The sequence below is a fragment of the Paenibacillus donghaensis genome (assembly GCF_002192415.1).
Classification (GTDB): Bacteria; Bacillota; Bacilli; order Paenibacillales; family Paenibacillaceae; genus Paenibacillus_AQ; species Paenibacillus_AQ donghaensis.
The window spans coordinates 6,398,393-6,456,063 of the sequence record NZ_CP021780.1 but is presented as its reverse complement, the minus strand read 5'-3'; the positions used below and the strand labels follow the sequence as shown (position 1 = coordinate 6,456,063).

Here is a 57,671-nt window from a genome sequence, read left to right as displayed (position 1 = left end):
ATCGAATCGTGATATGTTAATATAAAGGCAAGCCTTTAATATGATCCGATAGAAATGGGGCAAGCATCTGTGGAATACCAAGCCGATGCGATAGATCGCGTTATCAAAAATACCATCGAAGTGATGGAGAGCAGCAAATATCAGATTTTTGAAATATTGCAGGTGGCACGGGATGAGCTTGTTGCGCTCACCAAGGAACTGCAGCGGGTCATGGAGGAAACGGCTGAAACCTTGCTGAAGGTGGACAAGCTGGAGCTGAACTATCACCGCTCCCGGATCCGGCTGACAGAAGTCAGCCGGGATTTTGTCCGTTATTCCGAAAAAGATATTCGCATTGCCTATGAGAAGGCAACAGAGCTTCAGCTCGAACTTATGATGACAAGGGAAAGAGAAGTGTACCTGCGCAGCAGACGGGATGAGTTGCAAATGCGGGTCCGCAGCGTGGAGAATTCGGTCGAAAGAGCAGAATCGATTGGTTCGCAAATGAGTGTAGTTCTGGAATATTTGTCAGGAGAATTGGGTCAAGTGACGAGAATTGTCGAATCCGCCAAGAATCGACAAATGATTGGACTCAAAATAATCCTGGCTCAAGAGGAAGAACGGAAGAGAATTGCCCGGGAAATTCACGATGGTCCCGCGCAAATGCTGGCGAATCTAGTCCTTAGGACGGAAATTGTAGAAAGAATGCTAGTAAAGCAGGAATTTAGGTTAGTGCAGGACGAAATAGTAGATTTAAAAGGGCAGGTTCGTTACAGCCTGGAAGAAATGCGTAAGGTCATATTTAATTTGCGCCCGATGGCACTCGACGATTTGGGCCTGATTCCTACGCTGCGTAAATATGTGCATGACTTCGAAGAGAAAACGAAAATCCGCGCTGTTTTTGAAACCAGAGGCAAGGAGCACCGCTTATCTTCAGCAATGGAGGCGGCAGTATACCGTCTTGTTCAGGAAGCCTTGTCCAACGCGGCGAAACATGCCTATCCGAGTTACGTATTGGTGGAAATTACATACCAAGCGCAATTAATCAAGATTGTCGTTAAAGATAACGGGCTGGGTTTTAATGTGCAGAAGGTAAAAAGCGAGCAGGGCAGCCGGGAAAGCTTCGGGCTGGTAGGCATGCGGGAACGTGTGGAACTGCTTGAAGGAAGACTGGAAATTGAATCCGCCGAGAATCAGGGCACAACAATCGTAATCCATATTCCGACGAATGTGGAGAAGGGGAAGGAGTAAAATAATGGACAATCAAAGCTCTGGCAAGGCACCCATCAAAGTTCTTTTGGCTGATGATCATCAACTGTTCCGTGAAGGCTTGAAGCGTATTTTGAATATGGAGGAAGATATTGAGGTCATTGGGGAATGCGGTGACGGGATTCAGGTGTTGGAATTCTGCAATGGCAACAAACCCGATATCGTATTGATGGATATCAATATGCCGATTGAGAACGGAGTGGAGGCGACGCAGAAGCTGCGGGAGATGTTTCCGGCAGTAAAGGTCATCATTCTATCGATACATGACGATGAAAGTTATGTGTTCGAAACGTTGCGCAAGGGAGCCAACGGTTATTTACTGAAAGATATGGAGGCTGAGTCGCTGATCAATGCCATCCGTTCGGTCTGTGAAGGGCATGCTTTTATCCATCCCAAGGTTACGGGCAAGCTGATCAACCAGCTTAGACGGATGACTTATCTGAACGAAACGGGAGCCATGACCGAGACGCCGGTCAAGGAAGCGGGCGTGAAGTTTGTGGCCGGGGATAACAATCCGCTCACACGCCGCGAAGCGGAAGTGCTTCGACTGATGGCGGAGGGCAAGAGCAACAAGATGATTGGCGAATATCTGTTTATCAGCGAGAAGACGGTAAAAAACCACGTCAGCAGCATTCTGCAAAAAATGGAAGTGGATGACCGTACCCAGGCTGTAATCAATTCGATTAAATTTGGCTGGGTTACCTTATAAAGAGCTGAACATTTAACTGAGCGTTTTGGAGAATCCAAATATCCGGGAACACGTTACATAAATTGATCTTCTCCGTTATGAGGGAAGGTCAAGGAATTGTTACAATTTGCAGTTACATTCGAATTTTGCAAAATGCTGATTTAAATACGTACCCCTAAAGTTAGGGGTGCGAACCCGCAGCAGTTCTTTGAGGCAGAACTCGGCAGGTTGTTTTCCCTTAGGAACCCTGGGCAGTCACCGACCTTTTGCAACCGGCATATATTGCGGTATACAGAGGAGGTGCATCTCCATGGTAGCTCAGTTGCTGTTGATTGCCGCTGTGTATACGGTTGCGGCAGGGCTGGTTCACTGGCTGCATAGCCGTGGTCAGACAAGGCGGACCACGTCTGCCGGTAAATGGATTCATTATATTCTCATTGTACGGAACCATGAGTCTGTTGTGGAAGGTTATCTTCGTGCGATCGCGCTGCAGGCCGGGCTTGCAGGCAAATTGCCGCGTGTGACGTTATGGGATGACGGTTCGACGGACGGGACACTTCACATGGTCACAAGGTTGGTTCAGAGCAGCTGTCCGCTGGATCTGATTCCGGCGCTGTATCCCTCTCAGGTTAATAAGGAAGGCAGGCTTGGGGGCATTGTCATAGACTTGCGGTCCGCTGGGCAGCAGCCCCTCCTGTCTTTTATGAAGCCGGCAGGAAGTAGGGGATACGGATCAAAGTGCGAGTAAAATATGCAAGGAACGGGTGAAGCACACTCTCCAGAATTGGGGGAGTGTGCTTTTTTGCGTTGTGGATATTCTACCGCTATTTGTTCTCAGGGAGGCCATTCGAAGAGCTTATAGGGAATTTGTATCGTTAATTATGTCCAACTCGCTTAGAAATGCGATCGACGGACAAATTAGCGGTAACTTTTCCCTATATGCCTTGGGGACTGAACATTAGTCGGGATTTAACGGTAGTTTCTCCCCATAGCCACATACACGTTACACCTTGGAAACCTTGAACCTGCTTACGGAAGGGTAAGGGTCCTGAGTGGTAAAGATAAAGGCTTCTATTTTAAACAAAGGAGGAGAAGAAATGCGGGCAGCAGTTTATGCGGTGGAGAGCAGTGGGCAATGGGAATTGTGGGTGTCGTTGGAGCTGGAGGTGGACAGGTTGTGGTGGCTGGGTGGGGATGATTCTGGGAACGTAAGGATGAATGGGAGTGAAGGAGTAGGCTGGGACGGGAGCAGGAATGGGACACGAGGGGGAAGTAAGGCATTGAACAGAGGAGACAGCAGGGGGGGAAGAGCAGATAAGGTTCGTAAACGAAGTCCTGCCGAAACTATGGTTATTCTCTCCAGCGGATTGCCGCTGGGCTGGGCAGTGAAGCTGCGCTCAGGGTTTAGGCCAAGGGGCGGGATGAAGAGTTGGGCAAGCGCGGAATGGGCTGCTTATATTGATGGTAGTCTCGCTAATGAGCTTAAAGAAGAGCATGAGGCAAGGGGAGAGGCGGGCAAGCCGGGGAAATGGCCAGTGGATGAGATTGCCGTTTGGCGGCGGGAAGCGGGTTGGGATGAAGATAAGGCGGCCAGGGAGGGTGCTCGCAGTCAGATAGCTGGAGGAGGCGGAGAAGTTGGGCTTAAAGGTGTGGATGGAAGCGGGGAGTGGGGCGTAGGAATTGGCAATGGCATCCAGATGGTTGTGGGAGACAGAGGTGCTGGGCTTAGGGCCGAGGGCGGAAGCGGGGAGTGGGGCATGGGCATGGGGGCAGCTGCTCTGCAGGAGCTGCAGCGCTCAGCGGACGCGCTGCTGGGCCTCTTTGGCGGGCGCTCGCTGCTGCAGCCGGAGGCAGAAGCTCTCCTGGCCGAGCGGCTGCCCGGGCTTGCAGGGCGCTGGCGCGGCGCAGCCCAGCTGGCGCAGCTGCAGGGGCGGCTGACGCTGGACGCCGCCCTCAGTGCTCCCGCCCCGGCTGCGCCCGGGGCGCTAAGGCGTGCGGCTGCGCTGCTGCCGCACTTGCCCTGGCGCGGTGCTGCCGCCCACCGCGCCCTAAGGCCACGCTGCCTGCGCTGCGGCAGCGAAGCCACCGGCCGCACGGCCTGCGCCGCGTGCGGCCTCCAGGGCTGCGCCTACTGCGAGGCCTGCCTCGCACTTGGGCGCAGCCGGGCTTGCGCGCTGCTGCTGCGCAGCGCGGCCCTGCCGGCCGTGCGGGGCACGGCCGGGGGCGGTCCCACCGTGGCGGCACGCCGGTGGGGGCTTAGCGCGGCGCAGGCGGGAGCCGCCGGCGCTGCACTGGCGTTTCTGGCGGAGCCGGCACGGCGCTCCGCGGCAAGCTGCCCAGAGCGGTTCCTGCTCTGGGCGGTGACGGGAGCCGGGAAGACAGAAATGATCTTCCCGCTCCTGGAGTCCGTCCTCGCAGCCGGAGGACGGGCCTTGGTGGCCACGCCGCGGCGCGACGTCGTGCTGGAGCTGGTGCCGCGGCTGGCGAAGGCGTTCCCGGCGGTCAGCCGGGCGGTGCTGTACGGCGGCAGCGCCGAGCGCTGGGCAGACGGGCAGCTGACGCTGGCGACCACCCACCAGCTGCTGCGCTTCCACCAGGGGTTTGACCTGGTGATTATCGATGAGCTGGATGCCTACCCGTATCACAATGATCCGATGCTGGCCTATGCGGCAGAGCAAGCCTGCAAGCCGGATGGCTGCTTCATCTACCTCTCGGCTACGCCGCCTGCCCAACTGCAGCGCGAAGCGCGCCGGGGCAAGCTGGCTCATGCCAGAGTGCCGGTGCGCTTCCACGGCCACCCGCTGCCGGTTCCGCAGCATCTGGTTATGGAGTCTGTCCAGCAATGTCTTAAGCACGGCAGGCTGCCCCGCAAGCTGGTGCAGGTGCTGCAGCGCTCCCTGGACCGGGAGGCCCAGATCTTCTTGTTCGTGTCACGCATCGCTCATATTGAAGGGCTGCTGAAGCTGCTGCGCCATTGTTTTCCCGGCAGGTCGATTGAGGGAACCTCTTCTCAGGATGCTGAACGAGCTGAGAAGGTGTCAGCTTTTCGCAACCGCGACATCTCGCTGCTGGTGACCACCACTATTCTGGAGCGCGGCGTTACCGTGCCGCGCAGTGATGTAATTATTCTCGATGCGGACAGCAGTCTGTTCGACGAAGCTTCGCTTGTGCAGATGGCCGGCCGGGCAGGGAGAAGCAAAGAAGACCCGGCAGGACATGTGGTGTTTGCTTCCGCCCAGTGGAGCAGAGCGCAGCGGGGGGCCATCGCCCAGATCCGTACGATGAACGGCATTGCCCGCCGTCAGGGCTATATCCATAAGGAGGGATTGTAATGAATATCAATCTGCATGCATGGTTAAAAGGGGCCCAGTCGCTGCTGGCCCCCTCGGTTCCTATCTGTCTGTCTTGCGGCAAGCGTGCCCGGCTCTCCTCCCAACTGCCTGCGATTTGCACAGCCTGTGCCGCAGCCATTCCCTGGATTACCCGCCCGCGCTGCCGCAAATGTGGCCGGGCGACAGGCTGCCCGGACTGCAGCCGCAGTGGAGAGCCTTCGCCGATCGTCTGCAACCGCAGTGCGGTTGCTTACAGCACCGAAATGCGTGAATGGTTGGGAAGATACAAGTACCGCGGCAATGAGCGCTATGCCCCTGTGCTCGGTGCCATGCTGGACACTGCTTATGTGATGCTGATGGCCGAAATGGAGCAACTGTTACAGGAGCAGCTTCTGCAAGTTAACGCAGGCTCAGCCCCGGAAGGCTGCATAACCACGGCCCACAGGCTGGCCCCGCCGCCAAGGTCCACATCCGCCGATCGTACGCCGACCCCGCCCTCAGGCTCCACAGCTGCATCCCGCTGGCAGGCGGATCTGCTAGTCCCTGTACCGGTCAGTAATGCCCGCCTGGATGAGCGGGGTTTTAACCAGGCCGAGCGGCTGGCGGATGTGCTGTCCCGGCGCAGGGGTATCCCGCAGCTACCGCTGCTCGTCCGCACCCATCATACCGCCAAGCAGAGCTTCAAGAGCCGGGCCGAACGGCTGGCGGATATGAAGTTTGCTTTTGCCGCCAACCCCGACCCGGCGATGAGACCGATGCTAAGAGTGGCTGTGAACGCCATCGGGCCTCTAGAACGACCGCTGCGGATCATCATTGTAGATGATATTTATACAACGGGAAGCACGATCCGCGCCTGTGCGCAGGTGGTGAGCCGCCTGGCGGCTGAAATGGGCTACGACGCAGAGATCTATAGCCTGACCTGGGCACGGTCCTAACTGCGGATTTCCATCTTCATCGTATGGAGCAGAAGAACGCCCATAGTAACAGCAAACATTATCAGATCGACCAGCAGGACATGCCCGACAGGAAGAGCGGCTGAATTCGACATTATCGTTACATAAGACGAGGCATACATAACGAAAGGCGAGTAGGAAGTGGGATATAGCGCCATCACCATTGGATTGGTGATCATGAGTCCGATGGCGGCCATCGTAGGCAGCAGAATAGAACGTCCGAGCTGGCTGAGGCACACAAACAGCGGCACCAGGGCGAATTGACCCAGCAAGGAGACACCTGTTCGCTGAAGCTCCTGCACCAGCAAATCACCTGGCATCGCCTCTCCTTTATAAATCCAGCTGGTAAAGTACAATCCGGTGAATTCGAAGGCCTGGGTCAGCAGAAGAATAAATCCCACGATAACCGTTTTTGTGATGATAATTGCAACCCTGGAGGTTGGATAGGTGTAGAGGATGGAGACGGTGTGGTCTGTATATTCCCTGGATATCAACTGACTGGCGACAACTCCCAGCCATATGATCACTATAAAAAAACAAAAGAACGTTTTCTCGTTCCCTAAATATTCTATCCAGGGCATCGTTTGAGAGTCTGTGTACCGCAGCTTCTCCGAGAGCCGCAAGGCCATAAACAGCAGCGGACTGAACAGGCCAACCACAGGCAAGGTCCAGAACAGACCTGATCTGCGGAACTTAAGCCATTCATTGTAGAGCATCTTAGGCCAGCTCCTTTCGGGTGGTTGCCTGGATGAAGAAGTCTTCCAGAGAATCGCTCTGAATTGTCAGCTCTTTCACTTCAATGCCTTCTCCGACGAGCCGGCGGTTGATGGCCCCGCTGTCCTGAAACCCTTCGTAGAGGCGGATAATCCCCCGCTCCCATACCTGGAAGTTGGTGAGCAGAAGCTCTCGCTCAAGAATAACGGCTGTGCGCTGATCATCGTCAACCTTGAGTTCAAGATAATGGCGGTTCTTGCCCTGAATATCCTCATAATCGAGCTGCTCAATCAGCCTGCCCTGGTGCATGATGCCGATGCGGTTGGCCATCAGCTGGATTTCACCCAGGATATGGCTCGAGATCAGGACGGTAATCTCGCGTTTGCGCTGCAGGTCAACGATCAGCTCGCGCGTCTCCTTAATGCCCAGCGGATCGAGGCCGTTAATCGGCTCATCGAGAATCAGCATGTCCGGCCGGTGCATCATCGCACGGGCGATGCCGAGGCGTTGCTTCATACCCAGCGACAGCTGCTTGGCTTTTTTCTGGGCGGCCTTCTCCAGTCCCACCAGTTTGAGATATTCCATCACGGTTTCTTTTTCGGGAATGCCGCTCATCCGGCGGTGCAGCTCCAGATTCTCGGCAACGCTCAACTGCGGATAGAAGCCGGGGGTTTCGATGATTGAACCAATCCGTCCATAAAGCGAGCGGGTCAGCGCATGACCATACCATTCGATATAGCCTGAGGTGGGCTTAATCAGCCCGAGCAGCATGCGCAGCGTGGTGGTTTTACCGGCACCATTCTGGCCGAGCAGGCCATAGATATCACCTGGCTCAACCTTCAGATTCAGATTCTCGACGACATGGGACTTCCGGTACAGCTTGTTTAACTGGTGCGTTTGCAGAATTGGATTGGGCATGGGATCACTCCTGTATGTAAGGTATGGCTTAAGGATAATCCCCTATCCTTACGTGGATATGAAGCAAATCTTACGTTTTCTTTAAGTGCGGGTAGAGGCGCAACTCAACGCGCAGCTTCGGGAAGCAGCAGAATGAAAGAGGTCATCTCACCGGGGACGGAACAGGCTTCCAGACTTCCGCCAAGCTTCTCTGCCAAATGTCTGGCAATGGTCAGTCCAAGCCCGCTGCCGCTGCTGCCGGAAGAACGTGATGATTCATGCGTATACATTCTTTCAAAAATAAAAGGGAGGCTCTCCGCGCTAATTCCGGGTCCGTTATCCCAGACTTCAAACCTGATCTGTTGATCGAATCGCGTTACCCGCACCCCCAAGCGTCCGCCGGATGCCCCGTATTTCAAACTGTTGGACAGCAGGTTGGAGACGATACGCTCCACCGCCAGCCGGTCGCCCAGCGCATAGAGCTTGTCTTCGGCGATTTCGATTTCAGGCACCAGAGAGAGGTTCTGAAAAGAGGGATACAGCCCCGCCAGCTGCTCCTTGACCAGACTATTGATCTCCAAAGGGACGAACTGCAGGGGGACATCGCCGGCTTCCATTTTGGCCAATTGAAAAAAAGCCTCCAGCAGCTCATACATCGAGCCGGATTTACGGTAGGCGATATCTACAAACTCCCTGATCTCCTCTGGACTGAGACTCTGATCCTTCTGCAGTGCCTCGAGATAGCCGAGGACAGAGGTCATGGGGGTGCGCAAATCATGGGAGATATTGGAGACCAATCGTTTGTGGGCCGCTTCAGTTGCCTGTGTCCGTGATTCGGCCGTTTGCAGCCGGTCCAGCAGGCGGTTCAGGGAAACGGCCAGTTGCTGGAGCGCGGGGCTGGTGTTATGAATCCGCACTCTTGCGTTGGGAGTGGCTGCGGGGTGCTCTGCGGTATCTGCTTTTTGCTCCACAAAAACCTGCAGCTGTCCCAGTTCCCGCTGAAGACGGTTGAACTTGAAGTAGAAGAAGAGTGCGGCCAGTAGGGCCAGTATAAAAGAGACTGTCAGCAGAATATTCATACTCACGTTTCACCCCATTTGTAGCCCATTCCCCATACCGTAACAATCCACTCCGGCTGTGCAGGATCGCGTTCGATCTTGGCGCGCAGCCTGCGGATATGGACAGAGATGGTATTCTCGGCACCGATATACTCTTCGCCCCACACACGGGAATAGAGATTCTCGCGGGTAAACACTTTTTTGGGATGCGAGGCCAGCAGGAATACGATCTGAAATTCTTTGGCGGTCAGGCCCAGATCCTGGCCGTTTCGGGATACGGAACATTGCTCTGGGTCGATCACAAGGTCCCCGCAGGACAGGGATGTTGTGCTGCCCGCAGCCGCTTCGCCCGAGAAGTCGACATACCGGCGCACCAGCGCCTTCACGCGTGCAGTCAGCTCAAAAATACTGAAAGGCTTAATCATATAATCGTCGGCGCCGCAGCCTAGCCCGATGATTTTGTCGGTTTCCCCGTCTTTGGCGGTGAGAATGATAACAGGGACATGGCTGGTGGCCCGAACACGTCTCAGCACCTCCAGACCATCCATCCCCGGCAGCATCAGATCGAGCAGTACCAGCTGGAACGGCCCCTTTTCTGCAAAAGCGGTCAAGCTCAAAGGCCCGGTGTCCGCATGGACGCATTCCATGCCTTCTTTTGCCAAATAACGTTTGATCAGACTGGCAATCTCCGGATCGTCCTCAACGATAAGTACACGGATCATCGCGGTTTCCCTTCTCTCTCTTTCATTTTGAAACAGACTTTTTTGCTATTATAATATAATTAAATGTACGGGATAGCCGATACTAATCATAGACGAAGGTTGCGCTATCATGTAATCTAGGCATAAGAATACTATATGCTGCACAACATGTATGGAGAGGAGCGGCTGCTTGATATGAATCTAGACAATTGTCCAAGGTGCGGCCGGCTGTATGTTAAGAATATTATGGATTTATGCCAGCCCTGCATTAAAGACCTGGAACATGAATATGAGATTTGTGTGAATTATTTACGTGAGAACAGGGGAACCAACATACAGGAGCTGTCTGACGCCACAGATATTTCGATTAAGGAAATTACCCGTTTTATCCGCGAAGGCCGAATTTCCATTGCCAATGCACCGAATATGATGTATCCCTGTGAGGTATGCGGAACCCTGATTCGTGATGGCCATATGTGCGACAACTGCCGTAGTCGTCTGCGTAAGGATCTCAGCAGTCTGACCAAGGAAATGGCTGATGAGCCAGTCAAAAAAAGTACAGATGGTGCCTATCGGGCGGTTGACAAACGCCGGGATTTATAATTTTTATGTAAAAAAACGGTTACAGCTATAAAGAATGTTTCAAATGAAGCCGATAAACTTAGTAAAGATTATCGGCTTTTTGAAAATATAAGGATTCATATGTTTTTTGCTATAAATCATCCTTATATTTCTCGCTGAAACGAATGCCGCCTCTTGCAGAGGACGGCACAGCCGTTTCTACTTGTGCCATAGCCGTTTCAACCTGTAAGAGAAGGAAGGTGGAAGTTATGAAAATTAACGAGACCGGACGAATAAACGCCATTAACCCGTATCAACGAAGCGCGGAAGCGCAAAGGCAGGAACAAATGAAAAAAAGCACACGCAAAGATGAGGTTTCGATCTCCGATGAAGCGATCAAGCTGCTGCAAGCCCAGAACAATGACAAGGTTGACGCAGAACGTGCCATGAAGATTGACAATTTGAAGCAGCAAGTCTCCGCAGGTACCTATCAAATAGACGCAGCTAAACTCGCAGAGAAACTCGCCCCTTACTTTAAGCAATCCTCCGAGAATTAGGTGAAGCCATCCATGGAATTAACACCATTGTTAGAACTGCTTGAGCGGCTGGATGAAGTGCATCTGCAGATGCTGGAGCTGGCCGCTCTTAAGAAGCAGAGTATTATGGACAACCAAGTCGATTCGTTAATTGATCTCCTGAACCGTGAATCCAGACTGGTGAAGCTGATCGGGCAGCTGGAAGAACAGCGTGCAGAGGCAGCCTATGCCTTTCTGCAGGGTGTTGGCATCCGCTCCAACCTGAATCTGAACCTCACAGAGCTGTCACGGCTTGTATTTGACCCTGAAGACAAAGCGCGGCTGCTGCATATCCAGCAGAAGCTTTCGGGTACGCTGTACCGTTTGAAGGAAGCCAATGAGCTGAACCAGAAGCTGATTGAGCAGTCGCTTACCTTTATAGATTATTCACTTGATCTTCTGGTCGGAAGACCGAACCAAGAGATCACTTACCATCACCCGTCCGACAAGGGCAGCAGCGTGACCCGGCCGGGTATTTTTGATGCCCGGGGATAACCACATTCTAAGCAGCATACCGTTTAGCCTAAGCTGAACATTGGGGAGGAGCAGTAGCATGACATCTACATTTCATTCGATCGAGACGGCAAGACGGAGCCTGTTTACCCAGACGACTGCGCTCAACACAACCGGACATAATATAGCCAATGCCAACACCGAGGGGTACAGCCGTCAACGGGTTAATATGACGGCTTCCCGCCCAATGGAAGCTTATGGAATACAACGTTCTTCAGTTCCAGGACAACTGGGTACTGGTGTGGAATTCACCTCCATCGAACGAATCAGAGAGGGCTTTCTGGATGACCAGTTCCGCGGCGAGAATGCAGCCATGGGGAACTGGTCCATTCAATCAGATACGCTGGATAAGCTGGAAGCGATCATCAATGAACCCTCTGATACCGGAATCCGTACTGTGCTCGATAACTTCTGGAAATCGTGGTCGGATCTGAGTAAGAGCCCTGAGGACCCAACAGCCCGCAAGATTGTTGTTCAGACAGCGCAGGCGTTGACTGATGCCATTAACTACATGGACAAGCAGTTAAAAGGCCTCTCCAGCGATCTTTCCGCCAACCTGGACACCAAGGGTTCGGAAATTCAGGGTTATTTAGGTTCGATCAGAGATTTGAACGAATCCATAACTAAAATTGAAGGTATGGGCGATCATGCCAACGATTTACGTGACCAACGTGACCTGTTGACTGATAAATTGTCCAAAATTATCAATATTACAGTGGTTGATGGTGAGGCAGGATATACAATTTCAATGGGAACCCAGCAGTTGCTGCAAGGAATCAATCAACCTGTAGTGATTAGCAATCCCGCTGTCCCCAACTCTGGAAATGTATTCTTGAACAACGCTTTCGCAGCTGGGTCGCTTACGGGCGGCGAAACCTACGGAATGATCTTCTCCAATACCAAATATGTAGCAGACTATCAGAAACAGCTTGACGGGATAGCCAACACACTGGCAACTGGAGAGCTTGAGGTCACTATTCCGGCAGGCTCCAATCTTCCGGCAGGTACTGTTGTACTTAAGGAATCAGAGATCACGAATCCGGATGGGACGAAGGTTACGCTTGCCGCAGGTGCAGCTGTGCCTGTTCCCTTGACTGGAGACTTGAAGACAACCGTCAAAGGTATGAACGGCTTACATGAACTGGGGTATGCCATGAATGGCACCAGCGGCAGACCATTCTTCACGCCCACCACGCCTGGAGCAGCAATTACGGCCGCTAACCTGCAGCTCAATCCGCTGATTGCTGCAGATCCGACCCTGTTCGCCACTTCTTTGCGCACTACTGTAGATGCAGCAGGTAACACCAAGGTCATTACAGGCAATAACACGATGGCCTTGCTGATAAGCAATCTCAAGGACAACAGTTCATTCACATCTGCTGACGGACTTAAGAAGGGGAGTATCGGCTCCTACCTAAGTTCCATGGTAGGCCAACTCGGTATCCAATCCCAAGAAGCAACACGCCAGAATGAGAACTCCAATTATTTGCTGGATCAGGTAAGTTCCCGACGTCAATCCGTGAGCGGTGTCTCTCTGGATGAAGAAATGACGAACATGCTGGTCTACCAGCATGCTTATAGCGCTGCAGCACGTTTTATGACAACCTACGATGAACTGCTGGATAAATTAATTAACTCTACCGGAACCGTTGGCAGATAAAGGAGGAATAGCAGATGTTGAGAGTAACCTCGAACATGATGAGTAACCAGTTGCTGCGTAACTTGAACCGTAATGCCAATACAATGAACGATACCCAGTTGCAACTGGCCACTGGGCGCAAGATCAACAAACCTTCCGATGATCCCGTGGGTATTACGTATTCCTTGCGTTACCGTGCTGAACTATCATCCAACGAGCAGTATACGAGGAACGTAGACAGTGCCCTGTCGTGGCTGGACTATAACGATACCGTACTGGGCCAGGCTGGAGATGTTATGCAGCGTTTACGTGAGCTTGCGGTTAAAGGATCAACAGGCAGTAATCCACAGTCGGCATTGGACAGTATTAATGAAGAAGTCATGCAGCTTAAGGAACAGCTTGTTGATATCGGCAACAGCCAGTTGAACGGTAAATTTATTTTTAATGGTGAGAATTATAAAACGAAACCTTACGACTTCGCCAAAGGCCCGGACGGGACTTATGATGTCAGTAGAACGATCGTTACAGACCCTGGACAAATTCAGTATATCGTTGGCGAAGGTGTGCAGATGCCGATTAATACCAGCGGGAATGAAGTGTTTGGCCATGATAGTGATCCGGATAATTTGTTCGCCATCATTAACAAACTATCTGCAGGCTTGAAGTCAGGCGATCTTAAGGCTGTGTCTGAAGAACTTAATAATATTGATACACGTACGGAAACCATCCTATCAAGCCGCTCGGAAATTGGCGCTAAGACGAACCGTGTAGAGTTAATGCAAGGAAGGCTCAGTGACCTGAACATCAATTTGACTGATCTGCAGGCGAAAACTGAGGATTCCGATTATGCTGAATTAGTGATGAAGTCGAAAATCCAGGAAAATATCTATAATGCATCGCTGTCTGTGGGTGCTAAGGTAATTTCCACTACTCTCGTTGACTTTATAAGATAATGGAGGGGACTGCCATTGCTCCAGTCAGTAGTGCAGATTCGTCAGACGCCTGCGGTAATGGGGATTGATGCAGACCCCGGAACTTTCTCCATCTCGCAGCCTAAAGCTGAGGTCCAGGTTACGACTACTCCAGGAGAATTAACTGTCCAATCTACCCGTCCAGAACTTACTGTAGACCAGTCCCGGGCCTTTGCTGCTTATCATGGCGGCAACATGCTCGATATGAACAAACGGATCTATTCGGGTATTCAGCAGCTATATTTGCAGGGATTGGCCAGAAAGGTTGAGCAGGGCAACCGGATTGCTGAGTTTTTTAAGCCGGGTAATACGATTGCCGAAGTGTATGGTACAGATACTGAACCGAATTCGTTCCCGGAAATGCGTGGTCCAGCATCGATGGACAATGTGGACATTCACGTTGAGACGAAAGCGCCGCAGATTAATTTTCAGGCCGCTGAAGTAGACATCGAGATCATTCGACATGATCCTGAGATTGAATTTACCCGAGGCAAACTGGAAATCTATATGCAACAATATGGTTCCCTTCAGTTTACTCCGCCAGAAATAGATGTTCAAAGGTAGCTTCTGAGCTATAGATGTGCCGGAGAGCACCTCTATAGCTTTTATTATTTATTAAGGAAATAATGAAAGATGAAAAAACAGTTTTGCGAAGCAAAACGTTCGAGGAGTGAACAATTTGATTATAGAAACGCAGTCTTGGGGTAAACTTGAAGTGAACAAGGAACAGCTTTATCATTTTTCAAAAGGAATCCCCGGCTTCGATGATGAGACGGACTTTGCATTAATTGCGCTGGCAGACACTCCTTTTTGGTATCTGCAATCCGTTAAGAGTGATGGCTTGGCTTTTCTGCTCGGAGATCCGTTTACATTCTATCCCTCCTACGAATTTGAACTGCCGGATGATGAAGCTGAAGAACTGGCGATTGGTTCAGAGGTCATAGTGCGCTGTATTCTTACACTCAAGGAACAAACCGAACATTCTACAATTAACTTGCTGGCACCCATTGTACTAAACCCTGTAACACAGACAGGCAAACAAATCGTGCTGCATCGGGCGCCTTATCATACTAAGCATAGCTTGTTGCAAGAGCAGCCGCTTACTGACGGAAAGGATGGTGGCTGAAATGCTCGTATTGTCCCGTAAAAAAGGGGAGTCCATCGTCATTCAGGACCAAATAGAGTTGACGGTCTTGAGTGTGGAGGGGGATACGGTAAAAATCGGCATCTCTGCTCCAAAGCATGTCGATATTTTCCGTAAGGAAGTCTACCTGTCTATTCAGGAGGCTAATCGTGAGTCGGCAGCACCGTTGCAGTCTGATCTCAATGCGTTGATCCATCGGCTGCGGGGGCCAAACGCCTAATTAAAATACAGCAGTGTAGTATCAATACAGAAGGGCCGGCCTTAATTGGTCGGCTTTTTTATTCTTCTCACTATATTGACGCGAAGCCTACAATTGGTTATATAATTACATCTGTTCATGTCTAACTGATATTTATACGTAACGGGGGAAAGAGAGTAATGAGGAAGCTAAAACAAACATGGAAATTATCTGTAGCAGTGGCTTTGACAGCGGTGTGGCTGTTGTTGTGGGGAATTCCTATTCATGCTGAGGCAGCGACGGGTGGCAATCAGATAGCTGCAGATGAACTTAAAAATATCAGCCGTCTGTCCTTTCAACTACGTGATGCTTATCAGACGCCTTATACGGTTTATATTTTTGCCAAGGATGAGAAGATGTCTGTCTTGACGGAAGAGGACTACTGGACAAACAATAAAACAGGGGACAAAAGCTACACAGGGACATATCGCGCAGCAGTGGTAAAAAATGGAGAAAAGTTCGGAACAGTACAATCCCTCAAACTGCCTTTCGGCGGGGTCACGTTGCCGCAGACCTGGCATTATACAGTGAAGAGCAGCGGCAAGCCTATGCCCGACTTGTTGATCCTCTCGGAGTGGGGAACCTCCAACTTCAATCTGGTATATCCGTATGTTATTCGCTCCGGGACGCTGGAGCCGCTGCAATTCATAAATCCGCAAGGCAAGAAGCTGGATGCTTCCTATCCGGCAAGCAGAGGTGACGGTGTCCGCAGTTTGTCTGGGTCACGTCTTCAATTCAAATTCTACAATAACAGTGTGTTTAAATACGCAGTGAACACGTTTAAACTGAATCTTAGCAAGCTTGAACTGCAGGTGAGTGACTCCAGATACGTGAATCAAGGCTCGTGGCCTAACGCGGGAACGGGAGATCGTGCATACTTGGAGAATCTCAAGGCTGCAGCCATTGGAGGTTACTTGCCGGCTAATCCACAAATCAAACTGGGTATGAAATTTAATACACTGAAGAACAGGCTCAAGACGGCCAAGTTTACGGAGAATGGAGAGTGGGGCGCTTTTTACGGATACAAGACTTACGCTGTAGGCTTTAATGAATACATGCATGAACTTGGTCCCAGTTCGTATGTCATGGTGTTCAACATCTTCGCAGATCAACAGAATCTTGCTGTCGGTAACGTCAAGTATTGGCTGGGCAAGCCCAAGGAACAATATTGGAACGAAGCTGAGGGAAGTTATGGAATGATCTACACCATGGGAAAACATTCATTGGCCTTTCATTATGATGAAGAAGATGGTTTTATTCAGTTGATAACGATATATTAATTTCAAAGCATTCAATGTACTGATTTGCCGAACAGACTGCGTTCCTCAGTGAGGGAAACGGTCTGTTTTTCATATTTTTTGTGGATAAAGATAAAAAAACTTCAAAATGCTCTAAACAGTTGGGGACATGGTGTCGATATATGTATTAGACGCTGAACCGGCAGGGCGGCCGACCTTAATGGTACAGCGTTTACCACATGGATGTGGAACTAACATAATTTCAAGGAGGAAAAACTAATGATTATTAACCACAACGTACCGGCGCTGAATACTCATCGCCAATTGTCCATCAACACTGCTAACACTAACAAAAATATCGAGAAATTGTCTTCCGGTCTTCGTATCAACCGTGCAGGTGACGATGCAGCTGGTCTGGCAATCTCCGAAAAAATGCGCGGTCAAATCCGCGGCTTAGATCAAGCTTCCCGTAATGCTCAAGATGGTATCTCGTTGATTCAAACCGCTGAAGGTGCATTGAACGAAACTCACTCCATCCTTCAACGTCAACGCGAAATCGCTAACCAATCCGCTAACGGAACAAACACGGATTCCGATCGTCAAGCTCTGCAAGACGAAATGAACCAACTGACTTCCGAAATCAACCGTATCGGTAACACTACTGAGTTCAATACTCAGAAATTGTTGCAGGGCGATGGAAAAGCAAATCTTGTTAAAACCGCTGCAGTAGCCGATGCCAAATTAGCAACTGGAGCAGCAGCATATACAGTTGAAGCTAAGAGAACTGATGCTATTACTACTGCTTTCGCAACTACAGAAAAACTATCTTATGATCTTAATGGTCAAAATATTGAAGTTACTTTTACTACAGATGCGGCTGTAACAACTGGTACTTCAAAATTGAATGACACTTCTGTTACCGATGCAGCAGCAACAGTTGGAATTAATGGTGCTCAAACAGTTGGAGATCAAGCGATATCAGCAGCAGCAGCACTTCAAGCTATCATTGATAAAAATGATACCCTTAAAGGCAATTATACTGCTAAAGTATCCGGATCTAACGTTGTTATTGAAGCTGTAAAAGGCGGGAAATTTGAAGGAGCAGCTGGCGTTGTTGCAGCTGGAGCTAGTACTACAGCCGGTAAATTAACTCCAGGTTCGACTGTTGCAGGGTCAACTCATGCCGCTGCAAAAGCAACAGCTGACATCGACCTTTCTGCACTTGACACGGATGCTGAAATCCAAGCCCTTGTTGGTAAAGGATTCAGTATTGGAGATCAACAAATCGAATTCTACAATGCTAGTGAAGGTTCTTATAAAGGTAAAGGAATCGGTGTAGCTATTGATACAGCTCTAGCAGCTACGGCCACTAATAAAGATGAAGCATTGGCAAAAGCGATTGCTGATACTGTGGGAAATAAAGCAAAAGGTGTATCTGTAGCGTTATCTACAACTACAAATATCCTTACTGTTACAGCTACTGAGGGTGGACTTGACGGCAATAAAATAGAGATTAAAGATGGAGGAATTCAAAAAGAATTCGAAACATCTTTCCAAATTGGTGCTAACACTGGCCAATCCATGAGCCTTTCCATCAAAGACGTTCGCTCGAACGCTCTGGGTATCACAGGTAAAGCTGGCGATGCTGGTTTCACCACTGCTAATACAGTAACTAACGGAACTAATGATGTTAAAGGCGAAGCTGCTCTGAACATCGCCACTAAAGAAGGCGCATCTGCAGCTATCGATGTTCTGGACAAAGCTACTGCATTCGTATCCAGCGAACGTTCTAAACTGGGTGCTGTTCAGAATCGTCTGGAACACACGATCAACAACTTGGGTACAGCTTCCGAGAACCTGACTGCTGCTGAATCCCGTGTACGTGACGTTGACATGGCTAAAGAAATGATGCAACAAACTAAGAACAACATCCTTGCACAGGCTGCACAAGCTATGTTGGCGCAAGCTAACCAACAGCCACAAGGCGTTCTGCAATTGCTTCGTTAATATTCTCTTGATTCACCTTAAGCTCCGGGGAAACCTGGAGCTTTTTTTATTTTTTTCTTGACAGGCCTTAAATCCTAAATTATCCCTGAAAATAACCGATATATATAGTATAAATTGAGTGTTAGTGGAGGTCGGGGTTTATGAATGTACAGTTTTCACTTACTGCCAGTACAACAACCGGACAAGGCAAATCAGAAATCAAGCCAAGTGCTGAACCGGCGTCACTTGTAAGTCAAGCAGATTCTATCCGTGATCTCAAGGATATGAGTTTGAGGGAGAAACAGGGGGTAAATGTCTCGGTTGCTGAGGAACAACTTATCCGTACTATTGAGCGGGCCGTGAAATCTCTACAGGGTCCTCAGACCACGCTGGAGGTCAGCATTCATGAGAAGACAAATTCTATTATGGTCAAGGTCCTGAATAAGGATACCGGCGAATTGATCCGCGAAGTCCCCCCAGAGAAGACTTTGGATCTTGTAGCTAGTATGATGGAGATTGCCGGTATTCTTGTAGACGAAAAAATATAACCTTTGGAGGTGTCGACTTGGTTACACGTGTAAATGGTTTCTCAGGCATGGACATTGATAGTATGGTCAAGAGTATGATGGCCGCCAAACGGGTGCCCCTAGATAAGCTTACTCAAGATAAGCAACTCCTGCAGTGGACACGGGAAAGCTACCGGGAGCTGAACAGTAAACTCTACGATTTTCGGCAAAATAAATTGATTGTTAAATATGGTGGGAATGCGGCTCTAAATGCGAATAAGGCAATTACTACTGGAAACACAGATGCCGTAAAAGCAGAGGCTCTGGCTTCCGCCAATGGAATTAACATGGAGGTAAGTGTTAGTCAATTGGCTGCCCGGACAACGCTGCAGATGAATACAGGATTAGGCCAAGGCGTACCGGGCTCCACTTCCTTGGCAAAACTCGACGGTGTAGATTTATTTAGTCTTTCAGAGGATGCCCGAACCGAGTATCTGAAGAAGGGTTTTGATGTTGCCATTAATGGGGTGGAATTTAAGGACAAGGATGGCAAATCCCTGTTCAATGGTCTTACTCTTATCTCAACGATGGTGGCAACCATTAATTCACACCCGACTGCCAATGCTATTGCAAGCTATGATGAGATTACAGGGAAATTGAGTATTGCCTCTAAGACCAGTGGAGATCCTAATCCAGCTTCTGGATACGAATCAACAAGGGATGTAAAGGTAGGGAATGGAAGTACCTTATTGGCTTTATTCACCAAGAGAACTGTTACGGAAGTAGAGACCAATGGGGCTGGAACTAGCGATGGTACCAAGTCATTGGCTCATCTGCAAAATCTGCTGGATACGACAATCGAGGACGATGCCGAGAAGTTGAAATACAAATTCAGCGTCAATGGTGAATCCTTTTCTTTTGACGGAACCAAATCTATTAATGATGTTGTAGCTGAGATTAACGCGAAGTCGGGTACAACTAAAGTACAGGCAGAATTTACCGGCGGCAAATTGAAGCTGACTGCGGACGCTGGCAGCGAAGTGAAGCTGGGGGGGGATTCCTTCGAGCTTCTGCAGTTGTTCAAAGGCGTGAAGCCTGCTGTAGGGAGTCCCAGTGATTACAATGTTAAGAGTGGACAGGACGCCATCGTTTCAATTAACGGTGAACCCATCCAAAATGCGAACGACAACATCTTCACAATTAATGGCGTCCAACTGACGCTGCTGAAGGAAACGGTTATAAGAGGCCCTGTTGATCCTGCAAATCCAACCACTCCACCTCCAATAACAGGTGACAATACGATCAAAATTACGACCCAATCTGACCCGGATAAAGCCATAGAGTCCATTAAGGGCTTTATAGAAGACTACAACAGCTTGGTAAAAACGCTGAATTCCAAAATTGATGAAGTCAAGTATCGTGATTTCAGGCCACTGACGGATGAGCAGAAGAAGGAATTAAAAGAAGCAGATATTAAGACCTGGACGGAGAAGGCACAAAGTGGTCTTCTAAAGAATAATGACATTATAAAAAATGTCCTGTCCCAAATGCGCGGAATTATAACGGAGAAGCTGGGTCCGCTTAGTAATCTGGGAATTACCACAGGGAATTATAGCGAAAATGGCAAATTGGTGATTGAGAATGAATCGAAGCTGAAGACTGCCATCAGCGCAAATCCTCAGCTTGCTCTTGACCTGTTCCAGGGTTCGGGAAATGCTGTAAATGACGGTATTTTTGATAAGATGGCAGATAAGATAAATGCTGCACTTGGTAGTATTGCTGAACGCGCAGGAACAAGCAAAAACTCAATGGATCTATCCAGCAGATTTAAAGAAGAAAGTGTAATGGGTAGGACGATGAAGGGGTATAATAGTCGTATTCTTCTCATGCAGAGAAACCTGGCAAATACGGAAAATCGCTACTACAAGCAATTCACCGCGATGGAAACAGCCATGGCCAAGATGCAATCCCAGTCTTCAAGTCTGCTATCCAGCATGGGTTTATCATCATAATAGCTAATAAAGGGTGAGATCATTGATTAATTCTCCTTACGATAAATACCGTCAGTCTTCTGTCCAGACGTCTACACCTGCCCAATTAGTGATTATGCTCTATGATGGGGCGATTCGCTTTATCCGGGCAGGGTTGGATGGACTGAAGAAAAACGATCTCGAGAAAACAAATACCAATCTCGGTAAAGCGCAAACGATTGTCAGTGAGTTGATGAGCACGCTTGACCGCAGCTATGAGGTGTCTGAAGGACTATATTCACTCTACGAATATACGAGCTTCCTGCTCGTAGAAGCGAATATCCGCAAGGATGCAGCAAAGGCTGAGGAAGCAGTTGGATATTTGACCGAACTGCGGGAAACTTGGTTGCAAGCTTCTAAGATTGCAGCAGGGCAAGGGCAGACGCCGTTGTCACCAGAAGGCGCTCATGGATGAATGGATCAAGCGATTAGAGCAGTTGACAGATAATATGATGGGGCTGCTCTATGAAACTACTTATGAGGAGCTAGAAGCCTTCGTGGAAGAGCGCCAGGAGCTAGTGAATAAAATCGGAGATTTGGTCGTTTCCTGTCAGCCGTCGGATGCGCAGAAGCGGGAAATTGGTCGAATGTTGGAGCGGGATTCGGAGATTTTGGCTCGTATGAACGCCCTCCGGCTGGAGGCGCAGGACTGGCTGCAGAAGCGCAATCAAGCCAAGGCGCAACGCAGCGCATACGAAGCAGGATATACACCGGACAGCTTTTTGATGGACCGAAAAAAATAATTTTTTCTATAGTTTCACTAAAGGAGCAGACGGGTATTAATTAGCGTCTGCTCCTTTTTTTGACCCAATATCACTATTTGTCGAACCATAATCTAGGCCAATATTGGATGGTAATATATTGAAAGTAAACATTTACTATTCCAATTGACAATGGAGAAGCAGCGGTGGTATAGTCGACTTGTGAGCAAGACTCACGTTCATCTGATGACGAAGGGAATGTTTAATCAATGGAAGGTAAAGTAAAATGGTTTAACGCAGAAAAAGGTTATGGATTTATCGAAACTGCCGATGGTGGCGATGTATTCGTACATTTCTCCGCAATTCAAACAGACGGTTTCAAGACGTTGGATGAAGGACAATCCGTTGAGTTTGATATCGTTGAAGGTGCACGCGGACCACAAGCAGCTAACGTAATCAAATTATAATCATCCGGCGAAGCCGACCTACATATATGGTAGATGGTTAGCAATTGAGCAACGCTAGCGCAGACCCTGGGATATTCTCCCGGGGTCTTTTTTTGCTTTTTAACTGAGGAAATAAATAAGAACTAATGTTCGATTTATTATAGACAAAATCAAATCAGGAGTAATATAATTCCAGTAGATTGATAGATGACATTTCGGATACGGGAGGTATGGATGCGATGGATCGTGTAAGCCCTGTTCCCCATGATGAGGCGTTTAAGAAGCTACTGGAGACATTCTTCAAGGAATTTATTGAACTGTTTTTCCCGGAGTTGGATTGTATGTTGGATTATAGTGAAACCCGCTTTCTGATGCAGGAGCTCCTGGTAGATATTGTAGGGGAAGAAGCGAGAGAACTGGATCTGCTGTTGGAGACATGTTACAAAGGGATGGACGGGTTCATTCTGATTCATCTGGAGCCGCAGTCTTATCGGGATACCCATTTCCACGAACGGATGTTTATTTACTTCAGTCGTCTATTCGAGCGGTACCGGAAAGAACACAAGCTGATTATTCCGATCGCGATCTTTACCGCCGATGAGGTGAGGGACGAACCGGACATGTTGACCATGAAGATACCGGAGCACGATATTCTGCGTTTTCAGTTCCTGAAGGTAGAGCTTAGAAAGAGGAATTGGCGTGATTTCATCTATTCTGATAACCCGGTGGCTGCTGCATTGCTGGCCAAAATGGGGTATACTGAACGGGAAGCGAGAGAAGTTCGGCTGCAGTATCTGCGGATGTTTATGCGGCTGCGAACACGTTTCGATGAAGCGCGGATGGCACTGATTATGTCGGTAGCTGACTTGTATTTCAAACCTGATCCTGTACAGGATGAAGAGATTCTGCAAGAACTGCTGGAACACTACCCGGAGGAAGGTGAAGCAATGATGGAATTAATGCCTGCTTGGAAACGTTGGGGTTATGATGAGGGGAAGCAGGAAGGGAAGACAGAAGGTAAAGCTGAAGGTAAAGCTGAAGGTAAGGCAGAAGGTAAGGCGGAAGGCAAAGCAGAAGGTAAAGCAGAGGGTAAAGCAGAGGGTAAGGAAGAAGCACAAGCAGAAATTATCCGTAAGCTGCTGAGCCATGGATTTTCGCCGGAGAAGGTCGCAGAAGCTGTAGGAATACCTCTGGAAGAGATTCAGAAACTGAAATAAAAATATACGGATCTCGGGAGCGTTCCTGGGGTCTTTTTATTGTGATTTCACAACAGATAATATCCATATATTGCAATAATTGCAGTTTTGTTTAAAAGAAATGGTTTACATTCTCCAATATATGGGTAATGAGATACGTTGAGCTTATTGTCTTACCTCGACGCACATAGCTAAGGCCTATGCTTCGGAAGCGGTTTCTTCGGAGTAAATAGGATGCTTAAGCTACCATAACGATTGGGAGGATGATCAACAGGATGAAAAAGAAATGGCGTGGTCTTATGACCGGACTACTGGGAATCAGCATGTTGCTGGGTTCTCTTGGCAGCGTGTCGGCAGCTCCAGTGCCGAAGGATATTCAAGGGCACTGGGCGCAGGCGCAGCTGCAGGACTGGCTGAATAAAGGTTATCTGGGTGGGTACCCTGACGGCACAGTCAAACCCAACAACTCGATCACCCGGGGTGAATATGTTGCACTGGTGAACCGGTTGTTCGGCTACACCGAGAAGGCAACTGTCGGCTTCAAGGATGTGAAGAGTACAAAATGGGTGCATAGCGAAGTAGCAAAAGCTGTAGCTGCGGGATACATCGGAGGTTACCAGGATAACACCTTCCGTCCGGACAAACCGCTCTCCAGACAAGAGGCAGCGGTCATTACAGCGAAGATCCTCAAGCTGAACACTCAAACGACTACAACCAAATTCAAAGATAATGCCCAGATCGCAGCATGGAGCCGCGGGTCGGTGGCAGCAGCGTCCACTCTGAAGATTCTGAATGGCTACCCAGATGGAACGTTTAAACCGAAACGGGAGTTGACCCGTGCGGAAGCGGTCGGCATTATCGGCAGCTCGGTTGTTCATAAACCGACAGCACCGGGTGGGGTTACTCCGACCCCTACGACAGCCCCAACGGCTACTCCAGCTCCAACAGCTAGCCCTGCTCCAACTTCTACGCCTGTAGTTAATCCGGGTGGAGGATCTGGTGGCGGCGGTGGAGGTGGAGGTACCACACCTACCGTACCAACGGTAAGCGGGGCGACCTACGGTTACGTGGGTTCGGTTACGGCCGATGTATACCTCACTCCATCCGTTACCGGTACAGTCTATTATGTAGTCGCCCCTTACAGCAGCAATGCAACGGCTCCTACGGCTATGCAGGTTAAGGATGGGCTAATCGGTACCAACATGAATGGCTTGAATCATGGCAGCAAGACGGCGGTTGCTAACACTTCGGTAGCCTTCTCTGTCTACGGTTTGCAGCCTGGCACGGAATATTTAACTTACGTAACGGTTACGGACAGTTCCGGTAATTGGTCTGCAGTGAGTACTGTGCAGCTGAAGACAGCCGCAACGACTGGAACACCAATCACTGGAGTCGGACGTTTGGAGATGGGGACAGCTACAGCGGCCGTTCACTTCTCCTACGGACAGACTGGAGGCGCGGTCGTTCCGGTGAAATACCTGGTGTTGCCAGGAACCGCTGCTGACCCTAGTGCACAGCAAATAGCCAATGGGCAAAATAGCTCGGGAAGTGCAGTAGCTGTACCGTTCAGCGGCACGGTAACATCGGCTGCTCCAGGCACGCCATATACGCTGAACCTGACCGGGCTTAGCGCCAATACGGAATATAAGGTCTATCTGATCACAGGATCGGACAATACCTGGTCTCCGGTAGAATTAATCCGTATTCATACGAAATAGCAGAAATTCGTCATATTACATTTTCTATTTGATCCGGCAAAAGCGAATATTGCGCGCTTGCCGGATTTTTTTATCTGTATAGGGAATTACAATTTTCTTCCAAAGCCCCTAATCACAGTACCGCCAGAATCTTTCGCCAAGCTTGCAGGAGTCCAGAGGGTGCAACCCTTTGGGGCCCTCCCTTGGAAGGGAGGGTTTGGGAGGGATCGAAATTACACGGTTTGTCAGCTGAATGTGAAGGAATGGCGATCAACTTTTTACTTAGCTCTTACAATTTGCTATAATGGAGAAGTAAACAAAGGAGGAGTGCCCATGCAATTCAGCATTCGAGGTCAACAAATTGAAGTGACCGACGCTTTGAGAGATTATGTTGATAAGAAGCTCAGCAGACTTGAGAAGTATTTCGATGCACCCCCTACCTCAGAAGGATATGTGACGCTTGGCGTCGTTCGCGGCCTTCATACGGTGGAAGTTACTATCCCGCTGGCAGGTGTTACGCTTCGTGCAGAAGACCGCAGTGATGATATGTATGCGTCTATCGATGCCGTGGTGGACAAGCTGGAACGCCAGATTCGTAAGCACAAGACCAAACTGAATCGCAAATTCCGCCAGGAAGGCAGCCTGAAGACCCTGTTTGTTGAGGGAGCGGCGGGCGCAGTTGCTGTAGAGGATCAGGAGTACGATGATGATTTGGAAGTGGTTCGGAACAAGCGCTTCACCTTGAAGCCGATGGATGTGGAAGAAGCTATTCTGCAGATGAACATGGTGGGACATACCTTTTTTGTATTCTCCAACATCGACACATCGGAAGTAAGTGTAGTTTACAAACGCAATGATGGTAAATATGGCTTGATCGAGCAGCAGGATTAGGCTGAGCTTAAGATAGTTGCCTGATCAGACAAAGCGCTTTGGGTTCTAATATGATCTGATGAATGAAACGAGCCCCTATCCGCGAACTGCGGATAGGGCTCTTGTGCGTATATAACAATATGAAAAATAAGGGTGATAGAGCTTGTATTGCGGCTTCCCTTACAAACTGTTACAATTTATGAAGCAGCGGAATCGATTTTATACATGCGGCCCTTTCAATTTATTCAGGATGGGCTCGGTTCCACCATCTGTGTTGCATGAAAGGGGTTAACCATGCTAGGACTTGTAAAGAAAATATTCGGCGACGTCAACGAACGTGATGTCAAACGTCTCATGAAGACAGTCGATGTAATTAATGGATTGGAGCCGGAGTTCACGGCGCTTTCGGATGAGGCGCTGCAGGCGAAGACAGCAGAATTCAAATCACGTATTGAAAAAGGCGAGACGCTGGAAGAAATTCTTCCCGAAGCCTTTGCTACCGTACGCGAAGCTTCCAAACGGACGCTGGGCATGCGGCATTTTGACGTACAATTGGTAGGCGGTATGGCGCTGCATGAAGGCCGTATCTCCGAGATGAAAACAGGTGAAGGAAAGACGCTGGTAGGAACCCTGCCGGTCTATCTGAATGCTTTGCTGGACAAAGGGGTTCACGTTGTCACAGTCAATGACTACCTGGCTCAGCGCGACAGTGCGCAAATGGCACAAATCTATAACTTCCTGGGCATGACGGTTGGGGTTAACCTCAGCGGCATGGACCATGCTGATAAACAACAAGCGTATGCCTGCGATATTACGTATGGTACGAACAACGAATTCGGATTTGACTATCTGCGTGACAACATGGTGCTGTATAAAGAGCAAATGGTTCAGCGCCCGTTATATTTCTGTATTATTGATGAAGTGGATTCCATCCTGATCGATGAAGCAAGAACGCCGCTTATCATCTCCGGCCAGGCTGAGAAGTCTACTGAGCTCTATTTTGCCGCAGACCGGTTTGTGAAGAAGCTGACGCAAGAAGAGGATTATACAGTAGATATCAAGGTGAAATCCGTTGCATTGACGGAGAAGGGTGTGGCATTGGCAGAGAAGGCTTTTGGCATCGAGAATCTGTATGACCACAGCCATGTTACCCTGAATCATCATATCGTACAGGCGCTCAAGGCCAACGTAATCATGCGTCGTGACGTGGATTATGTAGTCAATGAAGATGAAGAAGTGGTTATCGTCGATGAATTCACCGGCCGTCTGATGGCGGGCCGCCGTTACAGTGATGGATTGCATCAGGCGATTGAAGCGAAGGAAGAAATTGAAGTCCAGAACGAGAGCATGACCCTGGCTACAATTACGTTCCAGAACTATTTCCGGATGTACCGCAAGCTGGGCGGAATGACCGGTACCGCAAAGACGGAGGAAGAGGAATTCAAGAAGATTTATGGTCTTGAGGTTCTTCAGGTACCCACGAATAAGCCTAATCAGCGCCACGACATGCCTGACGTCGTGTATAAGAGCGAGAACGGCAAGTTTAATGCCGTAGTAGCAGAGATTGTAGAACGCCACAAATTGAGACAGCCGGTGCTGGTAGGTACAGTGTCGATTGAGAACTCCGAGCTTGTATCCGAGATGCTGAAGCGCAAAGGCGTGCCGCACCGTGTGCTGAATGCGAAACATCATGCGGCGGAAGCAGAGATCATCTCGTTCGCCGGCCAGTCGGGTACCGTAACGATTGCCACCAACATGGCGGGCCGCGGTACGGACATCGTGCTTGGAGAAGGCGTAACCGATCTGGGTGGGCTGCATATCATTGGTACGGAGCGGCATGAATCCCGCCGGATCGACAACCAGTTGCGCGGACGTGCCGGACGCCAGGGAGACCCGGGTTCCACTCAGTTCTATCTGTCGCTTGGCGATGAACTGATGAAACGCTTCGGCGCTGACAATGTGCTGAACATGATGGACCGCCTCGGGTTCGAGGAAGATCAGCCTATCGAGAGCCGGATGATTACCCGTGCCGTTGAATCGGCCCAGAAGCGGGTAGAAGGCAACAACTTCGATATCCGCAAAGTCGTATTGCAATACGATGATGTCATGAATCAGCAGCGCGAGATTATCTACAAGCAGCGCCGCGAGATTCTGGAGTCCGAGAACATTAAGGATATTGTTATTGAGATGATCAAGCCGGTTGTTTCCCGTGTTGTGCTTGCTCATTGTACGGATGATATCCCCGAGAACTGGGAGCTTCAGGAGGTTTCAGATTACGTCAACAGCAAGCTGCTGGAGGAGGGCGAGTTGACCCGCGATGACCTGTGGGGCAAGGAAGTTGAAGAGATTACGGAATTTATCTTCAACCGTGTGCTGGAGAAATACGCTGCACGTGAGGAAAGCCTCGGTGCCGAGCTGGTTCGTGAATTCGAGAAAGTTATTGTGCTGCGTTCCGTAGACAGTAAATGGATGGATCATATCGACGCAATGGACCAGCTGCGTCAGGGGATTCACCTTCGTGCTTACGGCGGTACCGATCCGCTGCGCGAATATCAATTCGAAGGCTTCCAGATGTTTAACGATATGACTGCTGCAATTCAGGAAGAAGTGTCGACCTACATTATGAAGGCGCACATCGAAACGAATCAGGAGCGTCAATCTGTAGTGGAGGAAGATAAAATCTCCACCAACAGCGAGCCTGCAGAGAAACGTCCGGTACATGTGGAAGCAACGATCGGCCGCAACGATCCTTGCCCTTGTGGCAGCGGAAAGAAATTCAAGAACTGCCACGGCCAGAACGCGTAAGCGAACAAACAATTCTTAGTTATATAAGATGAACCTAAGAATGGAGTAGTAGAGTTGCCAGAAAGCCTGGTGCATAGGGTTTCCTGGCAACTCCGTATATAACATTCTTAAGTCCACGTTCTATACTTAGGTCCCAATGAGAAATTAGAAGGTTGTTTGGAGCGTTCGAAGCAAATAGATGTGAAACTGCAACTAAATTCAGACAGAACGCTAGCCGGCGGAGGAATAAGTGCGATTGTGCAACTAATTTTGAGTAAATCAGGTCTATCTCCGTTCAGAAGGCCAAATTAGATGCATATTTGCAACTAAATCGGTGGAATGGATTTAGAAGACCAGCACGTAGCGGAGTCTTCGATATTCTCATCAGGCGAAGGCCTAATTCTCAGCACACGGAGCCTAAGCATTAACAATTATTATATTTGAATAAAAAGCGGCTGGGCCCGGGGGCTTCCCCCGTTTGCGGCCTGACCGCTTTTTTGGAGCTTGTGCTCATTGGTGATCTGGGAGCGCAGCGGACGGAATTGTTCTGGAGAAGCGTCAGCGTTCGCCTTTGTCCCCGGAATCTAACCTTAAGGTGATGATTGGAGATTCCGGGGACAACAGCGATCGGAAGAATAATCCGTCAGCGGAGCGGAAGTCAGGATCGCCGGTCTACCAAGTCCAATCAGCGCATCCGCATAACACATTTTTGAAAGGTGAAGTGACCCATGATAGATCCCAACGTAAAGCAGGACCTGCGTGAAATAGGCAAGAAACTTACCGACCTTAGGGGGTCTCTTTGACTTAGATCTGAAGCAGGAGATGATCGCCAACTTCGAGGAGAAGATGGCAGCGCCCGGATTCTGGGACGATAACGAGAAGGCTCAGGCGCTGATCGCCGACATGAATAACGTGAAGCTGTCCGTGGATCAATATGAGAAGCTGCAACAGGAATACGACGATGCCGCAATGATGGCCGAACTGGCCGACGAAGAAGGCGATGACGAGCTGGCCGCAGAGATTGGCGCGACGATCCGCAGCCTCGGCGGCAAAGTAGAAGAATTCGAGCTGCAGCTGCTGCTGAATCAGCCATATGACAAGCTGAATGCTATTCTGGAGCTGCATCCCGGCGCCGGCGGCACCGAGTCCCAGGACTGGGGCCAGATGCTGCTGCGGATGTATACCCGCTGGGCCGAGAAGCGTGGCTTCAAGGTGGAAGTGCTCGATTATCTGCCCGGAGATGAAGCCGGGATCAAGAGCGTGACGTTGCTGATCAAGGGCTTCAACGTGTATGGCTATCTGAAAGCGGAGAAAGGGGTGCACCGGCTGGTGCGCATTTCGCCTTTTGATTCCTCCGGCAGACGGCATACGTCCTTTGTCTCCTGTGATGTTGTGCCAGAAATTTCAGATGACGTAGAAGTAGAGATCCGTACCGAGGATCTGAAGATTGACACGTACCGGGCCAGCGGCGCGGGCGGACAGCATATCAACACCACCGACTCTGCCGTGCGGATTACCCACTTGCCTTCTGGTGTGGTGGTAACCTGCCAGAACGAACGCTCCCAGATCAAGAACCGCGAGCAGGCGATGAAAATGCTGCGCTCCAAGCTCTATGAGCGCAAGCTAATCGAGCAGCAGGAGCATCTGGACGAGATTCGCGGCGAGCAGTCCGATATCGCTTGGGGCAGCCAGATCCGCTCTTATGTATTCCATCCATACAGCATGGTGAAGGATCACCGTACTTTAGTGGAGACGGGTAACATTGGAGCTGTAATGGATGGCGACCTCGACGGCTTCATTGACGGGTATCTGCGCAGCCAGATCAAAGTGGAAACGGAATAAACAGCTAAGTCCATTCCTACGCGTCTTCGGAGGCGTGGGAATTTTTTGAAATATAAGAATTTATATGTTCCACCCCATAAATTATCCTTCTATTTCTCGCAGAAACGAATGCCTGAAAGCGATATGTAGTATCGCTGCTTCGGAAGCATACGCTTTGCAGAGGACGGCGGAGCCGTTTCTACTTGGTTCGCTGGAAAGATTTTAGATGAAAGAGAACGGAGAACAACGATGCAAAAGATCAATTCGCGCAACAAACCGCCACTGATTCCCCTCAACGGGCCGCTGCGCCATACGGTGGATATGATCTTGATTCTCGTGGGATCACTGATTACCGCGATGGCGTTTAATTCATTTTTTCTGCCTAACCAGATTGCCTCCGGCGGGGTGTCTGGACTGTCAGTTCTGGCGGAAGCCTGGTTTGGGGCGGAGCCGGCTTTTACCCAATGGGCACTTAACGTTCCGCTGTTTGTGCTTGGGGTGCTGTTCCTGGGCAAGCAATATGGGATGCGCTCTCTGCTCGGGAGCATTGTGCTGCCGCTGTTTATTTTTATTACAAGAGACGGAGTGGTGCCTACAACGAATCCGCTGCTGGCCTCGATATATGGCGGGATTGGTGTAGGTCTGGGGCTCGGGCTGGTGTTCCGGGGGCGCGGCTCTACGGGCGGACTGACCATTCTGGCGCAGATTATTCAGAAAATAACCGGCCTCAGCTTCTCCCTTTCGGTAGTGCTGTTGGATGGAACCGTGATTGTACTGGCGGCTTTTGTGCTGGGCATGGAGCAGGCCCTGTATGCGCTGATTGGGTTGTTCGTTACGGGCAAGGTAATTAATGCGCTGGAGGTAGGCTTCAGCTATACCAAGGTGGCGTACATTATCTCGAATCAGAACGATGAGCTGACGCAGGCCATTCTGAATGACCTGGATCGCGGGCTGACGAAGCTGAACGGTCAAGGCGGCTATACCGGCGATGACCGCACGGTGCTGATGGTAGTGGTCGGACAGAATGAGATTACACGGCTGAAGGCGATTGTCCGTTCGGTGGACCCGGGAGCTTTTGTGATTATTACAGATGCGCACGAGGTGCTTGGCGAAGGGTTTAAACGGGAGAGCTAATCCGTAATTGGCCCGAGGGTTCCTTGGTTCCTTCATAAATCCACCTCTTGGGGATGGATAAAATCAATATAATAGCTCAAACAAGATGACCTGCCGGGAAGTGGCAGGTTTTGTTGTAGAAGTATTGTATTTATATTAATTAAGACGTATAATAATACATATTTCCAGAACGGGTACCGATCAAACGGGAAGCAGGGATGAAGATGGAGAGCAAGCTGAGAGCGGCGATTGTCGGGTCAACAGGATATGGGGGCGTGGAACTGATCAGGCTGCTGCAGAGCCACCCCAAGGTAGAGATTACGTCTGTGATTTCCTCGTCCAGTGCGGGGGTGCCTATAGAGGAAGGATTTCCGCATCTGACGGGTATTATCGAGCGCGAGCTGGACGGTGTGGATGCTCAGGAGATGGCGGAACGGGCCGATATCGTGTTCACGGCAACGCCCTCCGGTGTCAGCACTAAGCTGGTGCCGCAGCTGCTTGCTGCCGGGCTGAAGGTGGTCGATCTCTCCGGCGATTTTCGGCTGAAAGACGGTGCTGAATACGAACAGTGGTATAAGCACCCGGCTCCGGCGGATGAATATCTGCAGCGGGCCGTATACGGGCTGTGCGAGGTGTATGGGGAACGTGCCGCAGGCGTGGATTTCATCTCGAATCCCGGCTGCTACCCGACAGCTACGCTGCTTGGGCTGATCCCGGCGCTGGAAGCGGGCTGGATTAAGCCGGACAGCATCATTATTGATGCGAAGTCGGGCGTGTCCGGGGCGGGGCGCGGAACGAGCCTGATGGTTCATTACTCCGAGATCAATGAGAATTTCAAAGCCTACAAAATCAACAAACACCAGCATATCCCGGAAATTGAGCAGGTGCTGACGGACATCGCCGGAGCGAAGGTGACAGTCACCTTCACTACTCATCTGGTACCGATGACGCGGGGCATTATGAGCACGATGTACGCCGGAATGCTGGGTCAGCATACAGAAGAGGATTTCATCGAATTATATCGTAAGTATTATGCGGGCCGTCCGTATGTGCGAGTGCGTAATGCTGGGATTGTGCCGGCCACGAAGGAAGTCAGCGGCTCCAACTATTGTGATATCGGCTTTGCGACGGATGCCCGTACAGGTAGGGTTACCATTGTGTCGGTCATTGACAACATCGTCAAGGGAGCGGCAGGCCAGGCGATACAGAACCTGAATTTGATGATGGGATGGGAGGAGACCCTTGGCCTCGGCTACACCCCGGTGTATCCGTAAGCGTCAGCGGCAACAATAACATGAACCAGCAATTATTCTCGATCATAGAGGGTGGAAGCATCACTACGCCTGGGGGCTTCAAGGCAGGGGGACTGCATTGCGGCCTCAAAAAAACAGACCGGAACGACCTCGGCGTCATCCTGTGCGAGGTTCCTGCCACGGCAGCGGCCGTGTATACAACCAATGTGTTTCAGGCTGCGCCGCTGAAGGTCACGCGTGAGAGTCTGGTGGACGGCAAACTGCAGGCGGTCATTGTGAACAGCGGCAACGCCAACGCCTGTACGGGCGAGCAGGGCGAGGCTGACGCGTACGAGATGCGTGCTGCTGCGGCCCGTGAGCTTGGCGTTGCAGAGGAAGCGGTCGCGGTTGCCTCAACGGGAGTCATCGGTGAACTGCTGAAGATGGACTGCGTGCGCAGCGGCATTGCCGGTCTGCCACACAAGTTGGACGGTGGAGCGGCGGGTGCCGAGGAATTCTGCCAGGCGATTCTGACCACAGACCTGGTGAAGAAGGAATGCTGCGTGCAGGTGAAGGTCGGCGGCAAGCTGGTCACCATCGCCGGAGCCGCCAAAGGCTCGGGGATGATCCACCCTAATATGGCGACGATGCTGGGATTCATGACGACGGATGCCGTGATTGCGGCGGAGGATCTGCATGGTCTGCTCCGGCAGGCGACTGAGGTTACCTTTAATATGATCACGGTCGACGGAGATACAAGTACCAACGATATGCTGGTGACGATGGCCAGCGGGCTGGCCGGGAATGAAGTGCTGGGCAAGCTGCATCCGGATTGGGACGCTTTTGCCGCTGCGTTCACGCATGTCTGCCGCAGTCTTGCGATGTCGATTGCCCGTGACGGGGAAGGGGCTACCCACCTGATCGAGGTACAGGTGAATGGTGCGGTCCATGCGGAAGCCGCAGCTGCGATTGCCAAGACGGTAGTCGGCTCCAGTCTGGTGAAATCGGCCGTGTTCGGCGCGGACGCCAACTGGGGGCGGATCATTGCTGCTGTCGGGCGTGCGGGTGTTCCGGTATCGCCGGACCGGGTGGATATTGCGCTGGGCGAGATTCCGGTGCTGTCGCAGTCGCGTCCGGTCGCTTTTGACGAAGAATTGGCCTTGGCCTATCTGCAGAAGAGCGAAACGATCACCATCACCGTGGACCTGCAGGACGGCAGCGGAGCCGCCACGGCTTGGGGCTGCGACCTGACCTATGACTATGTGCGCATCAATGCCGCATACCGTACCTGATGTCTGGAGGACTTGAAATGACCACGAATACTAATGGCAAAGAAGATATCAGCACAAGCAAACGTTTCGTTATGAAATGTGGCGGCAGTACGCTGGCTGCGCTCCCGGATTCCTTCTTCACGGACCTGCGCGAGCTGCAGCAGAGCGGCATCCAGCCTGTGATTGTACACGGCGGCGGACCAGCTATTTCTGAGAATCTGGCGAAGCTTGGCATTGAGAGCAGCTTCGTGAATGGGCTGCGGGTTACGAGCGCGGAAGTACTGGATGTGGTGGAGATGACGCTGGCGGGAAGCATCAACAAGGCGATTGTGCGGCGGATTCAGCTACAGGGCGGACTGGCGCTGGGGCTGTCCGGTGTGGATGGCAACCTGCTTACAGCTCAGCCAGTGGCGAATAGCGCGGAGGTTGGCTGGGTTGGAGAAGTCACTGAGGTGAATGCGGGGCTGGTGGCCGGGATTGCTGACATGGGCTATATTCCGGTGATCGCACCGATTGGTGTGGATGCCGCAGGGCAACGTTATAATATAAATGCGGATACGGCGGCTGGGGCTGTCGCTTCTTATCTACAGTCTTCGCGGATGATTGTGGTGACGGACGTGCCGGGTATTATGAGTACCGTGGAAGGGCGCAAGGTAGTGCTTCCGTCGGTAACGGTGCGAGAAATTGAACATCTGATTGTGAGCGGTGAAATTTATGGCGGCATGATCCCAAAGGTGCGTGCTGCCATCGACTGCATTCAAGGTGACGTGTCGGAGGTAGTGATTGTAGACGGCAAAGAGCCGCGGGTGCTGAGCCGGGTGATGAATGGCGAAGCACTTGGTACGCGGATTGTGCGGGAGTAGGGCTAGAGCTAGAGCGCAGCTGATGTATGGGGAAGAGTAGGGCTGCGGCTTAAGGATCGGCGTTGGCGTAATGCCCGGTCAGGGTAGAACGTGGCGTTGGATAGCTGGGGGAACGACAATTTATAGGGGACAGCTGCGAGGATAACAATAGCGTAGAGTAAGGGGACAACTCGGAGTTGTCTTCAAACCCGATGATTCGGAGGACAAAGACATTCAAGCGGCGATGGGGAGAGAAGATTTCTCTACCTGTTGCTGCTCAATCTGTGATCCCTCCTGAAGCTTAGGTTTGAAGACACACCACTAGGCGGACAACATATACAGCGGACAGCTGGCTGGACAACAATTTAACAGTGCGGGTTCCTTCGCGGGGCCGCCGATGGGAGAGTGACTTGGGATGGGCAAACTTACTGAAGCGGAAGTGCAGACAGCTGCAGGACAGCAGCAAGCGCAGTTGAAGGAACAGGGCAAGCCGGTGGCTGCCGAAGGCAAGATGAGTGCAGTGTTTCCTTCTTATGCCAGATATGATCTTGCGCTGGTCAAAGGCAAGGGCAGCTGGGTATGGGATGATCAGGGAAACAAATATCTGGATTTCACCTGCGGGCTGGCGGTAACGAGCCTCGGTCACGCTCCAGAGAAGGTCGGCGCCAAGCTGAAGGAGCAGATCGACACGCTGTGGCATGTCTCCAACCTGTTCCAGATTCCGGGGCAGCAAAAAGTCGCCCAGCTCCTGACCGGGAACAGCTGCGCGGATCAGGCGTTCTTCTGCAACAGCGGGGCGGAAGCGAATGAGGCGGCGATCAAGCTGGCGCGCCGCTATCACCAGAAGGTGAAGGGCGATGACCGCTATGAGGTCATCACGTTCGAGCAGTCGTTCCACGGCCGCACGCTGGCCACGTTGACTGCGACCGGGCAGCAGAAGGTCAAGGAAGGCTTCCTGCCGCTTCCGGCAGGCTTCAAGACCGTGCCGCTGCATGATCTGCCGGCGCTGGAAGCGGCCATCGGCGAGCACACCGCAGCGATCATGCTGGAGATGGTGCTTGCGGAAGGCGGCGTGCTGGAGGTTCAGGCGGAGTTCCTGGACGCGGTGGTGGCGCTGTGCAAGCAGCATGGCCTGCTGCTGATCGTGGACGAGGTGCAGACGGGCATGGGCCGTACGGGCAAGCTGTTCGCGCATCAGCATTATGGGATTGAGCCGGATATTTTTACGCTTGCCAAAGGCGTAGCGAGCGGCTTCCCGGCTGGAGTTATGCTGGGCAAGGGCTATCTGCGCGAAGCGTTCTCGCCGGGCAGCCATGCCTCCACCTTCGGAGGCACGCCGCTTGCAACGGCGGTTATGGCCGCCACCATCGAAACGATGCTGGAGGATGAGCTGCCGCAGCGCGCGGCGGAGATGGGCCTGTACCTGACTGGACTGCTGAAGGAGAAGCTGGGTGATACACCGTTTGTGGTCGATATCCGCGGCAAAGGTCTTCTGATCGGCATTGAATGCAAGCAGCCGGTAAGCGAGATCGTACTGGCGGGCCAGAAGCGGGGACTGCTGTTCGTTACAGCCGGCCCGAATGTGCTGCGCCTGCTGCCTAATCTGTATGTAAGCAAAGAGGAGATCGACCAGGCGGTGGACATCCTTTCGGATCTCATTCATACTTATGCTACACAAGCAAACGGGGAGGCAGGGGCATGAGCCAGGGCGTAATCAGCGATCCGCAAGGGATTGCACAGCAGCTGAAAGGCCGCGATTTACTGGAGCTGAACGACTATACTCCAGAAGAGATTACCTATTTGATCGAATTAGCTATAGAGCTGAAACGCAAGCAGAAGAGCGGTGAGGTGTATCAGCCGCTGCTGGGCAAGACCATCGGGCTGATCTTCGAGAAATCCTCGACTCGGACACGTGTATCGTTCGAGGTGGGGATGTATCAGCTCGGCGGACACGCATTGTTCCTGAGTAAGAATGACATTCAGCTCGGCCGTGGCGAAACGGTCGGCGATACGGCGCAGGTGATGTCGCGCTATCTCGACGGCATCATGATCCGCACCTTTGGGCATGACAAGGTGGAGGATCTGGCGCGGTTCTCGTCCGTGCCGGTGATTAACGGACTAAGCGATCTGGCGCATCCTTGCCAGGTGCTGGCGGACTATCAGACGGTCTATGAGCACAAAGGCCGCCTCAAGGGTCTGAAGCTGGCTTACATCGGCGATGGCAACAACATGGCCCATTCGCTGCTGATCGGCGGCGCGAAGCTGGGCGTGCATGTATCCATTGCCGGACCGGCGGGTTATGAGCCGGATGCGGCTGTCGTGGCGGAGGCGCGCGAGATCGCCCGCGGAACCGGCGCGGAGATCGTGATCACCCGCAGCCCGCAGGAAGCGGTGCGCGGCGCAGACGTGATCTACACGGATGTGTGGGCGAGCATGGGCTTCGAGGAGGAGCAGCTGGCGCGCGAAGCGGCGTTCAAGGACTACCAGGTCAATGAGCAGCTGGTGCAAGGCGCGAAGCCGGACTATCTGTTCCTGCACTGCCTGCCGGCCCACCGGGAGGAAGAGGTCAGCACCGGCGTGATCGACGGGCCGAACTCGGTGATCTTCGATCAGGCGGAGAACCGCCTGCACGCACAGAAGGCGCTGATGGCAGCGCTGATGGGCTAAGGTAGGTTAAGGCTGTTAAGGCTGTTATGAGACTGACTGTAGTTGGTAGGCTAAGGTAGGTTAAGGCTGTTATGAGACTGACTGTAGTTGATGTGCTGAGGTAGGTTAAGGCTGTTATGAGACTGACTGTAGTTGATGTGCTGAGTTGTAGTGGGGCTGGATAATGGAACTGGCCGAGCAGCAGATACATTTTGCAGTTAGTTTCATTGTATGGCCGAGCGAACTGGCACATCAGCTGCAGTTACCCTGCGTTTCGCGGACTTAACTGTATTTCGTACAGTTATTCCGGCGGAAATGCGACTGTTTTACCTTTTAATTGTATTCTGTACAGCTATAATTACGGAATAAGCCGGTATGAGCGACTTGGCGCGATTTTAACTGTACAGAATACAGCTAAAGTGAATTCTGCGTACAAACTGGAGTATTTAAGTGTACGTTATACAGCTAAATCACTTCGTTAGTGCTTAGGCGGCCTCCGTATGATGAGAATATCGAAGATTTAACTTTGTAGTGGTTCCCTAAGTCCGAGCCACTGAATTAGTTGCAATAGTGCATCTAATTAGCTGATTTTTTCCGTTTTGGAGCGAATAGTTGCAAAAAGGCACTTTATTCCCGATTTTGGGCTTAGAATACTTGATTTACTTGAAATTAGTTGCAATATCGCACTTAATCACCTCCTGACAGAGGTTTCAGCTGAAATTAGTTGCACTTTCGCATCTATTTGCGTTGAACGTTCGGGATTTCATCATCCCATATGAATCTGATCCACGAAAGGAAGTTGCTTCTCCATGGCTAAAGAAAAGATTGTACTCGCCTATTCCGGCGGGCTGGATACCTCAGTCATTCTCAAATGGCTGAAAGAAACCTATGATGCGGAGATTATTGCTTTCACGGCCGATATCGGCCAGAAGGAAGAGCTGGACGGTCTGGAGGAAAAAGCGCTCGCCACCGGCGCGTCGAAGGTCTACATCGACGACCTGCGCGATGAGTTCGCGAATGACTTCATCTACCCGATGTTCCAGTCGGGTGCGCTATATGAAGGGCAATACCTGCTCGGCACGAGTATTGCACGTCCGCTGATCGCCAAGCGGATGGTCGATATCGCCATCGCAGAAGGCGCAACGGCGATTGCCCACGGCGCAACCGGCAAAGGCAACGACCAGGTGCGCTTCGAGCTGGGCGTGGCCGCGCTCGCGCCTAACATCAAGGTCATTGCTCCTTGGCGGCTGGAGGAATTCCGCAGCCAGTTCCCGGGCCGCGCAGAGATGATCGCCTACGCGGAAGCGAACGGCATTCCGGTCCAGGCCTCGGCGGCTAAGCCGTACTCGATGGACCGCAACCTGCTGCACATCAGCTATGAGAGCGGCGTGCTGGAGGATCCATGGTTTGATCCAAGCGCAGACGAGAACAAAGGCATGTTCCTGCTGAGCAACGCTCCTGAGGATGCGCCGGATCAAGCGGAATATCTGGAGCTGGACTTCCTGAAGGGCGATTGCGTAGCCCTGAACGGAGAGCCGTTGACGCCGCTTCAGGTGATGGAGAAGCTGAATGAGCTGGGCGGCAAGCACGGCATCGGCCGGGTGGACATGGTGGAGAACCGTTTCGTCGGCATGAAGAGCCGCGGCGTATATGAGACGCCGGGTGGCACGATCCTGTTCAGCGCTCACCGCAAAATGGAGTCCATTACCATGGACCGCGAAGTGATGAACCTGCGCGACTCGCTGATTACCCGTTACAGCACGTTGGTGTATAACGGCTTCTGGTTCGCGCCTGAGCGGATTGCACTGCAGGCACTGGTAACCGAAAGTCAGCAGAATGTAACAGGTACAGTACGGCTAAAGCTGTACAAAGGCAACATTATCGGCGCTGGAGTGAAGAGTCCGGTCAGCCTGTACAACCCGGATATTGCTACGATGGAAGCTGATCCAACCCAGGCCTACGACCAGGGCGATGCGACCGGCTTCATCCGCCTGAACGCGCTGCGCCTGAAGGTGTCGGCTGGTGTAGCCGAATCTGCGAAACTAACAGCCGAATAAGCAGGATACTGAATATACAAACTGAACATATAAACCAATTCATCAGAAGGCCGTTCCTCCCGTCAGGACAGGGGCGGCCCTCTGATGTTATACGAGGGGGAGTCAAGAGGTGAGCAAGCTGTGGGGCGGACGTTTTACCAAAGGAACCAACAAGCTGGTGGAGGAATATACGGCTTCGATCGGCTTCGATAAGGCGCTGGCGGAGGAGGATGTGCAGGGCAGTCTGGCCCATGTCTCGATGCTGGGGAAGTGTGGCATCCTGCCGCAGGCCGATGTGGAGACGATTAAGGACGGACTGAAGAAGGTGCTGGACAAGGTTCGTGCGGGTGAAGTGGAATTCTCCGTAGCCGATGAAGACATTCATATGAATCTGGAGAAATATCTGATTGCCGAAGTAGGCCCGGTTGGCGGCAAGCTGCATACGGGCCGCAGCCGTAATGACCAGGTAGCCACCGATATGCATCTCTATCTGCGTAATCGTGTAGTGGAGCTGGTGGCTCTGCTGCATGAGCTGCAGGAGGCGCTGATTGAGCAGGCCAAGGACAATCTGGAGACGATTGTTCCCGGCTACACGCATCTGCAGCGTGCCCAGCCGATTCTGTTCGCTCACCATCTGCTGGCTTATGTCTCTATGTTCCGCCGCGATGCGGAGCGCCTGACCGATAGCTACAAGCGGATCAACGTGTTGCCGCTGGGGGCAGGGGCACTGGCCGGCACGACGTTCCCGATTGACCGTCATTATGTAGCCGAGCTGCTCGGCTTCGACAGTGTCTACGAGAACAGCCTCGATGCAGTCAGCGACCGTGACTTCATCGTCGAGTTCCTCGCGAACGCCTCGCTGGTGATGACCCACCTTTCTCGGCTCAGCGAGGAGCTGGTGCTGTGGAGCAGCACCGAGTTCAGCTTCGTAGAGCTGGACGATGCCTTCTGCACCGGCAGCAGCATTATGCCGCAGAAGAAGAACCCGGACGTGCCCGAGCTGGTGCGCGGCAAAACCGGCCGTGTCTACGGCAACCTGATCGGACTGCTGACTGTGCTGAAGTCGCTGCCGCTGGCTTACAACAAAGATATGCAGGAAGATAAGGAAGGCATGTTCGACACTGTAGCCACACTGACCGGAGCGCTGCAGCTGTTTGCACCGATGATTACTACGATGAAGGTCAACAAGCAGCGGATGCGTGAGGCGGTGAACACGGATTTCTCCAACGCGACCGATATCGCCGACTTCCTGGTCGGCAAAGGTCTGCCGTTCCGCCAAGCCCATGAGGTGATCGGCAAAACGGTGCTCTACTGCATCAACGAGCGCAAATTCCTGCTCGATCTGACGCTGGATGAGTTCAAGCAGTTCTCGGAGCTGTTCGACGAGCAGATTTATGCCGTGCTGCAGCCGGAAGCCGTAGTGGATGCCCGCAATGTGTACGGCGGAACAGCCACCGTGCAGGTGAAGGCTGCGCTGGAGCGTGCCGAGCAGTCTCTGCTGGTTGCCAAGGCGTGGGTTGTCCGGCATGGAGGCACAGGCCACTAGGCCACGCACTGCCTGCTATATGAAAAGACTGTCTTCCACTGCATCGGGTGATGCGGGAAGGCAGTCTTTTTTGTGAAATATAAGGTTATTGCTTAGGGCTCCTTATATTAAGAACCCTACAGACTCTATTCCATAATTAGGAGGCTGAATAATTAGTTGCGAGAACGCACCTAATTAGACGATTTTTTCTGTTTTGGAGGAAATAAGTGCGAATACCCATCTATTTTGGACGTTTGAGCGTTCCAGGGGTAATTCACTCGAAATTAGTTGCAGGTTCGGTCTACTACTTAGGACCCTGCAAGACTCCAAGCCCTTGAACTATAAGGTAACCCACATTCTAGCGGACCGTATAGCCCCTATTTCCTCCTTTCTGCGATCTTTTGACGTCTTACGGACCGTATAGCCCCTAAGTCGTCAAAATAAGACCTAACCCAAGGTTTTTTTGTGGTATAGAGGCTCCTGGGTCCGTTAATCCTGCAAAACGGTCTATTTACAGCAAATAGGTGCTCCTGAGTCCGCAACGTCTGAAATCGAAACGAGGGTTAGGAGCGAAGAGGGCTAGGGGACTTAAGTAGTAACCAGTTTCGCATCTAATTACTCCCAGTGTTCCCGGGTAACAATCTAAATTCCGGCTGGAATTCTAGGTAGTAACATTAAAAGTGAGCCGTTTGTGCGTGAATTATTTGCTCAGCGGCAGCCAGGCCAGCACATTGCGGATTTGGGTGTCCCAGTAGCCCCATTCATGGCCGCCGGGACCTTCTTCATAGGTGAGCGACAGTGACGTTTCGCTGCACTTCTCGCGGAAGCGCTGGTTGTCCTCATACAGGAAGTCCTCTGTGCCACAGCATTGGTAGAGCAGCGGCTTCGGTCCCTTGGAACGATCCAGCTCCTCCAGCAGCCACAGCAGGTCATCTGATGTGCCGCTGATATCACCTGTGCCGAAGATCCGGTCATATTCTACGGTTCGAACAGTCGGGTCCACCCAATTCAAGAAGTGATGCGCCATATCCAGCGCCCCCGACAGACTGGCAGCAGCAGCGAACGTCTCCGGCTTCCGCAGCCCGAGCTTGATTGCACCATACCCGCCCATCGACAGCCCCGCTACGAAGGTATCCTCACGTTTTGGCGACAGCGGAAAGAACGAACGTGCCAGCGCAGGCAGCTCCTCACTGATGAAAGTCCAGTAGCGGCCGCCCTCCGCCATATCCGTATAAAAGCTGCGGTGCACCTGCGGCATCACCACGGCAATACCCATTTCCGCGACATATCGTTCTATTGAAGTCCGGCGCAGCCAGATCGAATCGTCATCCGACAGCCCATGCAGCAAATACAATGTAGGGTGAAGATCACCATGCGAGACGTTGCTCATTCCGATCTGAGTGGTTGTTTTTTGCGGCAAAATCACAGTCATTGAGGTACTGAGTCCAAGCACTTCCGAATAAAATCTACATTCTATCAAGGCCATTTCTTCATCCTCCCCTTCCCCCAAATGATAGCATACCGAAAAAGCCAGGGTACATTGGAACAATCTCTAAATATTATGAGTGATAGGATTGCTGGAGCGTGAGCCAAAAGAATATAATGGAAAAAGGACGAGTAGTTCAAAAGATACAGGGTGAGGTTGCCCTGCAGGCAGAGGAGGAGGATATTAGGATGAAATTGGGCCTTAAGCAGGAGCGAGGCTTCACACTTATAGAAGTTCTGGCAGCAATTGTTATTCTGTCGATTGTTTCCCTGGTGCTTACGTCTTATTTCACCAATGCCATGTCGTACTCCAAAGCCAACCAGAACAAGACTATTATGGTCAATCTGGCGCGCAATGCACTGTTCTATGTGGAGAAGGAGGATTTCGGGAAGCTCCAGACCTACTTCGTTGTCAATAATCATTCCAGCATCGCTGCCTCAGACTGTCAGCCGCCTAAACCCTCGGAGACTGACTCCTGCAGCGGCTATAGCGGTGTCGTCTCCAATAACAACGTGTTGGCCCATGTCCTGAATCCTGTGGTTAACGGCATTTCCTATCAGATTAACATCGAGTATCAGCGCTCCTTGCACCAGGAGATGGTCACCTCGAAGGATACCATTGAGAAAGAAACCTCCAAATATCTTATTCCTGTACGGATCAGGATCAGAGATGCGGGAAGAGTCACTGCAAATGTCAATGAAACGGTTGTGGAGGGATACATAACAGATGAGAAAATTCGCTGATCTTCTGCGCCGGGAGCAGGGCTTCACCTTGATTGAGCTGATTGCTGCGCTGTCGCTGTTCTCGCTGGTGGCCGGGCTGATCTATGGAGTGATGATGTTCGGGGTACAGAGCTACCAGAGAGTTACGATGGAGAATACGCTCCGAGACGAAAGTGACTTGCTGATGTCTTCGATTATTACGGAGATCTATACGTTCGCACCCCATCGAATATCTTCGATTAAGGCAACGGCAGGAAGTACAGATACGGCAATTATTCTGCAAAAAGAGAACCTCAGCGGCGGAACGGAGCAAGTTGAGATTGCAGTGGCGGGCGGCAAATTATCTATCAAGGAGGTGGCAAGCTCACCTCCAGGCGGCACTTCTGATCCTGATCCAGCGGCTACGGTAGCGTCTTCATTCACGGCAGAGCCTGCAATTACGGTAGCATCTTCGACCACGGTAGAGTCTGCCACTACGGTAGCATCTTCGACCACGATAGAGTCTGCCACTACGGCAGCACCTTCCCCGTCGGTAGCCCCCTCGTCTTCGCCTGAGAACTATGACACCCGTACATCGGTTTCTTCAATGCTTGAACCCTCATCCCAAATTACACTGCAATGCAGTGCAGGAGATATAGAGCCTTGCGAAAGCGGCCTGATCCATATTAAGTTGTCCCTGAGTCTTGAGCGTGGGGGCAAGCTGCGTCAGCTAGACTTGGAGAGCAAATTCGGATTCTAGGGAGCGGGTGAACCTTGTGCCTATAGCAAAGCGTAAGTGTAATGTATCAGAGTCTGCTGTCCGCAAGGCCTGGCTTAGGCAGGAGCAGGGCTCTGCGCTGGTGCTGGTGATGTTCGTGGTGTTAATGCTGACGATTCTGGGCCTGGCCGTCCTCAGTGCAACGGTTGGGGGGGGCGCAGCGGACCGAAACGAAGGAGAGCGATGTACAATCCCTGCATCTGGCCCAGAAAGGGCTGAGCGAGGCTGCCGCCTACATTCAATCCCAGTTGGAGGGCCTGCAGCTGCAGGATGTAGATCCGGCCCAGCTGCAGACCATTCTACAGGGTCTGGACAAGCATAAATCCAGTCTGAAGGTGACCACCGAGCTGGAGGCCGCTATGAATGGCAGGGTGGAGAATATTGAATACAAAGAGAAAATTGTAGGCAACCAATCGATTAAATATATTATTCATATCGGTGCATCAGCCATGGTTAATGGCGTTCAGCGTAAGCTGACCCAGCAGATTACGCTCGAGAGCTACCCGGACTTTCTGAAATATGCTTTTGGCTCAGAGCAAACCTTAAGGCTGAACGGGGCGCCGCTGCTGCAAGGCAATATTTATGCAGGAGACAAGCTGGTGGTTACGGATACGGCTAAATACAGCTATGGGGGGCTGAAGCAAGCTGAGAATATCAGGCTGTTTCCTACGGTAAGTGCTAACAGCAGTGCTACGGCCAAAGGCGAGGTGCATGTGCAGTCTGTGGACAGCATCCGATATACCGAGGGAGCAACGGCAGTTACCGAAGGGGTAGATGATGGCCAGTTTGCTTTGTCAGAAGGCAACCGTGATTTCACCAACATCCAGAGCAAGATCCTTCATATCACACCAGACAAGGTGAAAATTAAGGAACAGAAGAAATTCGTGCAGATCAATGTGGAGGAATCGTTCATTGAGAAGCTGGCCCAAGCGCTGCTGGCTCAGTCGCCGAGGGACAGTGAAACGGCCCGGAAGAATCTGAGGGATGAGCTTCGCTTGAAAAATAAAGAAGGTACAGCTGCCTTAAACACCTGGCTTACCGGCAGCAAGATGGTTGAGCATATTCCGGGAATGCCTGTGGTGCCTGTCAAGGAGCAGCCTGAGACGTATGCCACTCCGGAGCGGATTCAAGAGCTGGAGGACAGATATAAGGTAGAGATGAAGGTGTATGAAGGGGAGCTGGAGCAGTTAGGGAAATTGGATGCAAGTATAGTGTTTAATGGGAATGTTCGGGATATGCTGGTCGACGGGTTGGACTACAAACAAATCAATTATACTCCGGCGTCGCAGAATACTACGAATCCCCCTGGCTGATCGTAGCAGGCAATCTGGAAATCAACAATTATAATACGGCTGAATTTTTGCCTGTGAATGCCAATATCCTGGTGACCGGCAATGTGATGATTAGAGGCAATGTTGCTTTTGATTCGACGATGCTGGTGCTGGGAGAAACCACGGTGGAGGACGCGAATATCCAAGGGATTATTGATACTGATAGTGGCGGCGATAAGAAAGAGCTGGTGCTGATGTCCAAAGGCAAGGTGCTGATCAATCGACTCGACACCTTTGCCACAACTCAGCCGATTCCAGACGAAGTGATGGATGCCTTCTTCTATACTGATTCCAGCGGTGAGCTCTATGGGGTAGGTTCGATGTTTTATCTGAACGGCGGTTTTTTTGCCAAAGAGGATTTAACGGTGAATGCTGTTACAGGTGTGGTGAATAAGCCGGGTACAGAAGATACCAGCGGAAAGCTCACGTTCAGCGCCCAAGTGCAGGACGGACTCAAACGTTTCGTCGTCGATTACAATAATGAGGTGTATGGTCACCAACAATCCAGCCTGCCCCGGGTGCAGAGTATCCATGTGCATGTTGGACCGGTGCAGCTGGTGAATTGAGCAGAAACAGATACAGGTACCAGAAACAGAACCGGCTGCGCATCCTTTAACAGGAGGCGCAGCCGGTTGTTTGTCTACAGATGTTTAATAGCGGTCATTGTTATCCCGAGCCTTCACTTTGACGAGTAGGGTGGCCTCGATTGGCAGGTGATTCGGATCTTTAGATTCGCTGTTGTAGGTGACTGTAACCAGGGTTGTCCCGTTCTGAAAACCGTGAATGACCCCGCGATTATTTACGTTAATCTGCTTATTGAAGTCTGCGGTTGCTTTAGTTTCACTATGCCATTCCAGACTGTCCAGGATCTGTTTATATAACTTGGAGTCATTCTCTATTGCTCTGGGAGTAAGCCACAGCAGTCTATTAAGGTCCTTCTTCTCACCTACAGTAATCTCAACATCCGCACCAGAGAAGGTTAACCCTGTAAGCTTGAGCGGATCTATCCTTACTTTTTTAGTTTTGGTGACACCTCCGGCGGTTACGGTAACAATAACTTCATCTGTTGCGTCCACGCCGGTAAGTGTATATTTCGTATGGTCACTGTTGCCTGCGGCTGGAGCCAATGTGGCGAATGCACTACCTTGCCCTTCAAAGTCCCATGAAATCAGATAAGCATCTGCGCCTTCAGGCTGGAAATCGGAGAGCGTCAGATCAATGCGGCTGCCTACCTCCACCGTTTCAGGTCCGTTAATCGTGAAGTCCATTAGCGGGTTGGTAATAGTGATGGTGATTGGATTGCTGGCAGGGGTTCCTAGGGTGTTGGTTGAACTGGTAACCGTTACAGTGACAGTGTAGGGGCCTGATTTCAACGCCTAGCCGTTTCTACTTAAAATATAAGAATTTATAGGTTTCACGCGATGAATTATCCTTCTATTTCCCGCAGAAACGGATGCCTGAAAGCGATACGTAGTATCGCTGCTTCGGAAGCATACGCTTTTCAGAGGACGGCGAAACCGTTTCTACTTATGCCCAATTGGAATTTGTCCCCTTTTCAATCAGGTGTGGAATGGGTATTTTAGCTTACGGGGTGCCAGAGCACCTGACCTTAGGAGGAGATAAAAATGAACAAGAAGTGGATGATCGGATCGTTGGCGTTATCTTTGGGATTGGTGTCTGCAGGAAGTGCGGCCATGGCAGCTTCACCGGCAAGCGGAAGTACGGCGATCCGCACAGTGGCGGTATCTACGCCAGGCAAGGAAGGACCGGCTACAATCAACAACCTGACCGTCAAGAGCATTATCCCGCTCCTGGTGCATGCCAAAAAGCTCTACACGTATTCCAATAAAGGTGGCAATGAATTCAAACCGGAGACCTTCGTATATAACGGAACGGAATTCCGTTACCTATCCAGTGATCTTGGAACGAAAGCGCAGTTGATCAACTACATAAAACGGGCATACACTCATAATGCAGCCGCTTTTTATGCCCAAACGCAGTTTCTGGAGCATAACGGAAGAATGGCACAGGTCAACGCGGATATTGGCAATCAGTTGGTGTATGAACAGGCTACTGCCCGAATGATTTCCAAGACTACAACAACTGCCGTATTCGAATTAAGCGTCCCTCATTCAGGCGGGTCAGCTCCTAATGAGACTGTGGTGGTGAAGCTGAAGAAAGTAAGCGGATACTGGAGAATCGATATGTCGCCGGATACGCTTTTCTAGAGCCGCAAGGCCTAATAGGTTAAGCAGAATAGGTTACAAAAAAACAGCCGGAGCTCCTTAGGAGCTCCGGCTGTTTTGATGTGATTGCGCCCAGTCCGTGCTACCGGCTACCGGTTGCTGCTGCGCACCCCATCCTCCACCACCTGTCGTTTGGGGGATTCGGGAGTGCCGCTGTGGCCTGTGCCTCCGCGGTTAATGGCAACTAGTCTCGGCTGCGGATAATAGGTGTCACGCGAGAGCCTGCTTTTCTCCACCAGCTTGCCGTCCACATGACGGAGCAGGTGGGTCTCAACTACATAACCGGTTTTACCGCTCTGCAGGACCCGTGTTCCTCCGCGCGGAAGTGAAGGGTCGTTGACGAGCTTGTCGGCAGCGGGCAAGACCTCTACGGTCTGTGACTGAACGGAATAGGACACATTGCGGGGAAAGGTGCCAAACAGCTTGATGGTCAGCGTGCGCCCCTGCACAGCTGCCCGGATCAACAGATACTTCCCTGTAGTGTTGCGGAAACGGAAGTTGATGTTGCCTTCTGCGAAGGTGGCATCCTGTCCCTTGGGCAAATAGCTGACAGGGAGAGAATGGTTGCGCCGCTCCACGATCTCAAGCCCTGTGCGCAAAGCGGCATTGTACAGCGTGCTGGATACCTGGCAGATTCCACCGCCGATCCCAGGCTGCAGCTTGCCGTTCACAATGACCGGGGCTTCCCTGAAGCCGGAATCCTGCTGGGCTTTGATTATCGCTTTGCCATAATCAAAAACGGCTCCCGGCGGCAGGATCGTATCATTGACTGCCTGGGCAGCGGCATTCACATTGAAGGTGCGTCCGGGTCCGCTTGCGCCGAGCGAGGTGCTGAACTGGATGATGCGCCGTTCAATGCCTTGGGCCTTGAGGGAGGCGAGCGTAACCTCCGGCAGCTTCACCACAAGCGGCACCTCCAGGGCAAGCCCTCTGCCCGGGAGGAATTCAGGATTGCTGAAGCGGGTAGGCACAGCGGCGCGAAGCGTGTTCTCCAGCGCCAGCCAGTCTACCTCATACGAGGTTTGTTCCGGCTTATAGATTACCCTGTCATCGCCGGTAATCTGCCGGTCGGCATTAACCGGCGTGCCGAAGGTTTCGCGCTCCCAAGCGGGGCTGAGGCTGCCCTGCAGGGCAGTGATGTCGAGATGAACCCCAAGGCTCCAGCTGTGCGGGAAGCTGCGCCGGGCCTGGACCCGGGCCAGCAGACCACCCTCCTCCAGCGTCTTCAGGCCCTGCAGGAAAGTCTCGGCTTCATAGGCCAGTCCGGCCTGCTTCAGCGTAAGCGTAAGCTCGGAGTTGCGCTCGGCCTGGAGGATCAGCGGGAGGGCTTCAAGCGACTCCAGCCGCTGATTCAGACCGGAGCGCACCTCGGTGAAGGTCAGTCCGCCAACGTCCCAATCGGCTATCTGGGTGTTCTCCGGTACAAGCTGCTGGCTTCCATAGAGATGAAGGCCCCCGAACAGGAGTGAGCCGGCCAGAATGAGGGCGGTTACGCCGATGAAGGCAGCGTGGATTTTTTTCATGACTAGTCTCCTTCTTGAAGCCGGATAAAGTGATCATTCTATGTATATGTGCGGACTTGGCAAAACTTTCAGACACAGCCGAAGTTACGGGGTACTCAAGCGGTTACGGATTTGTTACAATAGATACGTTGCGGTATTATTGCAGTTTATGGAAACCTGCGGTGTACGTTGTCGAAGTGCAAGCGGCGCAGAATGTCAGAATCGGGAAGTGATAAAATGATCGAAATGCAGGATGTGTGGAAGACCTATGCGAATGGAACCCATGCATTGCAGGGAGTCTCCGTCAAAATCGACCGCAATGAATTTGTGTATATTGTCGGACCGTCCGGCGCAGGGAAATCGACGTTCATGAAATTAATCTATAGAGAAGAGACTCCAACCAAAGGCCAGATTTCCGTGGGCGGGTTCAACATCGGCAAGCTGAAAGCGCGCAAGATTCCTTATGTGCGCCGCAATATCGGCGTTGTGTTCCAGGATTTCCGGCTGTTGCCCCGAATGACAGCCTATGAGAACATTGCTTTTGCCATGGAGGTTATCGAGGCGCCGAAGAAGGTCATCAAGAAACGGGTCAATGAGGTACTGGATCTGGTGGGACTGAAGAGCAAGGCCAACCGGGAGCCGTCCCAGCTCTCAGGGGGAGAGCAGCAGCGGATCGCTATCGCCCGGGCCATTGTCAACAATCCGGCTGTAATCATTGCGGACGAGCCTACCGGCAACCTGGACCCCGAAACGTCATGGGGCATCATGCAGCTGCTGGACGAGATTAACTTCCGCGGCACCACCATTGTTATGGCTACCCACAACCGCGACATTGTCAACAAGATGCGCAAGCGGGTGCTGGCTATCGAGAACGGGAATATTGTCAGAGACCAAGTGAGAGGAGAATACGGTTATGAGTTCTAAAACCTTCTTGCGTCATGTGCGGGAAGGCATCAGAAACGTATTCCGCAACGGATGGATGTCGATTGCATCCATTACCTCGATCGTCGTGTCTCTGTTTGTGCTTGGTGTATTTATTTTGCTTGTGCTTAACGTAAATGAAGTGGCTGACAAGGCGGACAGCCAGGTGCAGATCAATGTGCATCTAGCACTCGAAACGGATCAGAAGATGCGTGAGACGGTGCAGAAGGAAATCAGCGAGATGCCGGAGGTCAGCAAGATTGAATATGTCCCCAAGGATCAGGGACTGAAGGAGCTACGCACCGATCTTGGCGATGCGGCCGATGAAGTGCTGGAAGGCTTCAACAAAGACAATAATCCACTGCCCGATAAGCTGGTGGTAGATGTCGTGGTGGCAGACACCGTCGCTTTTGTCTCCGGCAAGATTGAGGATCTGAACAAAATCCACCCTGAGCAGCCGATATATAGAGTGAAGTATGGCAAAGGTTCGATTGAAACGTTATTTAAAGTGACCCGTGCTGTCCGTAACATCGGCTTTATTTTTGTGGCAGGACTGGCGCTGATGTCGATGTTTCTGATCTCCAACACCATAAGAGTGACCATTCTGGCCCGCCGCAAGGAGATTGGCATTATGAAGCTGGTGGGTGCAACCAATTATTTTATTCGCTGGCCTTTCTTTATAGAAGGGGCATTAATCGGGATGATTGGCTCGCTGATTACCTCGGGCGCCCTATATCTGGGGTACAGCGGTTTAACGGCCTCCGTGTCGGGCGATCCGATTCTTGGCCTGCAATTGATTCCGTTTCATGAAATCTGGATGCAGCTGTGCGGGCTGCTGGTAGGTCTCGGCATGCTGATCGGCATCTGGGGCAGTACGGTATCGATCCGCAAGTTCCTGAAGGTGTAGGACATCTGTGGCTCAGGCAAGGTTTCATAACATTTATAACTGATAAAGAATGGGGAGTGCGAGTTGAAGAAGATTGCCGCCGGGTTAGCTATGGCATTGCTGGCTGTCACTATTTTCGGGCCCTCTGATGGATATGCAACCAAAACAAGTATTGCCGATATCGACAGCCAGCTGAAGAAGCTGCAGCAGGAGGTCAAGGAAGCCAAGGCACAGCAGGAGAAGGCGGCTTCGCGCAACGTAGAGGCACAGCATTATAAGAACAAAACCAATCTGAATCTGCAGGTTGTGCTGGAGCAGGTGGAAGAGGTTAAAGGCAAGATGACCGATATTAACGGTCAAATCAAGAATACCGAAGAATCGCTGACAGTGGCGGAAGGCGAGCTGAAGGATGCGGAGATACGGGTGGCTTCCAGAGAGAAGCTGCTGGAGTCCAGAGTGCGTCTTATGTATACGGATGGTTCAGTATCCTATCTGGATGTGCTGCTCTCCTCCAAGAGCTTCTCCGATTTCCTGGACCGTGCGGATTCGCTGAAGATGATTGTGGATCAGGATCAGGACCTGCTCGTGCAGCATAAGACGGACAAGCAGAATGTAATCGACAAGAAGCTGGAGCTGCAGGGCAAATATGCCAAAGCGAAACAGCTGTACAGCGACCTGGAATCCCAGCGGACCCTGCTTAAAGAGAAGGAAGCGGAGAAACAGCAGCTGATCGCTTTCTATGATAAGGAGATTCAGACTGCGGACGATATTACCGAAGAGCAGAATGCCAAGCTGGTGAAGCTGGCCAGCGACCGTTCAGCGCTAGAGACGCAGAAGGACAAGCTGAAGGCGGAAGAGGCCGCGCGCAAAGCGGCTGCGGCCAAAGCGGCAGCAGCCAAGGCAGAAGCGGACCGCAAGGCGGCCGCTGCCACAAGAGCAGCGGCCTCGTCTTCTTCCGGCACAAGCTCGGAACCGGAAACTTATTCCGGCGGTGATGGACCTTTCCTACTGCCGGTCGGCTCGGCCAGAGTCTCTTCGGATTACGGCAAGCGGACCCACCCGGTTACGGGGGAAGTTGGCAAGATGCATACCGGTATTGACTTTGCCGTTCCACAGGGAACGAACATCCATGCCGCGGATTCCGGTACGGTTCTCGTATCGGAATGGTGGAGCGGCTATGGCTACTGTGTGATCATTGATCATGGCGGCGGGGTATGGACATTGTACGGGCATATCCGTGAAGGCGGTCTGAAGGTGAAGGCCGGTGACAGTGTAAGCCGTGGCGAGGTTATCGCCGAGTCCGGTTCCACCGGACGCTCCACAGGACCCCATCTGCATTTCGAGGTGCGGATCGACGGCAAGACCGTAAGTCCATGGCCTTATCTGTAATTTTGAGGCATATAAATATTAATTGAGTATACGGCATATACTGGAAGAGACGCCATTCCTTACTGAGGACGGGCTTAAGGCGCTTAGGCGAGATGGACAAGAAGGGACGGTGGAGCATTATGTTGAAAAAAAGCACAGCGGCGTTCATGATTGTCGCCGCCTTGTTGTGCGGCAGCCTGCTGACCCTGGGTGTGACCGGCTACAGCAATGTGTTCGGACAAGCTGCCGGAGCCGGACTGGCTTCCGTGCTGCAGGGCGGCGGCTTGCAGGAGAAAGAATCCCAGAAGCTGGGCACCGCACTGAGTCTGATCGAGAGCAACTATTACGAGAAGGTGGACCGCCAGAAGCTGATTGACGGAGCGGTCAACGGCATGATGGAAGCGCTCGGCGATCCGTATTCCAACTATATGGGCAAGGAGACAGCCGAGAAGTTTGAAGAGAGCATCGAAGGTTCTTTTTCAGGAATAGGTGCAGAGGTCTCTTCGGATAATGGCAAGGTCGTGGTAGTCTCCCCAATTAAGGGTTCCCCTGCCGAGAAGTCCGGCATTCAGGCCAAGGACGTGATTCTGTCCGTTAACGGAGAGTCGCTGGAAGGCGTAGAGCTGAACGCTGCCGTCAACAAGATTCGCGGTCCTAAAGGCAGCAAGGCCACATTGAAGATTCAGCGTGCGGGTTCCGCGCAGCCGCTGGAATTCGTGATTACACGTGACGATGTCAAGCTGGAGACGGTATATGCAACCATGGAGAAGGACGGCATCGGCGTCATCGAAGTTACCCAATTCTCGCAGAATACGGCGGAGCGCTTCAAGGAAGAGCTGGCCCGGCTGGAGAAGGAAGGCATGAAGGGGCTCGTGCTGGATGTCCGAAATGATCCCGGCGGTGTGCTGGACGTTGTGATCGAGATGGTGGAGCAATTCGTGCCTAAAGGCAAGACGATTGTACAGGTAGAGAACAAGAATAAACAGCGTGAACTCAGCACCTCCAAGGGTTCAAGCAAGGCTTATCCGGTCGTTGTGCTGATGAATAAGGGCAGCGCAAGCGCCTCGGAGATTCTGGCCGGTGCTCTGCAGCAATCGGCAGGCGCGAAGCTGATCGGCGAGAACTCCTTCGGCAAAGGCACCGTGCAGACCAGCTTCGAGAAACAGCTGGGCGACGGCAGTCTGCTGAAGATTACAATCGCCAAATGGTTAACCCCTGATGGCACATGGATTCACGGCAAGGGCATCAAGCCGGACCTGGCCGTAGCCCAGCCGGATTATTTCTCGGTAGCGCCGATCAACAAGAGCACGGCGCTGCAGTATAATATGAACAGTGCTGACGTGAAGAGCGCACAGACGATGCTGGACGGCCTCGGTTACAAGCCGGGCCGCAAAGACGGATATTTCGATGCGAATACCAAAGAAGCCGTGAGGAAATTCCAGAGTGAGTCGAAGCTTAAGGTGACAGGCATCATCGATGCCAAGACAGCGGAAGCGCTGGAGTTGGCCCTGATCAAGGTGATTCAGGACCCAACCCATGACAATCAGCGCAACCGGGGAATTGAAGAGCTGCAGAAGGAAATCAAAGCAGTGTCGTCGAACAAGTAAGAAGGCTGATTCTAGCCTTCTTTTTTAAATATAAATTTATAGGTTTCACACCATGAATTATCCTTCTATTTCTCGCAGAAACGGATACCGCCTCTTACAGAGGGCGGCGAAGCCGTTTCTACTTGATAGAGAAATTGATGCCGTATACCGCAGCTTCACCGGCCGGACGAAAAGGGAGGGACCTGCACTTTGGAATCATTAATCGAACTGCTGGGCAGCTTCGGCACAGCGCTTCTACGCATGCTGATCCAGCCCTATTACTATATAGCTCTGTTGTTTATGATCTTATATTACCGCCGTCAGGTGGCGCTTGAACGCATGCTGATTCATGTGAAGCTGCACAGCTGGGGACAAGAGACCTGGCGCACGGTGTGGAGCGGTCTGGTCGCCGGACTGATGGTGTCGGTGGCTGCGGTGCTGCTGGGCATCTCGTTGCCCGGCAAGGCGGTGGCCCTGATCTGGGCAGTCAGTTTCCTGCTGCTTCTGGTGCGTGTGCGTTATTTCTGCTTCGCTTATGCCATTGGTACGCTGGGGATTGTGCAATTTGTATTCTCATTCTTCCCGAATACGCTGCAGAGCGGAATTGCTGGCGAGTTCACAGCGGCTCTGCGGGGGATGGACATCCCGGCACTGCTGGTGCTGGCCGGGCTGCTGCATCTGGCTGAAGCGCTGCTGGCCCGCTGGCAAGGCGCGGGGCTGGCGACCCCGCTCTTCCTGGAAGGGAAGCGCGGCAAGGTCGTCGGTGGCTACCAGCTGCAGGCCTTCTGGCCGCTGCCGCTGTTCCTGCTCGTTCCCGCCGGATCGGGAACGCTGGACCTGCCCTGGCAGCCGCTGCTCGGCGGCGGCCTGGGGCTGGTCTCATTGCCCGTCATCATCGGCTTCAGCGAGATGACGCAGGGCATGCTGCCCGGGCGCAAGGCGGCCCGCACCTCAGGACGGCTGCTGATCTACAGCGTCGTCCTGACGGGCTTAAGCCTGCTTGCCGCCTGGTGGAGCCCGCTGACCCTACTCGCGGCGCTCGCAGCTATAGGGCTGCACGAGGGGCTTAGCTGGTACAGCGCTCTGGAAGAGCGCAGCACCAGCCCCATCTTCGTGCATCCCCCCGCCGGCCGCAAGGTGCTGGCCGTGCTGCCGGACAGTCCGGCGCAGGAGCTGGGCATCCTGCCCGGCGAGATCTTGCTGAAGGTCAACGGGGTCCTGTTGACCGAAGCCGCGCAGCTGCACAAGGCGCTGCGCATGAATTCCGCGTTCTGCAAGCTGGAGGTGCTGAACCGCGAAGGCGAGAGCAAATACCTCCAGCGCGCGATCTATGATGGCGACCACCATCAGCTCGGCATCATTCTGGTGCCGGAACCGGACGGCGCGGTCACCACGCAGGCGAAGCCGTCCAGCATCTTCAGCATCATCGCGATGAAGACGGGTGCCCGCAGCCGCAGCCTGCCGGGCGGCGCGCTGAAACGGCGGCGTGCCAGAGCCGAAGGCACGGCCAAGCCTGCGAAGGCGGCCAAAGCTCCGAAGGCTGCGAAGCCCGCGAAAGCCGCGAAATCGGATAAAGCCGACAAAGCGAAAAAAGCCGAGAAGAAGTCGGCGGAAGCCTGAATCGAGGCAATCGCGTCTGCGTCTACGGCTACAAACGACTACAATAAATCAACTCATCCAACAGCGCTCCCCCCGCGTCTACTGTAGCTGGGCAGCGCTGTTTTTCTGCTATAAGAAGTTGTTCGTAATTTAAATAAATGCCAAGGTGGTTACTAGTTAGGTCCCAGTGAGGACTAGGTATGTTTCCCAAGGACACTCGAAGTAATTAGATGCGAAACTGCAACTAAATTCAGTATAAACTCCTGTTAGGAGGCGAATAAGTGCATATCTGCAACTAATCTCGAGTACATCAGGCCTATTCCGCTCAAATGCCGAAATTAGATGCCTTTTTGCATCTAATTCCCCTAGAACACAAAAAATCCGCCAATTAGATGCACTATTGCAACTAAATCATGGATCGAACTTGTGGGAAGCACCTTAGAGCTGAGTCGGCATTAACTTAACATACTCAGGCCTGGGGAGTAATCTAAATATGCATATACTTTAGCCGGATCGCCAACCTGCGAGTAAATAACTGCACTCGTGCTGCTTTTGTTGTCATGCATGCTATTTTCGCCACTGGTGCTGCTTTTGCTGTACATGCTAATGTCGCTGCGTTCTTAGACTCATTATGGGGAAATACAACCGCTAGTTAGTCCCAGAACGATAATTCGAGGAAGACATAGGGAATTTATGTCACTAATAACGTCAGTTCGGCTCCGAAATGTAATCAACATCCGCAACGGCTCATTCCACCCAACAACGTACTATATTCTGCTCCATCTCTCTACCGCCGGCCATTCTTCAGATAAAAAATCGCAATCTGCGTGCGGTCCCGCAGCGCAAGCTTGCTGAGGATGTCGGTGATGTAGTTCTTCACCGTACCTTCGCTGAGAAACAGCTGGGCGGCGATTTCCTTGTTGCTGTGACCTTCGGCAATCGCGGCGACAACCGCCAGTTCGTTGCGGGTCAGCCCATAGGCCTCCAAGGGCTGTGCCGGTGAGGCTTCGGCAGGGGCAACCGGCTGCAGGAAACCAGCCAGCTTGCGGGCTATATCGGGGTGGATCAGCATATTGCCTTGCTGCACGGTTTTGATACCTTGAATAATCCGGTCAGGGGGGATATTCTTCAGCAGATACCCGCTCGCCCCGTTCCGCAGCGCCTCAATAATATACTCGTCATCATCGAAGGTAGTCAGCATCAGCACGGACACCTGCGGATACGACTGCTTGATCAGCTTCGTGCCTTCCACGCCGCCGCAGCCCGGCATCCGGATATCCATCAACGCCAGATCTGCCTCAAGTCCATCCTTCAGGAGCAGCATGGCTTCGTTCCCGTCTCCCGCTACGCCTACAACCTTAATCTCTTCATCGAGCCCCAGCAGAACCTTCAGGCTCTCTCGTATAAATGAATCGTCGTCGACAATCAGAACCTTGATCATAACCAAACTCCTTCTTCCAGAATATCCGCAGCGGTTACAATAGGGAGGTAGCTTTACTGCCTTCGCAGCCAACTGCTCTCCTTAGCCAACTATTCTCCGTGGCCTATTGTTCACCTAGCTCTATTGTTCACCTAGCTCTATTGTTCACCTAGCTCTATTGTTCACCTAGCTCTACTGCTCACTTAGCTCTACAACTCTCCTTGCCCTACATCTCAGTTTAGCCTACAACTCCCCTTGCCGGTAACTCGGCAACCGGGTTACAAGGCAGAAGCGCGGAGCCGTAATAATCTCCAGCGTGCCGCCGATCAGGCGGGTGCGTTCAGTCATGCCCTTCAAGCCCATGCCGCCGCCGTTCTCCAGCCGGTGTTGCTCTTCCTTCGCTGGCAGCGAACCATTGTTGCTAACCTCGAGCATAACTTCCGACTCCCGAAAGCTCAGGGTGATCCAGACTGCCGTGGCCTTGCCGTGGTGCAGGCTGTTGGTGATAGCTTCACGGGCGTTTTTGTACAGTACGACCTGGATGCTTGGATACAGCGGATAAGGCCGCCCCTCCACCTGATAGGAGGTCACGATTCCCGTATCACGCCCAATCTCCTCCAGCAGCCGGTCCAGCGCGTAGGCTCCTTCCAGCTGGGGTGCGACATTAATCCGCCG

At 51.9% G+C, this 57,671-nt stretch carries 53 protein-coding genes (2 of these 53 running past the window's edge); 44 read left to right on the top strand and 9 right to left on the bottom strand.

Going from position 1 to position 57,671, the window contains the following annotated elements:
• The 6 genes from B9T62_RS29270 to B9T62_RS29245 form a co-directional block, all read left to right on the top strand.
• Nucleotides 1-12 carry the end of a stalk domain-containing protein gene (locus B9T62_RS29270; RefSeq protein ID WP_087918474.1) on the top strand. The gene continues 2,718 nt to the left of window position 1, outside the view, so 12 of the gene's 2,730 nt are visible here — the last part of the coding sequence; the start codon falls outside the window, past its left edge; its stop codon occupies nucleotides 10-12.
• A gap of 57 nt (nucleotides 13-69) precedes the next feature.
• A complete protein-coding gene (locus B9T62_RS29265; RefSeq protein ID WP_087918473.1) occupies nucleotides 70-1,230 on the top strand; it encodes a sensor histidine kinase in 1,161 nt (386 codons plus the stop codon).
• Between the two features lie 4 nt (nucleotides 1,231-1,234).
• Nucleotides 1,235-1,957, top strand: coding sequence for a response regulator transcription factor (locus B9T62_RS29260; protein WP_087918472.1), 723 nt, complete (start codon nucleotides 1,235-1,237; stop codon nucleotides 1,955-1,957).
• Between the two features lie 289 nt (nucleotides 1,958-2,246).
• Nucleotides 2,247-2,684, top strand: coding sequence for a glycosyltransferase family 2 protein (locus B9T62_RS29255; protein ID WP_087918471.1), 438 nt, complete (start codon nucleotides 2,247-2,249; stop codon nucleotides 2,682-2,684).
• 349 nt (nucleotides 2,685-3,033) lie between these two features.
• Nucleotides 3,034-5,268 (top strand): ATP-dependent helicase ComFA, encoded by a 2,235-nt coding sequence (locus tag B9T62_RS29250; protein WP_245864113.1) that lies wholly within the window; start codon nucleotides 3,034-3,036, stop codon nucleotides 5,266-5,268.
• A complete protein-coding gene (locus B9T62_RS29245; RefSeq protein ID WP_245864112.1) occupies nucleotides 5,268-6,203 on the top strand; it encodes a ComF family protein in 936 nt (311 codons plus the stop codon). Before B9T62_RS29250 ends, B9T62_RS29245 begins: the two co-directional genes overlap by 1 nt.
• Here B9T62_RS29245 and B9T62_RS29240 read toward each other — a convergent pair.
• From B9T62_RS29240 to B9T62_RS29225, 4 genes are all read right to left on the bottom strand, one after another.
• Nucleotides 6,200-6,937, bottom strand: a complete 738-nt coding sequence (locus tag B9T62_RS29240) for an ABC transporter permease (protein WP_087918470.1) — start codon at nucleotides 6,935-6,937, stop codon at nucleotides 6,200-6,202. The two genes, B9T62_RS29245 and B9T62_RS29240, sit on opposite strands and share 4 nt — an antisense overlap.
• Before the next feature lies 1 nt (nucleotide 6,938).
• Entirely contained in the window at nucleotides 6,939-7,853 is a 915-nt protein-coding gene (locus B9T62_RS29235; protein WP_087918469.1) for an ATP-binding cassette domain-containing protein, read from the bottom strand.
• Nucleotides 7,854-7,957: 104 nt separating this feature from the next.
• Complete coding sequence (locus B9T62_RS29230) at nucleotides 7,958-8,911, bottom strand: sensor histidine kinase (RefSeq protein WP_087918468.1); 954 nt, start codon at nucleotides 8,909-8,911, stop codon at nucleotides 7,958-7,960.
• 2 nt (nucleotides 8,912-8,913) lie between these two features.
• Nucleotides 8,914-9,612: a response regulator transcription factor gene (locus tag B9T62_RS29225; protein WP_087918467.1), complete on the bottom strand. Its 699-nt coding sequence runs from the start codon at nucleotides 9,610-9,612 to the stop codon at nucleotides 8,914-8,916.
• Between the two features lie 174 nt (nucleotides 9,613-9,786).
• On the opposite strand from B9T62_RS29225, the gene B9T62_RS29220 reads away from it, so the two are divergent.
• The 28 genes from B9T62_RS29220 to argH all read left to right on the top strand — a co-directional run bounded on the left by B9T62_RS29220 (nucleotide 9,787) and on the right by argH (nucleotide 41,193).
• Nucleotides 9,787-10,194: a TIGR03826 family flagellar region protein gene (locus B9T62_RS29220; protein ID WP_087920470.1), complete on the top strand. Its 408-nt coding sequence runs from the start codon at nucleotides 9,787-9,789 to the stop codon at nucleotides 10,192-10,194.
• 227 nt (nucleotides 10,195-10,421) lie between these two features.
• Nucleotides 10,422-10,709 carry a flagellar biosynthesis anti-sigma factor FlgM gene (gene flgM, locus B9T62_RS29215; protein ID WP_087918466.1) on the top strand — a complete coding sequence of 96 codons (288 nt, stop codon included), beginning with the start codon at nucleotides 10,422-10,424 and terminating at the stop codon, nucleotides 10,707-10,709.
• A 12-nt stretch (nucleotides 10,710-10,721) separates the two neighbouring features.
• The gene (locus B9T62_RS29210) at nucleotides 10,722-11,222 is read left to right on the top strand and encodes a flagellar protein FlgN (protein WP_087918465.1); all 501 of its coding nucleotides are present in this window, start codon (nucleotides 10,722-10,724) and stop codon (nucleotides 11,220-11,222) included.
• A gap of 58 nt (nucleotides 11,223-11,280) precedes the next feature.
• Nucleotides 11,281-12,900: a flagellar hook-associated protein FlgK gene (gene flgK / locus B9T62_RS29205; RefSeq protein ID WP_087918464.1), complete on the top strand. Its 1,620-nt coding sequence runs from the start codon at nucleotides 11,281-11,283 to the stop codon at nucleotides 12,898-12,900.
• A 14-nt stretch (nucleotides 12,901-12,914) separates the two neighbouring features.
• Nucleotides 12,915-13,832, top strand: coding sequence for a flagellar hook-associated protein FlgL (flgL, locus tag B9T62_RS29200; RefSeq protein WP_211296365.1), 918 nt, complete (start codon nucleotides 12,915-12,917; stop codon nucleotides 13,830-13,832).
• Nucleotides 13,833-13,847: 15 nt separating this feature from the next.
• A complete protein-coding gene (locus tag B9T62_RS29195; protein ID WP_211296364.1) occupies nucleotides 13,848-14,414 on the top strand; it encodes a DUF6470 family protein in 567 nt (188 codons plus the stop codon).
• 115 nt (nucleotides 14,415-14,529) lie between these two features.
• Complete coding sequence (locus tag B9T62_RS29190) at nucleotides 14,530-14,976, top strand: flagellar assembly protein FliW (protein ID WP_087918462.1); 447 nt, start codon at nucleotides 14,530-14,532, stop codon at nucleotides 14,974-14,976.
• A 1-nt stretch (nucleotide 14,977) separates the two neighbouring features.
• Nucleotides 14,978-15,214, top strand: a complete 237-nt coding sequence (gene csrA / locus B9T62_RS29185; RefSeq protein WP_087918461.1) for a carbon storage regulator CsrA — start codon at nucleotides 14,978-14,980, stop codon at nucleotides 15,212-15,214.
• A gap of 158 nt (nucleotides 15,215-15,372) precedes the next feature.
• Nucleotides 15,373-16,512, top strand: a complete 1,140-nt coding sequence (locus tag B9T62_RS29180; RefSeq protein ID WP_087918460.1) for a hypothetical protein — start codon at nucleotides 15,373-15,375, stop codon at nucleotides 16,510-16,512.
• Between the two features lie 237 nt (nucleotides 16,513-16,749).
• Entirely contained in the window at nucleotides 16,750-18,477 is a 1,728-nt protein-coding gene (locus tag B9T62_RS29175) for a flagellin N-terminal helical domain-containing protein (RefSeq protein ID WP_087918459.1), read from the top strand.
• Between the two features lie 140 nt (nucleotides 18,478-18,617).
• Nucleotides 18,618-19,004 (top strand): flagellar protein FlaG, encoded by a 387-nt coding sequence (locus tag B9T62_RS29170; protein ID WP_087918458.1) that lies wholly within the window; start codon nucleotides 18,618-18,620, stop codon nucleotides 19,002-19,004.
• A gap of 17 nt (nucleotides 19,005-19,021) precedes the next feature.
• Nucleotides 19,022-20,974 (top strand): flagellar filament capping protein FliD, encoded by a 1,953-nt coding sequence (fliD, locus tag B9T62_RS29165; RefSeq protein ID WP_087918457.1) that lies wholly within the window; start codon nucleotides 19,022-19,024, stop codon nucleotides 20,972-20,974.
• Between the two features lie 22 nt (nucleotides 20,975-20,996).
• Nucleotides 20,997-21,407 (top strand): flagellar export chaperone FliS, encoded by a 411-nt coding sequence (fliS, locus tag B9T62_RS29160; protein WP_087918456.1) that lies wholly within the window; start codon nucleotides 20,997-20,999, stop codon nucleotides 21,405-21,407.
• The gene (locus B9T62_RS29155) at nucleotides 21,400-21,735 is read left to right on the top strand and encodes a flagellar protein FliT (RefSeq protein WP_087918455.1); all 336 of its coding nucleotides are present in this window, start codon (nucleotides 21,400-21,402) and stop codon (nucleotides 21,733-21,735) included. Before fliS ends, B9T62_RS29155 begins: the two co-directional genes overlap by 8 nt.
• Before the next feature lie 227 nt (nucleotides 21,736-21,962).
• The gene (locus B9T62_RS29150; RefSeq protein ID WP_019915069.1) at nucleotides 21,963-22,160 is read left to right on the top strand and encodes a cold shock domain-containing protein; all 198 of its coding nucleotides are present in this window, start codon (nucleotides 21,963-21,965) and stop codon (nucleotides 22,158-22,160) included.
• A gap of 218 nt (nucleotides 22,161-22,378) precedes the next feature.
• On the top strand, nucleotides 22,379-23,356 hold the full coding sequence (locus B9T62_RS29145) for an Rpn family recombination-promoting nuclease/putative transposase (RefSeq protein WP_169834451.1): 978 nt from the start codon (nucleotides 22,379-22,381) through the stop codon (nucleotides 23,354-23,356).
• 254 nt (nucleotides 23,357-23,610) lie between these two features.
• Nucleotides 23,611-25,053, top strand: a complete 1,443-nt coding sequence (locus B9T62_RS29140) for an S-layer homology domain-containing protein (protein WP_169834450.1) — start codon at nucleotides 23,611-23,613, stop codon at nucleotides 25,051-25,053.
• A gap of 312 nt (nucleotides 25,054-25,365) precedes the next feature.
• On the top strand, nucleotides 25,366-25,923 hold the full coding sequence (gene hpf / locus B9T62_RS29135; protein ID WP_087918452.1) for a ribosome hibernation-promoting factor, HPF/YfiA family: 558 nt from the start codon (nucleotides 25,366-25,368) through the stop codon (nucleotides 25,921-25,923).
• A 273-nt stretch (nucleotides 25,924-26,196) separates the two neighbouring features.
• The gene (gene secA / locus B9T62_RS29130; RefSeq protein ID WP_087918451.1) at nucleotides 26,197-28,707 is read left to right on the top strand and encodes a preprotein translocase subunit SecA; all 2,511 of its coding nucleotides are present in this window, start codon (nucleotides 26,197-26,199) and stop codon (nucleotides 28,705-28,707) included.
• 707 nt (nucleotides 28,708-29,414) lie between these two features.
• Nucleotides 29,415-30,528 (top strand): peptide chain release factor 2 gene (gene prfB / locus B9T62_RS29125; protein ID WP_157794056.1). Its coding sequence is split into 2 segments (ribosomal slippage): nucleotides 29,415-29,486 and nucleotides 29,488-30,528, totalling 1,113 coding nucleotides; the frame shifts between segments, so codons are not numbered across the junction.
• Between the two features lie 228 nt (nucleotides 30,529-30,756).
• Nucleotides 30,757-31,641 carry a YitT family protein gene (locus B9T62_RS29120; protein WP_087918449.1) on the top strand — a complete coding sequence of 295 codons (885 nt, stop codon included), beginning with the start codon at nucleotides 30,757-30,759 and terminating at the stop codon, nucleotides 31,639-31,641.
• Nucleotides 31,642-31,844: 203 nt separating this feature from the next.
• Nucleotides 31,845-32,894: an N-acetyl-gamma-glutamyl-phosphate reductase gene (gene argC, locus B9T62_RS29115; protein WP_087918448.1), complete on the top strand. Its 1,050-nt coding sequence runs from the start codon at nucleotides 31,845-31,847 to the stop codon at nucleotides 32,892-32,894.
• 20 nt (nucleotides 32,895-32,914) lie between these two features.
• Nucleotides 32,915-34,144: a bifunctional glutamate N-acetyltransferase/amino-acid acetyltransferase ArgJ gene (argJ, locus tag B9T62_RS29110; RefSeq protein ID WP_087918447.1), complete on the top strand. Its 1,230-nt coding sequence runs from the start codon at nucleotides 32,915-32,917 to the stop codon at nucleotides 34,142-34,144.
• A gap of 17 nt (nucleotides 34,145-34,161) precedes the next feature.
• Complete coding sequence (argB, locus tag B9T62_RS29105) at nucleotides 34,162-34,986, top strand: acetylglutamate kinase (protein ID WP_087918446.1); 825 nt, start codon at nucleotides 34,162-34,164, stop codon at nucleotides 34,984-34,986.
• Nucleotides 34,987-35,476: 490 nt separating this feature from the next.
• Nucleotides 35,477-36,667, top strand: coding sequence for an aspartate aminotransferase family protein (locus B9T62_RS29100; protein WP_245864692.1), 1,191 nt, complete (start codon nucleotides 35,477-35,479; stop codon nucleotides 36,665-36,667).
• On the top strand, nucleotides 36,664-37,632 hold the full coding sequence (gene argF, locus B9T62_RS29095; RefSeq protein ID WP_087918444.1) for an ornithine carbamoyltransferase: 969 nt from the start codon (nucleotides 36,664-36,666) through the stop codon (nucleotides 37,630-37,632). Before B9T62_RS29100 ends, argF begins: the two co-directional genes overlap by 4 nt.
• 788 nt (nucleotides 37,633-38,420) lie before the next feature.
• Nucleotides 38,421-39,668, top strand: coding sequence for an argininosuccinate synthase (locus tag B9T62_RS29090; protein ID WP_087918443.1), 1,248 nt, complete (start codon nucleotides 38,421-38,423; stop codon nucleotides 39,666-39,668).
• Nucleotides 39,669-39,777: 109 nt separating this feature from the next.
• Nucleotides 39,778-41,193, top strand: a complete 1,416-nt coding sequence (gene argH / locus B9T62_RS29085) for an argininosuccinate lyase (protein ID WP_087918442.1) — start codon at nucleotides 39,778-39,780, stop codon at nucleotides 41,191-41,193.
• 679 nt (nucleotides 41,194-41,872) lie between these two features.
• On the opposite strand, the gene B9T62_RS29080 is transcribed toward argH, so the two are convergent.
• Nucleotides 41,873-42,658, bottom strand: a complete 786-nt coding sequence (locus tag B9T62_RS29080) for an alpha/beta hydrolase (protein ID WP_087918441.1) — start codon at nucleotides 42,656-42,658, stop codon at nucleotides 41,873-41,875.
• Between the two features lie 188 nt (nucleotides 42,659-42,846).
• Between B9T62_RS29080 and B9T62_RS29075 the strand changes: the two genes are divergently transcribed.
• The 4 genes from B9T62_RS29075 (at nucleotide 42,847) to B9T62_RS29060 (ending at nucleotide 46,034) form a co-directional block, all read left to right on the top strand.
• Nucleotides 42,847-43,401, top strand: a complete 555-nt coding sequence (locus B9T62_RS29075) for a type IV pilus modification PilV family protein (protein ID WP_157794055.1) — start codon at nucleotides 42,847-42,849, stop codon at nucleotides 43,399-43,401.
• A complete protein-coding gene (locus tag B9T62_RS29070) occupies nucleotides 43,385-44,119 on the top strand; it encodes a PulJ/GspJ family protein (RefSeq protein ID WP_087918439.1) in 735 nt (244 codons plus the stop codon). Before B9T62_RS29075 ends, B9T62_RS29070 begins: the two co-directional genes overlap by 17 nt.
• Nucleotides 44,120-44,274: 155 nt before the next feature.
• Entirely contained in the window at nucleotides 44,275-45,450 is a 1,176-nt protein-coding gene (locus tag B9T62_RS29065) for a hypothetical protein (protein WP_087918438.1), read from the top strand.
• 53 nt (nucleotides 45,451-45,503) lie between these two features.
• Nucleotides 45,504-46,034, top strand: coding sequence for a hypothetical protein (locus B9T62_RS29060; RefSeq protein ID WP_157794054.1), 531 nt, complete (start codon nucleotides 45,504-45,506; stop codon nucleotides 46,032-46,034).
• Nucleotides 46,035-46,118: 84 nt separating this feature from the next.
• Here the strand turns inward: B9T62_RS29060 and B9T62_RS29055 are convergent, their stop codons facing one another.
• Nucleotides 46,119-46,841, bottom strand: a complete 723-nt coding sequence (locus B9T62_RS29055) for a hypothetical protein (protein ID WP_087918436.1) — start codon at nucleotides 46,839-46,841, stop codon at nucleotides 46,119-46,121.
• A 252-nt stretch (nucleotides 46,842-47,093) separates the two neighbouring features.
• Between B9T62_RS29055 and B9T62_RS29050 the strand changes: the two genes are divergently transcribed.
• Nucleotides 47,094-47,696, top strand: coding sequence for a DL-endopeptidase inhibitor IseA family protein (locus B9T62_RS29050; protein ID WP_087918435.1), 603 nt, complete (start codon nucleotides 47,094-47,096; stop codon nucleotides 47,694-47,696).
• Between the two features lie 107 nt (nucleotides 47,697-47,803).
• Here the strand turns inward: B9T62_RS29050 and B9T62_RS29045 are convergent, their stop codons facing one another.
• On the bottom strand, nucleotides 47,804-49,237 hold the full coding sequence (locus B9T62_RS29045) for a VanW family protein (RefSeq protein WP_087918434.1): 1,434 nt from the start codon (nucleotides 49,235-49,237) through the stop codon (nucleotides 47,804-47,806).
• A gap of 216 nt (nucleotides 49,238-49,453) precedes the next feature.
• Here B9T62_RS29045 and ftsE point away from each other — a divergent pair, with 216 nt between their 5' ends.
• The 5 genes from ftsE to B9T62_RS29020 all read left to right on the top strand — a co-directional run bounded on the left by ftsE (nucleotide 49,454) and on the right by B9T62_RS29020 (nucleotide 55,597).
• Nucleotides 49,454-50,140 carry a cell division ATP-binding protein FtsE gene (gene ftsE, locus B9T62_RS29040; protein WP_087918433.1) on the top strand — a complete coding sequence of 229 codons (687 nt, stop codon included), beginning with the start codon at nucleotides 49,454-49,456 and terminating at the stop codon, nucleotides 50,138-50,140.
• The gene (gene ftsX, locus B9T62_RS29035; RefSeq protein ID WP_087918432.1) at nucleotides 50,130-51,044 is read left to right on the top strand and encodes a permease-like cell division protein FtsX; all 915 of its coding nucleotides are present in this window, start codon (nucleotides 50,130-50,132) and stop codon (nucleotides 51,042-51,044) included. Before ftsE ends, ftsX begins: the two co-directional genes overlap by 11 nt.
• A 63-nt stretch (nucleotides 51,045-51,107) precedes the next feature.
• Nucleotides 51,108-52,412 (top strand): murein hydrolase activator EnvC family protein, encoded by a 1,305-nt coding sequence (locus tag B9T62_RS29030; protein ID WP_087918431.1) that lies wholly within the window; start codon nucleotides 51,108-51,110, stop codon nucleotides 52,410-52,412.
• A 119-nt stretch (nucleotides 52,413-52,531) separates the two neighbouring features.
• The gene (locus tag B9T62_RS29025; protein ID WP_087920468.1) at nucleotides 52,532-53,998 is read left to right on the top strand and encodes a S41 family peptidase; all 1,467 of its coding nucleotides are present in this window, start codon (nucleotides 52,532-52,534) and stop codon (nucleotides 53,996-53,998) included.
• 189 nt (nucleotides 53,999-54,187) lie between these two features.
• Nucleotides 54,188-55,597, top strand: coding sequence for a PDZ domain-containing protein (locus tag B9T62_RS29020; RefSeq protein WP_245864111.1), 1,410 nt, complete (start codon nucleotides 54,188-54,190; stop codon nucleotides 55,595-55,597).
• A gap of 766 nt (nucleotides 55,598-56,363) precedes the next feature.
• On the opposite strand, the gene B9T62_RS29015 is transcribed toward B9T62_RS29020, so the two are convergent.
• On the bottom strand, nucleotides 56,364-57,017 hold the full coding sequence (locus B9T62_RS29015) for a response regulator (protein ID WP_087918430.1): 654 nt from the start codon (nucleotides 57,015-57,017) through the stop codon (nucleotides 56,364-56,366).
• A 222-nt stretch (nucleotides 57,018-57,239) separates the two neighbouring features.
• A protein-coding gene (locus B9T62_RS29010) for a sensor histidine kinase (RefSeq protein WP_087918429.1) crosses the window boundary here: on the bottom strand, nucleotides 57,240-57,671 show its 3' portion. 723 nt of this gene lie beyond the right edge of the window; 432 of the gene's 1,155 nt are visible here — the last part of the coding sequence; the start codon falls outside the window, past its right edge; it ends in the stop codon at nucleotides 57,240-57,242.

Coding starts and splice junctions, on each gene's coding strand:
- B9T62_RS29015 (WP_087918430.1), bottom strand. CDS start 57,017: ATGATCAAGGTTCTGATTGTCGACGACGATTCATTTATACGAGAGAGC.
- argC (WP_087918448.1), top strand. CDS start 31,845: ATGGAGAGCAAGCTGAGAGCGGCGATTGTCGGGTCAACAGGATATGGG.
- secA (WP_087918451.1), top strand. CDS start 26,197: ATGCTAGGACTTGTAAAGAAAATATTCGGCGACGTCAACGAACGTGAT.
- B9T62_RS29145 (WP_169834451.1), top strand. CDS start 22,379: ATGGATCGTGTAAGCCCTGTTCCCCATGATGAGGCGTTTAAGAAGCTA.
- csrA (WP_087918461.1), top strand. CDS start 14,978: ATGCTCGTATTGTCCCGTAAAAAAGGGGAGTCCATCGTCATTCAGGAC.
- B9T62_RS29235 (WP_087918469.1), bottom strand. CDS start 7,853: ATGCCCAATCCAATTCTGCAAACGCACCAGTTAAACAAGCTGTACCGG.
- B9T62_RS29075 (WP_157794055.1), top strand. CDS start 42,847: ATGAAATTGGGCCTTAAGCAGGAGCGAGGCTTCACACTTATAGAAGTT.
- B9T62_RS29220 (WP_087920470.1), top strand. CDS start 9,787: ATGAATCTAGACAATTGTCCAAGGTGCGGCCGGCTGTATGTTAAGAAT.
- ftsX (WP_087918432.1), top strand. CDS start 50,130: ATGAGTTCTAAAACCTTCTTGCGTCATGTGCGGGAAGGCATCAGAAAC.
- B9T62_RS29120 (WP_087918449.1), top strand. CDS start 30,757: ATGCAAAAGATCAATTCGCGCAACAAACCGCCACTGATTCCCCTCAAC.
- B9T62_RS29100 (WP_245864692.1), top strand. CDS start 35,477: ATGAGTGCAGTGTTTCCTTCTTATGCCAGATATGATCTTGCGCTGGTC.
- flgM (WP_087918466.1), top strand. CDS start 10,422: ATGAAAATTAACGAGACCGGACGAATAAACGCCATTAACCCGTATCAA.
- B9T62_RS29050 (WP_087918435.1), top strand. CDS start 47,094: ATGAACAAGAAGTGGATGATCGGATCGTTGGCGTTATCTTTGGGATTG.
- B9T62_RS29045 (WP_087918434.1), bottom strand. CDS start 49,237: ATGAAAAAAATCCACGCTGCCTTCATCGGCGTAACCGCCCTCATTCTG.
- B9T62_RS29070 (WP_087918439.1), top strand. CDS start 43,385: ATGAGAAAATTCGCTGATCTTCTGCGCCGGGAGCAGGGCTTCACCTTG.
- hpf (WP_087918452.1), top strand. CDS start 25,366: ATGCAATTCAGCATTCGAGGTCAACAAATTGAAGTGACCGACGCTTTG.
- B9T62_RS29080 (WP_087918441.1), bottom strand. CDS start 42,658: ATGGCCTTGATAGAATGTAGATTTTATTCGGAAGTGCTTGGACTCAGT.
- B9T62_RS29170 (WP_087918458.1), top strand. CDS start 18,618: ATGAATGTACAGTTTTCACTTACTGCCAGTACAACAACCGGACAAGGC.
- argB (WP_087918446.1), top strand. CDS start 34,162: ATGACCACGAATACTAATGGCAAAGAAGATATCAGCACAAGCAAACGT.
- B9T62_RS29250 (WP_245864113.1), top strand. CDS start 3,034: ATGCGGGCAGCAGTTTATGCGGTGGAGAGCAGTGGGCAATGGGAATTG.
- B9T62_RS29150 (WP_019915069.1), top strand. CDS start 21,963: ATGGAAGGTAAAGTAAAATGGTTTAACGCAGAAAAAGGTTATGGATTT.
- B9T62_RS29240 (WP_087918470.1), bottom strand. CDS start 6,937: ATGCTCTACAATGAATGGCTTAAGTTCCGCAGATCAGGTCTGTTCTGG.
- flgL (WP_211296365.1), top strand. CDS start 12,915: ATGTTGAGAGTAACCTCGAACATGATGAGTAACCAGTTGCTGCGTAAC.
- argJ (WP_087918447.1), top strand. CDS start 32,915: ATGAACCAGCAATTATTCTCGATCATAGAGGGTGGAAGCATCACTACG.
- B9T62_RS29180 (WP_087918460.1), top strand. CDS start 15,373: ATGAGGAAGCTAAAACAAACATGGAAATTATCTGTAGCAGTGGCTTTG.
- B9T62_RS29090 (WP_087918443.1), top strand. CDS start 38,421: ATGGCTAAAGAAAAGATTGTACTCGCCTATTCCGGCGGGCTGGATACC.
- B9T62_RS29025 (WP_087920468.1), top strand. CDS start 52,532: ATGTTGAAAAAAAGCACAGCGGCGTTCATGATTGTCGCCGCCTTGTTG.
- argF (WP_087918444.1), top strand. CDS start 36,664: ATGAGCCAGGGCGTAATCAGCGATCCGCAAGGGATTGCACAGCAGCTG.
- B9T62_RS29140 (WP_169834450.1), top strand. CDS start 23,611: ATGAAAAAGAAATGGCGTGGTCTTATGACCGGACTACTGGGAATCAGC.
- B9T62_RS29210 (WP_087918465.1), top strand. CDS start 10,722: ATGGAATTAACACCATTGTTAGAACTGCTTGAGCGGCTGGATGAAGTG.
- flgK (WP_087918464.1), top strand. CDS start 11,281: ATGACATCTACATTTCATTCGATCGAGACGGCAAGACGGAGCCTGTTT.
- B9T62_RS29255 (WP_087918471.1), top strand. CDS start 2,247: ATGGTAGCTCAGTTGCTGTTGATTGCCGCTGTGTATACGGTTGCGGCA.
- B9T62_RS29175 (WP_087918459.1), top strand. CDS start 16,750: ATGATTATTAACCACAACGTACCGGCGCTGAATACTCATCGCCAATTG.
- B9T62_RS29230 (WP_087918468.1), bottom strand. CDS start 8,911: ATGAATATTCTGCTGACAGTCTCTTTTATACTGGCCCTACTGGCCGCA.
- B9T62_RS29260 (WP_087918472.1), top strand. CDS start 1,235: ATGGACAATCAAAGCTCTGGCAAGGCACCCATCAAAGTTCTTTTGGCT.
- ftsE (WP_087918433.1), top strand. CDS start 49,454: ATGATCGAAATGCAGGATGTGTGGAAGACCTATGCGAATGGAACCCAT.
- B9T62_RS29225 (WP_087918467.1), bottom strand. CDS start 9,612: ATGATCCGTGTACTTATCGTTGAGGACGATCCGGAGATTGCCAGTCTG.
- B9T62_RS29155 (WP_087918455.1), top strand. CDS start 21,400: ATGGATGAATGGATCAAGCGATTAGAGCAGTTGACAGATAATATGATG.
- B9T62_RS29245 (WP_245864112.1), top strand. CDS start 5,268: ATGAATATCAATCTGCATGCATGGTTAAAAGGGGCCCAGTCGCTGCTG.